Source organism: Arthrobacter sp. Leaf69 (genome assembly GCF_001422645.1).
Classification (GTDB): Bacteria; Actinomycetota; Actinomycetes; order Actinomycetales; family Micrococcaceae; genus Arthrobacter.
Map to the genome: position 1 here is coordinate 798271 of NZ_LMLR01000010.1, position 56295 is coordinate 854565.

General features: G+C 67.6%; 56 protein-coding genes and 1 pseudogene (2 of these 57 cut by a window edge). 44 read left to right on the forward strand and 13 right to left on the reverse strand.

Annotation, left to right across the window (positions count from 1 at the left end):
* The 7 genes in view from ASE96_RS08985 to ASE96_RS09015 are tightly spaced (at most 48 nt apart) and all read left to right on the forward strand, a layout consistent with a single transcriptional unit that may run on beyond the window.
* Positions 1 to 305 carry the 3' portion of a lyase family protein gene (locus tag ASE96_RS08985; RefSeq protein ID WP_235500191.1) on the forward strand. Its footprint begins 1174 nt before the window's first position, so 305 of the gene's 1479 nt are visible here — the last part of the coding sequence; its start codon lies beyond the left edge, outside the window; the stop codon is at positions 303 to 305.
* The gene (locus tag ASE96_RS08990; protein ID WP_056428935.1) at positions 298 to 1116 is read left to right on the forward strand and encodes an alpha/beta fold hydrolase; all 819 of its coding nucleotides are present in this window, start codon (positions 298 to 300) and stop codon (positions 1114 to 1116) included. Before ASE96_RS08985 ends, ASE96_RS08990 begins: the two co-directional genes overlap by 8 nt.
* A complete protein-coding gene (pcaC, locus tag ASE96_RS08995) occupies positions 1113 to 1625 on the forward strand; it encodes a 4-carboxymuconolactone decarboxylase (RefSeq protein WP_056428938.1) in 513 nt (170 codons plus the stop codon). The genes ASE96_RS08990 and pcaC overlap by 4 nt, the downstream gene beginning before the upstream one ends.
* Positions 1622 to 2833, forward strand: a complete 1212-nt coding sequence (locus ASE96_RS09000; protein ID WP_056428941.1) for a thiolase family protein — start codon at positions 1622 to 1624, stop codon at positions 2831 to 2833. Before pcaC ends, ASE96_RS09000 begins: the two co-directional genes overlap by 4 nt.
* 3 nt (positions 2834 to 2836) lie before the next feature.
* Positions 2837 to 3496, forward strand: coding sequence for a 3-oxoacid CoA-transferase subunit A (locus ASE96_RS09005; protein ID WP_056428946.1), 660 nt, complete (start codon positions 2837 to 2839; stop codon positions 3494 to 3496).
* A 1-nt stretch (position 3497) separates the two neighbouring features.
* On the forward strand, positions 3498 to 4202 hold the full coding sequence (locus ASE96_RS09010; protein ID WP_056428947.1) for a 3-oxoacid CoA-transferase subunit B: 705 nt from the start codon (positions 3498 to 3500) through the stop codon (positions 4200 to 4202).
* A gap of 48 nt (positions 4203 to 4250) precedes the next feature.
* Positions 4251 to 5066 (forward strand): IclR family transcriptional regulator domain-containing protein, encoded by an 816-nt coding sequence (locus ASE96_RS09015; protein ID WP_056428948.1) that lies wholly within the window; start codon positions 4251 to 4253, stop codon positions 5064 to 5066.
* A 5-nt stretch (positions 5067 to 5071) separates the two neighbouring features.
* Here the strand turns inward: ASE96_RS09015 and ASE96_RS09020 are convergent, their stop codons facing one another.
* Positions 5072 to 5314 carry a hypothetical protein gene (locus ASE96_RS09020; protein WP_056428952.1) on the reverse strand — a complete coding sequence of 81 codons (243 nt, stop codon included), beginning with the start codon at positions 5312 to 5314 and terminating at the stop codon, positions 5072 to 5074.
* A gap of 285 nt (positions 5315 to 5599) precedes the next feature.
* On the opposite strand from ASE96_RS09020, the gene ASE96_RS09025 reads away from it, so the two are divergent.
* The 13 genes and pseudogenes from ASE96_RS09025 to ASE96_RS18810 all read left to right on the forward strand — a co-directional run bounded on the left by ASE96_RS09025 (position 5600) and on the right by ASE96_RS18810 (position 21362).
* The gene (locus ASE96_RS09025) at positions 5600 to 6526 is read left to right on the forward strand and encodes a diacylglycerol/lipid kinase family protein (RefSeq protein ID WP_442853889.1); all 927 of its coding nucleotides are present in this window, start codon (positions 5600 to 5602) and stop codon (positions 6524 to 6526) included.
* 323 nt (positions 6527 to 6849) lie between these two features.
* A complete protein-coding gene (locus ASE96_RS09030; protein WP_082492647.1) occupies positions 6850 to 8520 on the forward strand; it encodes a sugar transferase in 1671 nt (556 codons plus the stop codon).
* Between the two features lie 19 nt (positions 8521 to 8539).
* The gene (locus tag ASE96_RS09035; protein ID WP_056428958.1) at positions 8540 to 9649 is read left to right on the forward strand and encodes a Gfo/Idh/MocA family protein; all 1110 of its coding nucleotides are present in this window, start codon (positions 8540 to 8542) and stop codon (positions 9647 to 9649) included.
* Positions 9646 to 10641, forward strand: a complete 996-nt coding sequence (locus ASE96_RS09040; protein ID WP_056428961.1) for an NAD-dependent epimerase/dehydratase family protein — start codon at positions 9646 to 9648, stop codon at positions 10639 to 10641. Before ASE96_RS09035 ends, ASE96_RS09040 begins: the two co-directional genes overlap by 4 nt.
* 38 nt (positions 10642 to 10679) lie before the next feature.
* Positions 10680 to 11810, forward strand: coding sequence for a DegT/DnrJ/EryC1/StrS aminotransferase family protein (locus tag ASE96_RS09045; protein ID WP_200913031.1), 1131 nt, complete (start codon positions 10680 to 10682; stop codon positions 11808 to 11810).
* On the forward strand, positions 11803 to 12462 hold the full coding sequence (locus ASE96_RS09050) for an acetyltransferase (RefSeq protein WP_056428969.1): 660 nt from the start codon (positions 11803 to 11805) through the stop codon (positions 12460 to 12462). Before ASE96_RS09045 ends, ASE96_RS09050 begins: the two co-directional genes overlap by 8 nt.
* Positions 12459 to 13601 carry a DegT/DnrJ/EryC1/StrS family aminotransferase gene (locus ASE96_RS09055; protein WP_200913013.1) on the forward strand — a complete coding sequence of 381 codons (1143 nt, stop codon included), beginning with the start codon at positions 12459 to 12461 and terminating at the stop codon, positions 13599 to 13601. Before ASE96_RS09050 ends, ASE96_RS09055 begins: the two co-directional genes overlap by 4 nt.
* Before the next feature lie 116 nt (positions 13602 to 13717).
* Positions 13718 to 15190, forward strand: coding sequence for an oligosaccharide flippase family protein (locus tag ASE96_RS09060; protein WP_162238816.1), 1473 nt, complete (start codon positions 13718 to 13720; stop codon positions 15188 to 15190).
* Positions 15191 to 15193: 3 nt separating this feature from the next.
* Complete coding sequence (locus tag ASE96_RS09065; protein ID WP_056428974.1) at positions 15194 to 16444, forward strand: glycosyltransferase; 1251 nt, start codon at positions 15194 to 15196, stop codon at positions 16442 to 16444.
* Positions 16441 to 17607, forward strand: coding sequence for a glycosyltransferase family 4 protein (locus ASE96_RS09070; RefSeq protein ID WP_056428977.1), 1167 nt, complete (start codon positions 16441 to 16443; stop codon positions 17605 to 17607). Before ASE96_RS09065 ends, ASE96_RS09070 begins: the two co-directional genes overlap by 4 nt.
* Before the next feature lie 26 nt (positions 17608 to 17633).
* Positions 17634 to 18050: pseudogene (locus tag ASE96_RS19545) on the forward strand (VanZ family protein); the annotation flags it as partial.
* Positions 18051 to 18113: 63 nt separating this feature from the next.
* Positions 18114 to 18722, forward strand: coding sequence for an acyltransferase (locus ASE96_RS19550; protein WP_056429312.1), 609 nt, complete (start codon positions 18114 to 18116; stop codon positions 18720 to 18722).
* A 9-nt stretch (positions 18723 to 18731) separates the two neighbouring features.
* Positions 18732 to 21362 (forward strand): WecB/TagA/CpsF family glycosyltransferase, encoded by a 2631-nt coding sequence (locus tag ASE96_RS18810; protein WP_082492649.1) that lies wholly within the window; start codon positions 18732 to 18734, stop codon positions 21360 to 21362.
* 63 nt (positions 21363 to 21425) lie between these two features.
* Here ASE96_RS18810 and ASE96_RS09085 read toward each other — a convergent pair whose 3' ends face one another.
* Together ASE96_RS09085 and mscL are read right to left on the reverse strand one after the other, a co-directional pair.
* Positions 21426 to 22328: an amino acid-binding protein gene (locus tag ASE96_RS09085; RefSeq protein ID WP_056428980.1), complete on the reverse strand. Its 903-nt coding sequence runs from the start codon at positions 22326 to 22328 to the stop codon at positions 21426 to 21428.
* A gap of 63 nt (positions 22329 to 22391) precedes the next feature.
* Positions 22392 to 22880, reverse strand: coding sequence for a large conductance mechanosensitive channel protein MscL (gene mscL, locus ASE96_RS09090; RefSeq protein WP_056428982.1), 489 nt, complete (start codon positions 22878 to 22880; stop codon positions 22392 to 22394).
* 255 nt (positions 22881 to 23135) lie between these two features.
* Between mscL and ASE96_RS09095 the strand changes: the two genes are divergently transcribed.
* From ASE96_RS09095 to ASE96_RS09110, 4 genes are all read left to right on the forward strand, one after another.
* Positions 23136 to 24191, forward strand: coding sequence for an FUSC family protein (locus tag ASE96_RS09095; RefSeq protein ID WP_056428983.1), 1056 nt, complete (start codon positions 23136 to 23138; stop codon positions 24189 to 24191).
* A gap of 117 nt (positions 24192 to 24308) precedes the next feature.
* On the forward strand, positions 24309 to 25268 hold the full coding sequence (locus ASE96_RS09100) for an ABC transporter ATP-binding protein (RefSeq protein WP_056428986.1): 960 nt from the start codon (positions 24309 to 24311) through the stop codon (positions 25266 to 25268).
* Between the two features lie 19 nt (positions 25269 to 25287).
* Positions 25288 to 26442: an ABC transporter permease gene (locus ASE96_RS09105; RefSeq protein WP_056429315.1), complete on the forward strand. Its 1155-nt coding sequence runs from the start codon at positions 25288 to 25290 to the stop codon at positions 26440 to 26442.
* Entirely contained in the window at positions 26439 to 27602 is a 1164-nt protein-coding gene (locus ASE96_RS09110) for an ABC transporter permease (RefSeq protein ID WP_056428987.1), read from the forward strand. The genes ASE96_RS09105 and ASE96_RS09110 overlap by 4 nt, the downstream gene beginning before the upstream one ends.
* A 26-nt stretch (positions 27603 to 27628) precedes the next feature.
* Here ASE96_RS09110 and ASE96_RS09115 read toward each other — a convergent pair whose 3' ends face one another.
* A complete protein-coding gene (locus ASE96_RS09115) occupies positions 27629 to 28873 on the reverse strand; it encodes an MFS transporter (protein WP_156367530.1) in 1245 nt (414 codons plus the stop codon).
* 191 nt (positions 28874 to 29064) lie between these two features.
* Between ASE96_RS09115 and ASE96_RS09120 the strand changes: the two genes are divergently transcribed.
* The 3 genes from ASE96_RS09120 to ASE96_RS09130 all read left to right on the forward strand — a co-directional run bounded on the left by ASE96_RS09120 (position 29065) and on the right by ASE96_RS09130 (position 31635).
* On the forward strand, positions 29065 to 29844 hold the full coding sequence (locus ASE96_RS09120) for an IclR family transcriptional regulator (protein WP_056428991.1): 780 nt from the start codon (positions 29065 to 29067) through the stop codon (positions 29842 to 29844).
* Between the two features lie 91 nt (positions 29845 to 29935).
* Positions 29936 to 31126, forward strand: a complete 1191-nt coding sequence (locus ASE96_RS09125; protein ID WP_056428994.1) for a 4-hydroxybenzoate 3-monooxygenase — start codon at positions 29936 to 29938, stop codon at positions 31124 to 31126.
* A gap of 116 nt (positions 31127 to 31242) precedes the next feature.
* Entirely contained in the window at positions 31243 to 31635 is a 393-nt protein-coding gene (locus ASE96_RS09130) for a nuclear transport factor 2 family protein (protein WP_056428997.1), read from the forward strand.
* 16 nt (positions 31636 to 31651) lie between these two features.
* Here ASE96_RS09130 and ASE96_RS09135 read toward each other — a convergent pair whose 3' ends face one another.
* Entirely contained in the window at positions 31652 to 32086 is a 435-nt protein-coding gene (locus tag ASE96_RS09135; protein ID WP_082492650.1) for an acyl-CoA thioesterase, read from the reverse strand.
* 83 nt (positions 32087 to 32169) lie between these two features.
* Here ASE96_RS09135 and ASE96_RS09140 point away from each other — a divergent pair, with 83 nt between their 5' ends.
* Entirely contained in the window at positions 32170 to 33216 is a 1047-nt protein-coding gene (locus ASE96_RS09140; protein ID WP_200913014.1) for an FAD-dependent monooxygenase, read from the forward strand.
* Between the two features lie 32 nt (positions 33217 to 33248).
* On the opposite strand, the gene ASE96_RS09145 is transcribed toward ASE96_RS09140, so the two are convergent.
* From ASE96_RS09145 to purB, 3 genes are all read right to left on the reverse strand, one after another.
* Positions 33249 to 33752 carry a GNAT family N-acetyltransferase gene (locus tag ASE96_RS09145; RefSeq protein ID WP_056429003.1) on the reverse strand — a complete coding sequence of 168 codons (504 nt, stop codon included), beginning with the start codon at positions 33750 to 33752 and terminating at the stop codon, positions 33249 to 33251.
* Positions 33753 to 33846: 94 nt separating this feature from the next.
* Positions 33847 to 34530, reverse strand: coding sequence for a histidine phosphatase family protein (locus tag ASE96_RS09150; protein ID WP_056429006.1), 684 nt, complete (start codon positions 34528 to 34530; stop codon positions 33847 to 33849).
* On the reverse strand, positions 34527 to 35969 hold the full coding sequence (purB, locus tag ASE96_RS09155) for an adenylosuccinate lyase (RefSeq protein WP_056429008.1): 1443 nt from the start codon (positions 35967 to 35969) through the stop codon (positions 34527 to 34529). Before purB ends, ASE96_RS09150 begins: the two co-directional genes overlap by 4 nt.
* A gap of 292 nt (positions 35970 to 36261) precedes the next feature.
* On the opposite strand from purB, the gene ASE96_RS09160 reads away from it, so the two are divergent.
* Both ASE96_RS09160 and ASE96_RS09165 read left to right on the forward strand, forming a co-directional pair.
* Complete coding sequence (locus ASE96_RS09160; protein WP_235500179.1) at positions 36262 to 36498, forward strand: hypothetical protein; 237 nt, start codon at positions 36262 to 36264, stop codon at positions 36496 to 36498.
* A 38-nt stretch (positions 36499 to 36536) separates the two neighbouring features.
* Entirely contained in the window at positions 36537 to 37946 is a 1410-nt protein-coding gene (locus tag ASE96_RS09165; protein WP_235500180.1) for a PE-PPE domain-containing protein, read from the forward strand.
* A gap of 51 nt (positions 37947 to 37997) precedes the next feature.
* On the opposite strand, the gene ASE96_RS09170 is transcribed toward ASE96_RS09165, so the two are convergent.
* Positions 37998 to 38384 carry a phage holin family protein gene (locus ASE96_RS09170; protein WP_056429016.1) on the reverse strand — a complete coding sequence of 129 codons (387 nt, stop codon included), beginning with the start codon at positions 38382 to 38384 and terminating at the stop codon, positions 37998 to 38000.
* 106 nt (positions 38385 to 38490) lie between these two features.
* On the opposite strand from ASE96_RS09170, the gene ASE96_RS09175 reads away from it, so the two are divergent.
* From ASE96_RS09175 to ASE96_RS09225, 11 genes are all read left to right on the forward strand, one after another.
* Positions 38491 to 39609 (forward strand): histidinol-phosphate transaminase, encoded by a 1119-nt coding sequence (locus ASE96_RS09175; protein ID WP_200913015.1) that lies wholly within the window; start codon positions 38491 to 38493, stop codon positions 39607 to 39609.
* Between the two features lie 147 nt (positions 39610 to 39756).
* Positions 39757 to 41004, forward strand: coding sequence for a pyruvate dehydrogenase (acetyl-transferring) E1 component subunit alpha (pdhA, locus tag ASE96_RS09180; RefSeq protein WP_056429019.1), 1248 nt, complete (start codon positions 39757 to 39759; stop codon positions 41002 to 41004).
* Complete coding sequence (locus ASE96_RS09185) at positions 41004 to 41984, forward strand: alpha-ketoacid dehydrogenase subunit beta (RefSeq protein ID WP_056429021.1); 981 nt, start codon at positions 41004 to 41006, stop codon at positions 41982 to 41984. Before pdhA ends, ASE96_RS09185 begins: the two co-directional genes overlap by 1 nt.
* Before the next feature lie 77 nt (positions 41985 to 42061).
* Entirely contained in the window at positions 42062 to 43579 is a 1518-nt protein-coding gene (locus ASE96_RS09190; protein ID WP_056429024.1) for a dihydrolipoamide acetyltransferase family protein, read from the forward strand.
* 151 nt (positions 43580 to 43730) lie between these two features.
* Positions 43731 to 44636 carry a LysR substrate-binding domain-containing protein gene (locus tag ASE96_RS09195; protein ID WP_056429029.1) on the forward strand — a complete coding sequence of 302 codons (906 nt, stop codon included), beginning with the start codon at positions 43731 to 43733 and terminating at the stop codon, positions 44634 to 44636.
* Entirely contained in the window at positions 44626 to 45726 is a 1101-nt protein-coding gene (locus ASE96_RS09200) for a mandelate racemase/muconate lactonizing enzyme family protein (RefSeq protein WP_056429030.1), read from the forward strand. Before ASE96_RS09195 ends, ASE96_RS09200 begins: the two co-directional genes overlap by 11 nt.
* 56 nt (positions 45727 to 45782) lie before the next feature.
* Positions 45783 to 46061 carry a muconolactone Delta-isomerase gene (catC, locus tag ASE96_RS09205; RefSeq protein ID WP_056429033.1) on the forward strand — a complete coding sequence of 93 codons (279 nt, stop codon included), beginning with the start codon at positions 45783 to 45785 and terminating at the stop codon, positions 46059 to 46061.
* 196 nt (positions 46062 to 46257) lie between these two features.
* Entirely contained in the window at positions 46258 to 47106 is an 849-nt protein-coding gene (gene catA, locus ASE96_RS09210; RefSeq protein WP_056429035.1) for a catechol 1,2-dioxygenase, read from the forward strand.
* A gap of 210 nt (positions 47107 to 47316) precedes the next feature.
* A complete protein-coding gene (locus ASE96_RS09215; protein ID WP_056429322.1) occupies positions 47317 to 48636 on the forward strand; it encodes an MFS transporter in 1320 nt (439 codons plus the stop codon).
* 145 nt (positions 48637 to 48781) lie between these two features.
* Complete coding sequence (locus tag ASE96_RS09220; RefSeq protein WP_056429038.1) at positions 48782 to 49555, forward strand: 1,6-dihydroxycyclohexa-2,4-diene-1-carboxylate dehydrogenase; 774 nt, start codon at positions 48782 to 48784, stop codon at positions 49553 to 49555.
* A gap of 61 nt (positions 49556 to 49616) precedes the next feature.
* On the forward strand, positions 49617 to 50177 hold the full coding sequence (locus ASE96_RS09225) for a flavin reductase family protein (RefSeq protein WP_235500181.1): 561 nt from the start codon (positions 49617 to 49619) through the stop codon (positions 50175 to 50177).
* A gap of 24 nt (positions 50178 to 50201) precedes the next feature.
* On the opposite strand, the gene ASE96_RS09230 is transcribed toward ASE96_RS09225, so the two are convergent.
* The gene (locus ASE96_RS09230) at positions 50202 to 50540 is read right to left on the reverse strand and encodes a hypothetical protein (protein WP_056429323.1); all 339 of its coding nucleotides are present in this window, start codon (positions 50538 to 50540) and stop codon (positions 50202 to 50204) included.
* Between the two features lie 219 nt (positions 50541 to 50759).
* Between ASE96_RS09230 and ASE96_RS09235 the strand changes: the two genes are divergently transcribed.
* A complete protein-coding gene (locus ASE96_RS09235) occupies positions 50760 to 52358 on the forward strand; it encodes an AMP-binding protein (protein WP_056429045.1) in 1599 nt (532 codons plus the stop codon).
* Positions 52359 to 52399: 41 nt separating this feature from the next.
* On the opposite strand, the gene ASE96_RS09240 is transcribed toward ASE96_RS09235, so the two are convergent.
* From ASE96_RS09240 to ASE96_RS09250, 3 genes are all read right to left on the reverse strand, one after another.
* The gene (locus ASE96_RS09240; RefSeq protein WP_056429048.1) at positions 52400 to 52831 is read right to left on the reverse strand and encodes a universal stress protein; all 432 of its coding nucleotides are present in this window, start codon (positions 52829 to 52831) and stop codon (positions 52400 to 52402) included.
* Positions 52832 to 52880: 49 nt separating this feature from the next.
* Positions 52881 to 54173: an aminotransferase-like domain-containing protein gene (locus ASE96_RS09245; protein ID WP_056429050.1), complete on the reverse strand. Its 1293-nt coding sequence runs from the start codon at positions 54171 to 54173 to the stop codon at positions 52881 to 52883.
* 135 nt (positions 54174 to 54308) lie between these two features.
* Positions 54309 to 54872: an NAD(P)H-dependent oxidoreductase gene (locus ASE96_RS09250; protein ID WP_056429053.1), complete on the reverse strand. Its 564-nt coding sequence runs from the start codon at positions 54870 to 54872 to the stop codon at positions 54309 to 54311.
* 124 nt (positions 54873 to 54996) lie between these two features.
* Between ASE96_RS09250 and ASE96_RS09255 the strand changes: the two genes are divergently transcribed.
* Together ASE96_RS09255 and ASE96_RS09260 are read left to right on the forward strand one after the other, a co-directional pair.
* Positions 54997 to 55593 carry a TetR/AcrR family transcriptional regulator gene (locus ASE96_RS09255; RefSeq protein WP_200913016.1) on the forward strand — a complete coding sequence of 199 codons (597 nt, stop codon included), beginning with the start codon at positions 54997 to 54999 and terminating at the stop codon, positions 55591 to 55593.
* A 354-nt stretch (positions 55594 to 55947) separates the two neighbouring features.
* Positions 55948 to 56295 carry the start of an ABC transporter permease gene (locus tag ASE96_RS09260; protein WP_056429059.1) on the forward strand. The gene runs 639 nt beyond the window's last position, so only the first 348 of its 987 coding nucleotides appear in the window; the start codon lies at positions 55948 to 55950; the stop codon falls past the right edge of the window.

The following is a 56295-nucleotide window of genomic DNA, read 5'->3' on the forward strand; positions in this document are numbered from 1 at the left end:
CCGTCGTGGACCAGACGCTCCAGGTCCCGGCCGCCGAACAGGCCGCCACCTACCGGCGGCTGCTCCGCGACGCCGTCCCGCCTGCGCTGCTCTCCGACGCCCGGCTCGAGGAACTGCTCGATCCGGCCAACTACCTCGGCCAGGCAGCCGACATCTCCCGCCGCATCCTCGCGGCCTACCCGGACTACAGCGCCAGCGTCGCCGGCGCCGCCACCGGCACAGTCAGCGGCACCGGCGCCGACACCGCCGCCGGAGTCCCCAAGTCATTACCGATCCCCGACCTGAACGGAGCCTCCCGTGGCTAGACCCAACGTCAAGGCAGTACTGCTCTCGCCCCAGCGCCCGCTGGGGGACAAACCACTCCTCGTGGCTGGCCCGTCCCTGGGCACCTCCACGCTGCTGTGGACCCAGGCCGGCGCCCTGCTCGGCGGCGACGTCGACGTCGTCGCCTGGGACCTGCCGGGGCACGGCATCTCACCGGCCGCGACGGAGCCGTTCACGGTGGCCGAGTTGGCCGACGCCGTCGTCGAACTGGTCGATTCGATCGCTCCCGGCGCCCGGTTCCACTACGCCGGCGTCTCGCTGGGCGGCGCCACCGGGCTGCAGTTGGGCATCAAGCACGGCGACCGCCTCAAGAGCTTGTCCGTGCAGTGCACCGGGGCCAAACTGGGCACGCCGGAGGGCTGGCTGGAGCGCGCGGAGACCGTCCGCACGCAGGGGACCCCGGTGATGATCCAGGGATCGGCGCAGCGCTGGTTCGCACCAGGTTTTATGGAGCACCAGCCGGAACTCAGCGGCCGCCTGCTGCACAGCCTGCGCGACGCCGACCGCTTCAGCTACGCCTTCTGCTGCGAAGCCCTCGCCGGCTTCGACGTCAGGGACCAGTTGGGCAGCATCAGCGTCCCCACCCAGGCCATCGCCGGGGCCCTGGACAGTGTCGCTCCTCCCTCGATGGCCACGGAGATCGTCGAAGGAATCACCTCCGGCGGCGGCACAGCGAACGCCGCGACCCTCGAGGGCGTGGCCCACCTGGCCCCCTTCGAGGCCCCGGGCCACGTGGCCGAACTGCTGCGCAGCCTGATCACCTGGACCGAGTCCACCGGAGCAGGAAAATGACGGGCCGCCAGCTCAACGGCGCAGAACCCGGCGGACCCGAGCGGACCGGGCTGGAACGGCATGGAGCGGTCCAGCCGGACGCCACCAGCCAGGAGGTCTATGACGGCGGAATGGTGGTCCGCCGCGAGGTGCTCGGCGCCGAACACGTGGACCGCGCCAACGCCGCCAAGGACTCCTTCACCGAGGACTTCCAGGACATGATCACCCGGATCGCCTGGGGCGGCATCTGGACCAGGCCGGGCCTGAGCCGCCAGATGCGCTCGGCGGTCACCCTCACCGCCATGGTGGCCCACGGGCACTGGGAAGAACTGGCCATGCATATCCGCGCCGCCATCAACAACGGCCTGAGCCGGGATGAGATCAAGGAAATCCTGCTCCAGACCGCGATCTACTGCGGGGTCCCCTCCGCCAATACCGCCTTCAAGACCGCCCAGCAAGTGTTCCAGTCCATGGACACCCCCGCCAGGGACAATACAGAAGTCAACACAGGATCGGACAAGACGCCGTGAATCAGGCCTACATCTACGACGCCGTCAGGACCCCCTTCGGCAAGTTCGGCGGCGGACTCGCCGGCGTCCGGCCGGACGACCTCGCCGCCCACGTGATCCGCGAAGCCGTGAAGCGCGCCCGGAACCTCGACGTCGAACGCATCGATGAGGTGGTCTTCGGCAACGCCAACGGCGCCGGCGAGGAGAACCGCAACATCGCCCGGATGGGCACCCTCCTGGCCGGGCTTCCCGTCTCGGTTCCCGGCACCACCGTCAACCGGCTCTGCGGCTCCTCCCTGGACGCCGCGATCATCGCCTCCCGCCAGATCAACACCGGCGACGCGGAGCTGATGCTGGTCGGCGGCGCCGAATCGATGTCCCGCGCCCCCTGGGTGCTGCCCAAGACGGAGAAGCCCTACCCGGCCGGCGACATGACGCTGGTCTCCACCACGCTGGGCTGGCGGCTGGTCAACAAGGCCATGCGGCCGGACTGGACCGTGTCCCTGGGCGAGGCCACCGAGCGGCTCCGGGAGAAATACGGTGTCACCCGCGAGGCGCAGGACGAATTCTCGGCCAACTCGCACAACCTCGCCGCCGCTGCCTGGGATGAGGGGTTCTACGACAGGCTCGTCACCCCGGTCCCGGGCACGGACCTGGTCCGCGACGAGGGCATCCGTGCCGGATCCACGGCGGAGAAGCTCGCCGGCCTGAAGACCGTGTTCCGGGCCGAGGACGGCACCGTCACCGCCGGGAACGCGTCCCCGCTGTCCGACGGCGCCTCCGCGGCGTGGCTCGGCTCGGAAAACGCCGCGGGGATCCTGGGCCTGGAACCGCTGGCCCGCATCGCCGGCCGCGGCGCGCACGCTAACGATCCGCAGTTCTTCGGCTACGCCCCCGTGGAAGCCGCGAACAAGGCCCTCGCCAAAGCCGGCATCGGCTGGGACCAAGTGGGCGCCGTCGAACTCAACGAGGCCTTCGCCGCGCAGTCCCTGGCCTGCATCAACGCCTGGGGCATCGACCCGTCCATCGTGAACCGGCACGGCGGAGCCATCGCCATGGGCCACCCGCTGGGCGCCTCCGGCGGGCGGATCCTCGGCACCCTCGCCCGCAGCCTGCAGGCTTCCGGGCAGCGCTGGGGCGTCGCCGCGATCTGCATCGGCGTCGGCCAGGGCCTCGCCGTCGTGCTCGAAAACGTCACCGCAACCGCCACCAGCACAGTAAAGGGCTAAGACATGCTGAACTTTCCCGACACCGTCAACGAGGCCGTCGCCGGCATCCGGGACGGATCCACCGTGATGATCGGAGGTTTCGGCAACGCCGGTCAGCCGTTCGAACTCATCGACGCCTTGATGGACTGCGGCGCCAGGGACCTCACCGTGGTCAATAACAACGCCGGCCAGGGCGACCAGGGCCTCGCGCTGCTGATCAAGGAAGGCCGGGTGAAGAAAATGATCTGCTCGTTTCCGCGGCAGTCCGACTCCTGGCACTTCGACGCGAAGTTCCGCGCCGGCGAGATCGAACTCGAACTCGTCCCGCAGGGCAACCTCGCCGAACGGATCCGCGCCGCGGGCGCCGGGATCGGCGGCTTCTTCACCCCCACCGGATACGGCACCATGCTGGCCGAAGGAAAGGAAACCCGCATCCTGGACGGCCGCGGCCAGGTCTTCGAGACCCCCATCCACGCCGACGTCGCCCTCATCAAAGCGCTCACGGCCGACGGCAAGGGCAACCTGGTCTACCGGAAGACGGCCCGCAACTTCGGCCCGATCATGGCCGCCGCGGCCCAACACACCATCGTCCAGGTGTCCCGGATCGTCCCCACCGGAGACCTCGACCCGGAGACCATCGTGACCCCCGGCATCTACGTCAACAGCATTGTGAAGGTGGCCTGACATGAGCGTCCAATCCAATGACCGGGCGGGAATCCACGCCGGTATCCAGACCGCCGACAAGCCGCTGGGCCGCGATGACCTGGCCCGCCTGGTGGCCCGGGACATCACACCCGGGTCCTTCGTGAACCTCGGCATCGGCCAGCCCACCCTGGTCTCCAACTACCTCGAGCCGGAGCAGAACATCACCCTCCACACCGAGAACGGCATGCTCGGCATGGGCCCGGAGGCCACCGGCGACCAGATCGACGGCGACCTCATCAACGCCGGCAAGATCCCCGTGACCGAACTCCCCGGGGCGTCCTACTTCCACCACGCCGACTCCTTCGCGATCATGCGCGGTGGGCACCTGGACATCTGCGTGCTGGGCGCCTTCCAGGTCTCCGCCACCGGCGACCTGGCCAACTGGCACACCGGCGCCCCGGACGCGATCCCGGCCGTTGGCGGGGCCATGGACCTCGCCACCGGCGCCAAGGATGTCTTCGTCATGATGACACTCCTGACCCGCGAGGGCGTCTCCAAGCTGGTGGAGAGCTGCAGCTACCCGCTCACCGGCATCGGCTGTGTGACCCGGATCTACACGGACAAGGCGGTCTTCCTGACCGGCCCCGACGGCGTGCAGGTCCGGGAAACGTTCGGCTGCACGCTCGACGAGCTGCAGGCCATGGTTCCGGTGCCGCTCAAGGCCGCGTCCGCCGCCGGAAGCTGAGCATCCGCCCGCACGGATAAAGTGGGGCGGGACCGAGAGGCAAAGGAAATGATTGACGCAGCAAAGGGCGCCCGGGCCGGTGACCCGCCGGCCGCCAGTGACCAGTACGTGCAGTCGCTGGCGCGCGGGCTGGCGGTGATCCGCGCCTTCGATACCGACCATCCGAAGATGACGCTGACCGAGGTGGCGGCGCGGACGGACCTCACCCGGGCCACCGCACGGCGGTTCCTGCACACGCTCGTGGAGCTGGGCTACGTCCGCACCGACGGCAAGATCTTCGCCCTGACCGCCAAGGTGCTACAGCTCGGCTACGCCTACCTGTCCGGGCTGTCGCTGCCGCAGCTCGCCCAGCCCCACCTCGAGGAGCTGTCGCTCCAGCTGGGGGAGTCGACGTCGGCCGCGGTGCTGGAAGACACGGACATCGCCTACATCGCCCGGGTGGCCACGCGCCGGATCATGACCGTGGGGATCACGGTCGGCACCCGCTTCCCGGCCTACGCCACGTCGATGGGCAGGGTGCTGCTGGCGGCCCTGCCGCCGGCCGCGCTGGAGGCGTACCTCGCCCACGCCGACATCAGGCCCCTGACCCCGCACGCCATCGGAACCCGGCAGGGACTGCTCGCGGAGCTGGCCACCGTCAGGGCCCAGGGCTGGTGCCTGCTGAACCAGGAGCTCGAACCCGGGCTGATGTCCGTCGCCGCGCCGGTCCATGACGGGCCCAAGGTGGTCGCCGCCATCAACGTGTCACTGCAGGCGCAGTCGGTTGCGGCCCGGCCGGACCCGGAAGCCTACCTGGACTCCGTGCGGGCGGCAACAGTGGCCGCCGCCGGGCTCATTTCGGCCGACCTGTCCTCCGGACGCTGACGCGCTTAGCTGGAACGCCCCGAAACCGGTGCGGTGGAAACGGTGATGGTGACCCCTGCGGCGTCGTCGTCACGGATCTTGAGGTGCAGGTCCCTGCCCACCAGCGAGGCATGGATATCCTCGCTGTCCGCTGGGGCGAGCTGCTCGGCCAGCCGCGTGACCGCCAGTGCCATGGCCCGGCCCCAGTCGTGGGGATCCGTGCTGGACGCCACGGCCTCGGCCGAGTAGTTCTCCTGTGGTTCGGACATGTGCTCCCGCTTTCCGCCCCTGGAGCATGGCCTGTCGGGCTGATCCCGACAGGCGGCCGGGCCGGCAAATGGCAAAGCCCGGCTGGCTCCAGTACTTGAGCATGGCCAGTCTAGTGACCCCGGAGCGCGAACGTCCACGGTTCGCGCCCCTGGCTGCGGAGGTTACGCACGGAACCCCGCTAGGATTTCAAACCGGGACACCCCACGCCCCCACTTCCCTCGAAGGACGCCATGCCAGAGAAAATACCCGCGGTCGATAGCAATCCCGTGGTCGCTAGCGAATCTGTGCGCGACAGCACAACCCCGGCCCGGCGCGCCGCCGTCGTGGTCAACCCCGCCAAAACAGGCGGCCAGGAACTCAAGGGCGCAATCTTCCGGCTGTGCGAAACGCAAGGCTGGGCCGAGCCGCTCTGGCTCGAAACCACAGTCGAGGACCCGGGCGCCGGCCAGGCCCGCGAGGCGTTGGAAGCGGGCGTCGACGTCGTGATTGCCGCCGGCGGCGACGGCACCGTGCGCTGCGTGGCCGAGGTGCTCGCCGGTACCGGAACGCCCATGGGACTGGTGCCGCTGGGAACCGGAAACCTGCTGGCCCGCAACCTGGGCGTGGACATCACCGACCCTGTGTCCGCCTGCTACGACGTGCTCAACGGCAGCGAAAAGTCCATCGATGTCGTCAAGACGCGGCTGGACCGCTCCGACGACGAACAGGTGTTCCTGGTGATGGCCGGACTCGGCTACGACGCCGCCATCATGGCGGACACCGTCGATGTGCTGAAGGACCGCATGGGGTGGCTGGCGTACGTTGAGGCCGGCATCCGCAAACTCCCCGGCAAACCCGTAAAGGCATCGATCTGCGTCGACGGCGGCGATCCCGTCCGCCGCAGGATCCGCAGCGTGATGATCGGCAACTGCGGCCGGATCATGGGCGGCGTCGAGATCTTCCCGGACGCCAAGATCGACGACGCCGTGCTGGATCTGTTGATCCTGGCCCCGCGCGGCCGGCTTGGTTGGCTGGGCGTTGTTGCCGGCATCTTCGGCCGAAACAAGCGCGAGACCGAATCCGTGGAGTACTTCCAGGGCAAATCGGCCGAGATCACCCTGGAGCGTGAACAGGAATTCCAGCTCGACGGCGACCACCTCGGGACCGGGACGCACCTTGTCGTGACCGTCGAGCCCGAGGCCCTGAAGATCCGGATGACCGCCGCAGAATAGCTTTCCTCCGGTCGCTGGCAGTACTTGCCGGCCGGTATCCGGTGACAGCGCGGGGGCGGCGGTCCGGGTGGTGAGTACTACCCGGACGCCGCCGCCGGAATGTTGTTCGCAAAGGCAAGTATCAACTCGGGTATCAACCACTCGTGTCCAAAGCGTTACCACCAACTTGGATTGGCTCAGGCATCAATCGATGCAGCCAATTGCCTTTTGGAGGGAGTCGCAATGGCACGCATGCCCCTTGTCGCCCCGGATGGTCGGACCAATGACCGACCTGCATTTTTTTGTGCGGATGAATCGTCCACCCTTCACCCCTGCGGGCGCCCGTGACGCCGCAGGCAGAGGGCACGCCGCTTCGGCTGACCCTCTCTGGCGCCGGGCACACCGCCGGCCGCCCCGGCGGCACCCTGGCCGACCTCGCTTACGCGTCACACACACTCCACGTGCCCCGCGCAGCCCACAATGCCTCCGCAACGCTCCCGCCGCAGCCCAGAACCGCCGTCCCACGGGCGACCGGTGCCGAGGGGAAGGCCGCCGAGCCGTCCACTGGACCGTCCACTGAGGCGCGGCTCTCCGGCCGCGAATGGGCGCGGTTCCTGCGCCGTGTCTTACGTGCCACAGATTGCCTGCTGGTCACCATCTGCGTCCTGGCTGGTTTCCTGGTCCACTACGAGGGCGACCAGCCGTTCGCGGCAACGTTTGCCGACGTCAACGGAGGTTTGATCGGAGCCCTCCTGGTCGTGATGTGGGTGGCAGCCCTGGGCCTCTACCGCACTCGGGACCCGAAGATCCTGGGCGCCGGGAGCAGCGAATACAAGCGGGTGGCCGCCGCCAGCGGGGCGGTCTTCGGGCTGCTCGCCGTCTTGCTGGTGGCGTTCCGCATCCAGCCGGCGTCGGCGTTCTACCTGGTGTCCCTCCCGCTGGGCCTCATTCTCCTGCCCGGCAGCCGTCTGATTGCCCGCCGCTGGTACAACGCACGGCAGGCCCAGGGGCAGTTCCTCGTCAAGGCGATTGTGATCGGCCAAGCCGAGGATGTGCGGTACGTGCTCAAGCGCATCGCCCGGAAGTCAGGCGCCGTCTACGAAATACTCGGCGTGTCACTGCCCGGAGGGCGGCGCGGGGCCCGGTTCGACGCCGACGGGCGCCAGGTGCCAGTGCTGTCCTCCACCGATGACGTCGTCCGGACGGTGGGCCGCTGCGGCGCGGAGGCGGTCATCGTGGCCGGTCCGGTGCCTGGCGGAAACCAGTACATCCGCGAACTGGGATGGGGGCTGGAAGAGCACCAGGCGGAACTCGTGCTGGCCTCGTCCCTCACCAACGTCGCCGGCCCCCGGATCCACTGGCGTCCGGTGGAAGGGCTGCCGTTGATGCACGTCGACGTACCCCGCTACAGCGGCGGCAAGCATGCCTGCAAACGGCTGCTGGACATCACGGTGGCCGCCACGGCGCTGGTCCTGCTCTCGCCGGTGCTCCTGGTCCTGGCAGTCATCGTCAAGCACGGCAGCCCGGGGCCCGTCCTGTTCCGGCAGGAGCGCGTGGGTAAGGCCGGGAAACCATTCCGGATGCTCAAGTTCCGGTCCATGGTGGTCAACGCAGAGGCCGCGCTGGCCGGGCTCGGGGCGCAAAACGAGGGCGCCGGTGTCCTGTTCAAGATGCACAACGATCCCCGGGTCACCCGATGCGGACGCTGGATGCGGCGGTACTCGCTGGACGAACTCCCGCAGTTCTGGAATGTCCTGACCGGCGAGATGAGCCTGGTCGGGCCCCGGCCGCCGCTGCAGCGCGAGGTGGGCCGCTATGAGCGCCACACGCGCCGCCGGCTGTTGATCAAACCCGGGATCACCGGGCTGTGGCAGGTCAACGGCCGCTCGGACCTGCCGTGGGACGAGGCCGTACGCCTCGATCTTTATTACGTCGAAAACTGGTCGATCATGGGCGACGTCATCATCATGTGGCGCACCTTCCGAGCTATGTGCGCGCCCGCCGGCGCGTACTGACTGAGTGAGGATACACAAAATGGATGAATCACGTTCGGGGTACTTCCGCGGCCTGGACCTGGAGGCAGCAGCCGCGCCGCTGAGGGTCGCGGTCATCGGCGCCGGCTACTGGGGACCCAACCTGGCACGGAATTTCACGGCAAGCCCTGACTGGGAACTCGCCGGCATTGTGGACCTGGACCAGGGCAAAGCCGCCAGACTCGCGGCCGCGCAGGGCGGCGTCCCGGTCTTCGCCTCCGTTGACGAACTGCTGGACTTGGAAGAGGTTGACGCCGTGGCGATTGCGACGCCGGCCCACACGCACCACGGCATCGCCCTGACGGCCCTGCAAGCTGGGAAACATGTGCTGGTCGAGAAGCCGCTCGCGGACAGCCGGACCAAGGGGCTCGAGATGGTCGAGGAAGCGGAGGGCCGCGGCCTGGTCCTGATGGCGGACCACACGTACTGCTACACCCCGGCCGTGCTGAAGATCCGCGAGCTGATCGCGGACGGGTCGCTGGGCGAGATTCTGTTCATCGATTCGGTCCGGATCAACCTGGGACTCGTGCAGCCGGACGTGGACGTCTTTTGGGACCTTGCCCCGCATGACCTGGCCATTCTCGACTTCATCCTCCCCGACGGGCTGCGGCCGATGGAAGTCTCAGCGCACGGAGCGGACCCCCTTGGCACGGGCCGGGCCTGCGTAGGGCATTTGACGTTCGCGCTGGCCAACGACGCCATGGCCCACGTCCACGTCAACTGGCTGAGCCCGACCAAGATCCGCCAGCTCGTGGTGGGAGGCTCCCGGCGCACCCTGGTCTGGGACGACCTGAATCCCCAGCAGCGGATCAGCGTCTACGACCGAGGGATCAGCCTCGACCGGCAGTCGTCCGCCGCGGACCGGAAAGCCTCCGCCATCTCCTACCGGCTGGGCGACACGTGGTCGCCGGCGCTGCCCGAACACGAGGCCCTCGGCCAGATGGTGGCCGAGTTCGCCGGCAGCATCCGGCAGCAGCGCCCCGCCCGGACCAGCGGCGTCGCCGGGCTCCGTGTGCTGTCCGTCCTCGAGGCCGTCAGTGACAGCCTCAGCGCGGACGGGAAACCCAGCATCGTCGTCGGTAACGAACCGCAATTGGAGGCAAGCAGATGAGCATCCTGCAAGGGGCACAGATCCTGGTCACGGGCGGCGCCGGGACGATCGGTTCCACCATCGTGGACCACCTGCTCGACGCCGGCGCCGGCAGGGTGGACGTGCTGGACAACCTCGTCAGGGGCCGGCGGGCCAACCTCGATCCGGCGCTGGCGGGCGGGCGGGTCGAACTCATCGAAGGAGACCTCCTGGACCGGGACCTGGTTCACGACCTGAGCCGGGGCAAGGACATCGTCTTCCACCAGGCGGCGATCCGGATCACGCAATGCGCCGAAGAACCCCGGCTGGCCCTCGAAGTGCTGGTGGACGGGACCTTCAACGTGCTCGAAGCGGCGACGGCGCAGCGGGTCGGCAAGCTCGTCGCAGCCTCGAGCGCCTCGGTCTATGGCATGGCGGAGACGTTTCCGACGCCCGAACGCCATCACCATTACAACAACGACACGTTCTACGGCGCGGCCAAGTCCTTCAACGAGGCCATGGCCCGCAGCTTCCGCGCCATGTCCGGACTGGACTACGTCCTGCTGCGCTATTTCAACGTGTACGGCCCGCGGATGGACGTCCACGGCCTGTACACCGAGGTGCTGGTGCGCTGGATGGAGCGCATAGAGGACGGGCTGCCGCCGCTGATCTTCGGCGACGGCCGGCAGACCATGGACTTCGTGCACACGAGGGACGTGGCCCGCGCCAATATCCTGGCCGCGGGCAGCGGAGTGGTCGAGGGGGTGTACAACATCGCCAGCGGCGCGGAGACCAGCCTGCTGGAACTGGCCGAGGCGCTGCTGCGGGCCATGGATTCGGAGCTGCACGTGGAGCACGGACCTGAGCGGGCCGTCAACGGCGTCGTCAAACGCCAGGCGGATACGGCCGCGGCACGCCGGGACCTGGGGTTCACGGCGGAAACCGGCTTGGAGGAGGGGCTGCGGGAACTGGTTGAGTGGTGGCGGCCCCTGCGCGCAGAAATTGCGGACGCCAGGGTGGGTGGTGCACGGTGATCGTGAACCAGGACCGGTCCCTGGCCCGGATCAATGTCATGAAGCCGTGGCTCGGACCGGAGGAGGCCGCGGCGGTGGCCGAAGTCATCGCCTCGGGCTGGGTGGCGCAAGGCCCCCGCGTGGCGCGCTTCGAGGCAGCCTTCGCCGCCGCGCAACAGGCCCGCCACGCCGTCGCGGTCTCCAACTGCACCACTGCCTTGCACCTGGCGCTGAAAGTGGCAGGCATCGGAGCCCGCGACGACGTCGTGGTGCCCTCCCTTTCCTTCATCGCTACCGCCAATGCGGTCACCTACGTCGGTGCCCGGCCGGTCTTCGCCGACGTCGAGGCGGACACCGGAAACGTGTCCGTGCGCACCCTCGCCGCCGCCCTGACTCCGGCCACCCGCGCCGTGATTGTGGTGGACCAGGGCGGCATGCCGGTGGACCTCGATCCGATCCGCGCCCTCTGCGACGGGTTGGGCATCACCGTGATTGAGGACGCGGCCTGCGCGGCGGGCAGCACGTACCGGGGACGGCCAGCGGGTGCAGGTGCCGAGATCGCGGCCTGGTCCTTCCACCCGCGCAAGATCCTTACCACCGGCGAGGGCGGGATGCTGACCACACGCAACGCCGCCTGGGCTGACCGTGCCCGGAAGCTGCGCGAACATGCCATGAGCGTCTCGGCGAACGACCGGCATGCCTCGGTCCTGGCGCCGGCGGAGGAGTACGGGGAGATCGGGTTCAACTACCGGATGACCGATATCCAGGCCGCCGTCGGCCTCGTGCAACTGGACCGGCTGGGCGAGGCAGTGTCCCGGCGCCGCGCCATCGCTGCGGCCTACCGGAAGGCGCTTGCCGACGTCGAGGGCCTGCGCTTCAGCGAGGACCCGCAATACGGCACCAGCAACTTCCAGTCGTTCTGGTTTGAGGTCCTGCCGGAGTTCACCCTCGGGCGGGAGGAACTGCTGGAGTGGCTGGCGCGGGACGGAATTTCCGCCCGGCGCGGCATCATGGCCGCGCACCGGCAACCCGCCTACGCCGGGCTGGACACCGGCAGGGCGGACCTGTCCGTGACGGAGCGGCTCACGGACCACACCGTGATCCTGCCGGTCTACCACCAACTGACCCTGGACGAGCAGTCCCGGGTCATCCGTTCGATCCTGAGGGCTGCGGGGAAATCTGATGACTGAGCTGTTGTTGATTGGCGCCGGCGGCCTGGCCAGGGAGGTGCTGGCGTGCGTGCGCGATAACGGCCAGTTCGACGTCGTCGGAGTGCTCGACGACGACGAATCCAGGGCGGGGTCAAACCTGGACGGCGCCCCGATCCTGGGGCCCGCCAGCCTCGCCCTCCGGTATCCGGAAGCGCGGGCGGTTGTCTGCATCGGCGCCGGCACGGGGCGTGAACGGGTCGTCGCCAGGCTGGCGGGGCTGGGATTCCGGAGCCACCGCTTCGCGACAGTGCTGGACCCGTCGGTCCGGATCCCGTCCTGCTGCGATATCGGCCCGGGGAGCATCCTGCTGGGACATGTCACGCTCACTGCCGGAATCACTGTCGGAAGCCACGTTGTGATGATGCCCGGGGTGACGCTGACCCATGACGACGTTGTGGAGGACTTCGCCACCCTCGCCGCCGGCGTCTCGCTTGGCGGCGGGGTCAGGATCGGGCGTGCCGCCTACCTGGGCATGAACTCCTCGGTGCGGGAACGCGCGCGGGTGGGGGCCGGAACCAGGATCGGGATGGGCGCCGCGGTCCTGGCGGACGTGCCCGACGGCGAGACCTGGGCCGGAGTCCCGGCGCGGGTGCTCGAGCCGTCACCGGCCGCAGCAGGTGGCGGACGATGACCCGGCCCGGGGGCGCCGGCGACTTCATCCCCATGGTGGACCTGGCCGCCCAGCAGGATGAGATCGCCGACGAAGTCGACGCGGGGCTGAAGGAGGTCTTCACCCAGGCTTCGTATATCGGCGGCCCCGCCGTGGCGGAGTTCGAGCAGGCCTACGCCCGGTTCCTCGGCGCCGCGAACTGCGTCGGGGTGGCCAACGGCACGGACGCCGTAGAACTGGCACTGCGTGCTTCCGGGGTTACGGCGGGTGGAGAGGTCATCCTGCCCGCCAACACGTTCATCGCGACTGCCGAGGCGGTGAGCCGGATAGGCGCCGTGCCGGTCCTTGTCGACGTTGACCCGGTGCACCTGTTGATCGATCCCGACCGGGTGGCAGCAGCGGTGACACCCCGGACCCAAGCGATCATTCCTGTCCATTTGTTCGGCCAAACAGCGTTCGTTGAGCGGCTGGTACCGGTTGCGGCCGCCTGCGGCGCCGTCATAGTCGAAGATGCCGCCCAATCCCAGGGGGCATCCCGGCATGGACGCTTCGCCGGCACGCTGGGACACGCGGCCGGCACGAGCTTCTATCCGGGCAAGAACCTTGGCGCCGCCGGGGATGCCGGCGCGGTGGTGACCGATGACGAAGACATCGCGGCCCGGGTGCGGATGCTGGGCGCCCATGGCAGCGACCACAAGTACCAGCACGATGCGATCGGGATGAACTCACGCCTCGACACCGTCCAGGCCGTGGTGCTCAACGCCAAGCTGCGCAGGCTGGCCGGGTGGAACGAACGACGGCGGAGGGCAGCGGACCGCTACCGGAACCTGCTGGCGGACCTGCCGGGCGTTGAGCTGCCCCGGACCGCAGAAGGAAATGTCGATGTCTGGCATTTGTATGTCATCCGTGTCGCCGAACGGGACCGGGTGCTTGCGGCCTTAAACGACGCGGGCATCGGCGCCGGAATCCACTACCCGGTCCCGGTGCACCTCAGCCGGGCCTACCGGGAACTGGGTGCCGGCTCCGGTTCCTTCCCGGTCGCGGAGCAGGCCGCCGGCCGGATCCTGTCGCTGCCGATCTTCCCGCACATCAGCGAAGCGCAGCAGCAGTATGTGGCGGACGCCCTCATGGAATCTGTACGAAACCTGGGTGCGCGATGACGTCGGTGTCCCGGAACGGGCTGCCTCAGCTGCGCACTTCCTCCGCGCCCGCTCAGGGCCCTGCCGCGGAGTCCACGGCTGAGGACCAACAGAGACTTCAGGACCTGGTAGCGGATGTGAAGAAGGGTTCTGTGTGGGCCGGGGCCAGCACCCTGCTTTTGCGCCTCAGCAACATCGTCCTGATGGCGGTGGTGGCGCGGATCGTCGCGCCGGATGAACTCGGAGTCTTCGCCCTGGCGGTCACGGCACATGCCATTCTCATCAGCATCGCAGAACTCGGCGTCGCATCGGCGATTGCGCGAACGGATCTGGACATCGACGAAATAGCTCCCACCGTGGCCAGCATTTCCGTCATAACGAGTCTTTTTCTTGCCGGGCTGATGGCGCTGTTCGCCGGGGCCATCGCGGACTTTCTTGGATCCCCCGCAGCCCAGCGGCCGATCCTGATCCTGGCCCTCAGTGTGGCCCTGATCGGGCCCTTCGCTGTTCCCGGTGCGCAGCTTCAGAGCACATTCCGACAGGACCTGGTCTTCCGGGCAAACATGATCTCGTTTATTCCAGGCAGTGCGGTGCTGATTCTCGTTGCCCTCGGCGGCGACGGCGCGGCCGCCTTTGCCTGGTCGCGGGTTGTCGGCCAACTCGTGGCAGGTACGCTCATGTTTTTGAGCGTAAAAAAGAAATACCCGTTGGGTTTCAACACGGCGTATGTCAGGCCTCTGCTGACCTTTGGGGCACCGCTCGCCCTGGCCAACGTGCTGAGCCAGGTGCTGCTGAATGTTGACTACGTCTTCGTCGGCAGGCTGATGTCCACAGCGGACGTCGGCCTGTACATGCTTGCCTTCAACGTCTGCATGTGGTCGACCGCCATTATCGGCAGCGTCCTCAACGGAATCATCCTGCCCGCCTTTTCAAGCGTCAAACGCGACGGCGGCGACGTCCCGCGGGCCCTGGACCATGCCACCCGCACGGTCGCCCTCATCGCCTGTCCCATCGCGGCTTTCACCTGCACCTTCGCGACTCCGCTTGTTGCAGTGATATACGGGGACCAGTGGGTGGAGGCGGGGCCGGTGTTGCGGGTGCTTTCATTCTATGGAGTGGTATTCGTCCTTGGGTTGCTTTTCGCGAACGTCGTGATTTCCACAGGTCGCACTTGGGTCCTTTTTGCGGTGCAGGCTGTGGCCCTGATCAGCTTGATTCCGGCACTCACGGCAGGCATCCATTTCGCCGGCCTGGTCGGAATCGGCATTGCCCACATCGTGGTCATCAGTACCGTGACCCTGCCCGCCTACTTGTGGGCAGTGCGCAGAGCTACCGGCGCCCGCACCGGTATGGTCCTGCGATCAATAAGCAGGCCAGCGTTGGCATCCATGGCCGCAGGTATTGTGGCAGGTCTTGTGACCTGGCCCGTGGCACCGGATCTGGCCAAGCTCGCCATCGGGGGTGCCTTCGGCGCTGTCGTGTACGGGTTCCTGACGTGGGGGCTGCTGTACCCCATGCTCCCCGGGACTTGGCTCCGGCTGTCCGGGGGAAGGGGCCGGCACGTGCCGGGCTCCCCAGAACCTCGGGGCCACGCCGGGAGGAGGGTTTAGGCCATGCCCAGGGTACTTGTTCAGCTCAACAGCCTCGCCCTGGGCGGCACCCAAATCAACGCTGTGGACTTCGCTGCCGCAGTAGCCGCACACGGGTACGAATCCGTGTTGGTCGGTCCTGCGGACACATTGCCGCGAGGGCCATCGTTGTTTGACATCGCGAAAGAACGAGCCGTGAAGCTGGAGACCCTGGACCGTCCGCGAAGTACCGTCGCCGGCGCCATCGCGATGGCACGACTGGCCAAGGAGCGCCACGCTGACCTGGTCCACGTCTATGGTTCCTGGACATCACGCCCGGCCTGGTGGGGACCATGCCTGTTCGGGCGCCGGCCCCTCGTGTTGACCGTCTACGAAATGGCCGTTGACCCGATGACTCCCCGGCACACGGAGCTCATCGTCGGAACCAAGTACTTGGAGGAAGAATTTGCCTGGCGCGCAGGGACAACACTGATCAGCCCGCCGGTCGATACCTCCCGGGATGACCCCCGTGCGGTGTCCGGGGACTCCTTCATCAACCGACTGGGGCTGAATCCCGGAAACCTACGGGTGGTTATGGTTACGCGCCTTGACGAGGACATGAAGGCCGCAGCTGTCCAGGCCGCAATCCAAGCAGTGGGCGCCAACGCGAACCCGGGCGTGGACCTGGTCATCGTCGGCACCGGTGACGCCGAGAGCCGGCTTCGGGCGCTCGCCGGGAAAGTAAATGCGGACCAGCGCCGACGCGCGGTGGTGCTGACTGGTCCACTGGCCGATCCCCGTTGCGCGTACGCAGCGGCGGACGTGCTCGTCGGGATGGGCGGTTCTGCGGCGCGAAGCCTGGCCTTCGGAAAGCCCCTCATAGTTGCCGGTGAAGCGGGCTGGTTCCGGATGTTCACGCCGGACAACTCGGCAGAACACTTCCGCAACAGCTTCTGGAGCCCGGAGTCCATGCCGGATGCGGTCGGAGAGCTGAGGAAAATACTGCACCTTCTATTAACTGACGCTCGGCTGCGGGAGGTGCTGGGGCGTTACGGCCGGGACTTCGCGGTGGGGAACTTCGGGCTCCCGGCAATGGCCCTGCACCTCGTCGACACATACGACCGGGCACTCAGGAGCACCGGCGTCCAGAGCTGGGCCCGGGATCTTCCGCTGGAAATCGAACACCTACGCCGGCGGCTCCGGCGGAACCCGGGGTCCGCGACGCACAGGGGGGCGGTCCAGGTCAGCTTGCCGGCGGCTGGGGCGGCCAATCTAGAGACGGAGAAAACATCATGAGAATCGGTCTGCTGTATCCGGTCCGGAATCCATTGGATCCCCGGAACTGGTCCGGCACCCCTTATGGGCTTTCCCGCGGGCTGGCCAGCCAGGGCATCACGGTCGTTCCGTTGGCGGCGGACGTCCCGCACGGACTCCACGAAATGGTGGCAGTCCTGTCCCGAGTAACCGGGCGCCGCGGCGCAGTGATGGACAGGATGCCGGTGCGGAACCTTGCGCGCACCCTGATCCTGGCCAGGCGTCTAAGCCAGGCAGCTCCGCTGGACGCCGTCGTGGCGATGGGCACAGAAATGTATGATCTGGCAACCGTTATTCCCACCGGCGTGCCGTGCGCGACTTACGACGACGGGACGCTGAAGCAAATGTGGGACCATCCAGGTTCCGACATCAGAAGCGGCGACTTCCCGCCCCATCACGTCCGCAGGTGGATCCGGAGGCAGTCAGATTCCAGCAGGGCCGCCAGTGTGTGCTGCGTCAGTACCCAGTGGGCCGCCCGTTCGTTCGCTGACGATTATGCGATTCCGCGGGACCGTATTGCCGTCGTCGGCATGGGGCACCGGCCACGCTCGGCCGCAGCCGGTGACAAGGACTGGTCGAAACCGACCTTTCTCTTCGTCGGCGTCGACTGGCAGCGCAAGAACGGAGCTCGAGTGCTGGAAGCATTCTCCCGGGTGCGGGAGCGCGTCCCGGCGGCGACGATGCACGTCGTCGGAGAGCATCCGCTCATTGATGCTCCCGGCGTCGTCGACCACGGCTTCCTTCCAAAGGACAATGCCGCCAGCCAAGAGGTCCTCGACCGGCTGTACGCGGTGGCGACGTGCTTTGTCCTACCCAGCAAGTTCGACCCGTCGCCGATCTCCTACCTGGAGGCAGCATCTGCCGGCATACCGGTCATCGCAACCCCTTTCGGGGGCGCCGGGGAGCTACTCGGGCGGGGCGCCTGGACCGTGGATCCTTCCGACTCCGGCAGCATCGCCGAGGCGATGGTCCGCCTGTCAGCACCGCAACAGGCCAGGGCCATGGGAGAAGCCGCCGCGCAAGTGGCGGCAACCGCCTCGTGGACCAACGTCGCCGGCAGGATTCTTGACGCCCTGTCGGCAACCGCCTCAACAACCGGCGCCGGATCCGTTTCCGGCGGATCCCGGGCGGGCACGACGTCGTGAAACACTACGAGAAACATCCAAAGAACATGGCGTTAGGGAGCCGGGAATCGCACCACGGCGGCGACGATGCACGTCGCAGCGTCCTTGCCCTGCTAATCCTTTACTTGGCTGGGCTCGCGTTGATCGGGTTCTGGCCCAGTCCGGTGGACCGGCCATGGGAAGGGGCATTGACCGACCTCCTGGCTGTGCTCCAGGGCTATCAAATAACTGCAGGCGTCGATTACAGCGACCTCGAAACAGCGGCCAACATCGTCCTTTTTGTTCCCATGGGACTGCTGGTCGCTCTCCTAGTGCCGGAACGCCGGTGGTGGCTGGCCGTGCTCTCGGGCCTGTTCACCTCGGTTGCGATCGAAGGGATACAGCTCCTCGTGATTAACGAGCGTCATGGCAGCCTGCGGGATATAGCCGCCAACAGCCTCGGCGCTTTGCTCGGTGCGGTAGCGGTGCAACTTGTGCGCAGCGGGCGCCGGAGGCCCGAAGCCAGTCAAGGTCCGACCGCACCACACATTGACGGAAAGAAGGGCACCGTCGCCGAATCAGCAGACCTGGCGGAGACGGCAGTCATCGGCGAGGGAACGACGATCTGGCACCTAGCGCAGATCCGCGGGGACGCCAGGGTGGGCAGCAACTGCACCATCGGCCGCGGCGCCTACGTGGGCCCGGGTGTCGTCATCGGTGCGAACTGCAAGCTGCAGAACTACGCCCTGGTCTACGAACCGGCCCGCCTCGCGGACGGCGTCTTTGTGGGACCCGCGGCCGTGCTCACGAATGACCTGCACCCCCGGGCGGTCACTCCCGACGGAACGCTGAAGGGCTCCGGGGACTGGGACGCCGTTGGCGTGACCGTCGGCGAGGGCGCCTCCATTGGCGCCCGGGCCGTCTGCGTTGCCCCCGTAGCCATCGGCCGGTGGGCCACCGTGGCCGCCGGGGCGGTTGTTACCAGGGACGTGCCGGACTATGCGGTGGTGGTCGGTGTGCCCGCACGCAATGCGGGGTGGGTGGGCGAGGCCGGGCACCCGCTGAAGCAGGACGACGTCGGGCGTTGGCTTTGTCCTGTCACGGGCCGCCGGTACGTCGAGAGCAACGGTCAACTGGCGCCCGTCGAGGCATACTGAGGGGGAATCATGGAGAAACCGGCCAGCAGCAAGGTGGTCCTGGGTGGAACGCCCGTGGACCTGATGGAATCCGGGCCTGCCCTGGACCTGATTCTGCGGCGAGCCGCCCAGCAAGGACCCCGGCCGCTTGCCGTGGCCTCGGTCAATCTTGACCATCTCAACCATTTCGGTGCGGGAGGCCGCTGGGCAGGAACCCTGCATGCCGATCCGGGCAGCGTCGTGGACTGGGTCCACCTGGTCGACGGCGCCCCGTTGGTCTCCCAGTCGCAGCGCCTGACCGGACGCCGCTGGCCCCGGCTGGCCGGCAGCGACCTGGCGTCCCCGCTGTTGAACCGGGCCGAAGAACTCGGCCTGACGGTCGGCTTCCTGGGCGGCTCGGAGGAAAACCAGCGGCTGCTGGCAGAGAAAATCGCCGCCGAACGCCCGAGGCTCCTGGTGGCGGGGATGTGGTCCCCGGCCCGAAGCGAACTGGCCTCGGCCGCCGACTCTGAACGACTTGCCGGCGAGATTGCAGGCTCCGGCGCCCAGATCCTCTTTGTCGGCCTGGGAAAACCGCGCCAAGAGCTGTGGATCGACCGTTATGCCGCTCAAACAGGAGCCGGCGTCCTGTTGGCATTCGGCGCCGCAGTGGACTTCCTGGCCGGGCGGGTGCAGCGCGCTCCCGAGTGGGTCAGCCGGCGCGGCCTGGAATGGGGTTATCGGCTGGCGCTGGAGCCGAAGCGGCTGGCCGGCCGGTACCTGCTGGACGGGCCGTCCGCGTATCTGAAGCTCAGGACCGGATCGTACACCGTGCCGCCGGACCTGTCGGAGGAACCGGCCCGGCTCGCCCCCGTGCCCTGCACCCCCGGGCGGTTCACCGGACCGGACGGTACGGCGGAGGCCGCCGTCGTGGTCGTCACGTATAACAATGCCGCCGACATTGACGCCCTATTGGAGGGTCTGCGGGCGGAGACGGCCGACCTGGCGGTGCGTGTGCTGCTGGCCGACAACTCATCCCGGGACGGCACCCTCGAACGGGTCCGCGACCGTCACCCGGATGTGATCGCCTTCGCAAGCGGCGGCAACGTGGGGTACGCCGCCGGGATCAACGCCGCCCTGCGGAGAGCCGGCGACGCCGAAACCATCGTGATCCTCAACCCGGACCTCACGGTGGGGCGAGGCTGCCTGAAGGCCATGCTGCACCGCCTGCGCACCTCGAACGCGGGCGCTGTGGTGCCCCGGATCCTGGACGCGCAGGGCACCACCAGCCCCACCCTCCACCGGGAACCGGGCGTCAGCCGCGCCCTTGGCGACGCCTTCCTTGGGCGGAGGTTGCCGGGCCGCCCCGGATGGCTCGCATCGACGGATTTCCACCCGGAAAGCTACGCCCACGCGCACACCGTCGACTGGGCCAGCGGCGCGGCGCTGATGGTCACCCGCCCGCTGGCCGATTCCGTGGCCTGGGACGAATCCTTTTTCCTCTACTCGGAAGAGACAGACTTCTTCCGCCGGCTGCGGATGAGCGGCGGGACAGTCTGGTACGAACCCGCCGCCGTCGTAACCCACGAGGGCGGCGGCTCCGGCGCGTCCGCCCGGCTGAATGCCCTGATGGCGGTGAACCGTATCCGCTACATCCGCAAATACCATTCCCCGGCGTATGCCCGGGCCTTCCACGGGGCCGCCGCGCTCTCTGAACTGCTGCGCTGCTGGAAACCGGAGCGCAGGGGCGTGCTGCGCACCGTGCTCGAGGAGGGAAGCTGGGGTGCACTGCCCGGCCCAAGCAAGGACGCGGCAGCGTCCGACAGCTTCCCGCCGGGCGCGGTAATCATTCCGGCGCACAACGAGGCCGCCGTGATCGCGCGGACGCTCGCCCCGCTGGCCCCGCTGGCCGCAGCACGGCAACTGGAGATCATCGTGGCCTGCAACGGCTGCACCGATGAGACCGCCCGGATCGCCCGCGGCTTCGACGGCGTCACCGTGCTGGAGCTGGAACAGCCATCCAAGGCCGCCGCCCTCAACGCGGGTGACGCCGCCGCCTCACACTGGCCGCGGCTCTACGTCGACGCGGATGTGCAGATCAGTCCGGACGCGGTGCGTGCCGTTCTGGAGGCCCTCATCTCGGGCCAGGTGCTGGCCGCGCGCCCGGCGGCCCGTTTCGAGCTGCAGGACACACACCCGCTGGTCCGCTCGTACTACCTGACCAGGCTCCGCCTTCCGTCGGCCCGCAACGGACTGTGGGGAGGCGGGGTGTATGGACTCTCCCGGGAGGGGCGGCAGCGATTCGGGGAGTTCCCCGACCTGACCTCCGATGACCTGTTCGTGGACCGGCTCTTCGATCCAGGGGAAAAAGCCGTCCTCGACGTGGAGCCCGTTCTCGTGCGCCCGCCCCGGACGCCGAAGGACCAGATCGCGGTGCTGCACCGCGTTTACCGCGGCAACGCCCAGCAAAACGGTCGGCCCGGCTCCCCTCACCGGCGGCACGGAACGGCCGGCCGGACGCTGTCCGAGGTGGCCCGCTCCATTCGGGGGCCGATCTCCGCCGCCCATGCCCTGGTGTACGTGGCGTTTGCCCTGGCGGGCCGCCGGGGGAGCGGGAGTCACGAGGGATGGGAACGCGACAGCAGCACCCGGCAGTCGTCGGCGGCCCGCACCCCGCGCTGACCAAGGCCGGCCCCTCCGGCCGGGCTCTCCGGCGGGCTGCTGGAGCCGGACCGGTCACGCCCGTCAGCGAGCGGAGGCGGCGGGACGGTGTGCGAGGATCTCGGCCAGCTCCGCCAGCCGGTGTGCGCGGGCGGATTCCGCCGGGGTGAACGGCTCCCCGGCACGGCTGAAGGTGATCGGACCGTGCCAGGCGGTCGGGATCCGCAGCACGCTCCCGTCCGCCGGCACCGGCCCTGTGCTGCTTGCTGCGGGCTGACGGCGCGCCGTCGCTGCGTGAGCCACGCTGTCCGAGTCGGGCACGGGTTCGATCCGTGCGCGCAGCAGTTCCGCCACCGCCAGCGGCAGCTCCTCGGGGTTGGCGGCGATCCTGGCCGCGAGGCTCAGCGCCCCGGTCTGCCCGTCGGCCATTGCCAGCGCCGTGGTGGGCCAGACATGCGGGTCGGCTCCGCCGCCGTCGCGCAGGGCTTTGAGCAGTTCCGCTTCGCGCAGTTCGCCGGGAGCAGACAGCACAAACTCGTCCAGCACGCCGCCGTGGACCGGGTGGACATGGATACTGAGGATGTTGGTTTCCAGCCGTGCCAGCGACTGCGTGAGTTTCTGCAGCGAACCGGGCCGGTCCTTCAGCACAGTGCGGGCCCGCCACAGGGCCGGTGCGGCACCGAGCCGGCTGCGGTGCCGCAACGCGGGGGCATGCAGCCAGGTCCGGAGCATCCGCGTCGCGGAGGGTTCCGCCACCCAGATAACCAGAATGGTGGCGGTCAGCGTGAGGACGAGGACCTTGGCTGCATAGGGCAGGTGCGTTCCCACCACGGCCGCATGGACCAGCAGCTCGATGGGCAGCATCACGGCGATATTGGCCAAGGTCAGCCTGGTTTTGGTGGGTTCGGGCATCTGGCCGCAGACTTCGCAGCTCAGCTCGGAGGCCGGTGTTCTGCTGTGATTTGTGCTGCGGGCTGGGGGCTTCATGGGTCCCATGATGTCCGCCCGCTGTTACGGGGCTATTGCCGGCCGGTGACGATTCTGTTCTGCCTAGCGGCTGCGTTCGCCGACGGCCTCGACGGCGCGTTCCCCGGCCCGTTCCTCTGCGGCGTGATCGGCCGTCCGTTCGTGCTCCGCGCCGGCGATCCGGGCCAGCAGGTCACGAATTTCGGCCAGCAGGGCCGTGTCCGCCGGGACCGGTTCCTCCTCCGGCTCCGCAGTGGCGAGGCGCTTCTTGACCATATGGTTGATTCGGTTCATTGGCGCCACGAAGATGAAATAAACGACGGCGGCCGTGATCATGAACGTGACGAACGCCGTGATGACAGCGCCGAAGTCGAGGAAGGTCTTATCGTTCCCCGGCAGGATTGGAAAGCCCAGCCCGCGGGTGTTGACCCCGCCGGCCACCGCAATGATGGGGTTTACGATGTTCGCCGTAAACGCGCTGACCAGGGCTGTGAATGCGGTGCCGACCACCACGGCGATGGACAGTTCGATCACGTTGCCGCGCAGGATGAAGTCCTTGAATCCTTTGAGCATGGGTCCTCCGTGTGCCTTGATGTAACTCGGTGTGCCGTGACCCCGGCGCGGGGGATCAACCGCTAGACGCTATCACTTCCGCGGCCCCGTCCGCCGAGGTGTCTCCTGTCTTGTCCGCCGACTTGTCTCTCAATGTGTGCCGGCTCCACTGAATGGATGGGAATGCCGGGTCCGCGGCCGTCCGGGCGTAAAATCGGGCGAGGATGCCAGCGCCGCCGTCGTAATAATCCGACCGTGAGAAAGGCGCCGCCACCCGTGAAGATGCTTGCGGAGATGTTCACCATGGCTCCCGGCAACAAGGACCACCAAGTGGCCCTTCGTTGCGCCATCGGAGTCTTTATCCCGCTGATCACCCTGGTGTTGCTGGACCGCCTGGACCTGGCGATTTTCGCCTCCTTCGGAGCCTTCGCCGGAATCTACGGCCGCAACGAGCCGCACGCCAGGCGCTCCCGCCTTCAGTTCCGTGCCGGGGCGCTGATGCTGGTGGTAATGCTGCTCGCCGCCTTGACCGCCCGCGCGGCGGTGGCCCTTGGGCTCACAGCGGCGGAGACCATTTGGCTCCAGGTCGTTGCGACCACACTGGTGGCCGGAAGCTGCTCGCTGATCGTCGCCTCGTGGCGGCTCCGCCCTGCCGGCTCGTTGTTCCACATCTTTGCCTTCGCCGCGATCGCGTCCATCCCCAACCAGCCGCCGCTCTGGCAAGGCATGCTCGTGGGCGCGTTGACCGTTGCCTTCGCCCTGCTGCTCGGGATCTCCTCCCGTGTGGTCCCGAGCCGCCGGACGCCGTGGGTGCCGGCCGCCGCGGCAGCCCTGACACCGGCAGAAAAGCGGACGGCCCTGCTCGAAAGCATCGGCTACCTCGTGGCGGCGGGCCTGGCCGGCACCCTGGCAACGCTGCTGGGGGAACGGCTGGGCTTCGGCCACAACTACTGGGCGATGGTGGCCGCCGTAGTGCCGCTGGTGGGCCACACCACCCGTCACCGCGTCAGCCGCGGTCTGCAGAGAATCGTGGGCACCGCTCTCGGGCTGGTGCTGCTCGCGGCGATCCTGCTCCTCCAGCCCGTCCCTTGGCAGACAGTCCTGGTGATCGCCGCCTGCCAGTTCGGCGCGGAGATGTTCATCGCCCGCCAGTATGTCCTGGCGCAGATCTTCGTGACGCCGTTGGCCCTGATCTCGACGCTGCTCGTCGCGCCCGTGCCGCCGGGCATCCTGCTGCGGGACCGGATCTTCGACACTGTCATCGGCGCCGCCGTCGGCATCGCCGTGGTGCTGGCCCCAACGGTGTGGCGGCGACTCCGCACACCCTACTGACGGGCGACACGGGGTCCAAGTGCCCTGTCCCGGCGGTACCCCGCACGGAAGGCTAGTCTGGACACGACTGCGCCGGGCGACTGCGCAGGGCGACTGTGCAAGCCGACTGGGGGTGCTGTGGACGTTGCTGAGGTAACAGCCAAGGACGTGCTGGACGTCCGGGGGCTCGTCAGGCGCTACGGGGACCTGACCGCCGTCGACGGTGTTTCCTTCCACATCCGTGCCGGGGAAACCTATGGGCTGCTGGGGCCCAACGGCGCGGGAAAGACCACCATCATCTCCATGGTCGCCGGCCTGATCCCGGCCAACGAGGGCTCTGTCCGGGTGGCGGGCCGTGACATGACGCCGTCCGAGACGGAGGCCAAGCGGGTCATCGGCCTGGTCCCGCAGGAGCTGGCCATCTACCCGGACCTGACAGCCCGGGAGAACCTGAAGTTCTTCGGCCGGCTGCAGGGACTCACGGGCAAGGACCTCACGCGGCGCACCAACGAGGTGCTGGAACTGATCGGGCTGAGCGACCGTGCGGGCGACCTGACCAAAAAGTACTCCGGGGGCATGAAGCGCCGGCTGAACATTGGCATCGGGCTGCTCCACCGGCCCGCGCTGCTGATCCTGGACGAACCCACCGTCGGAGTGGATCCGCAGTCCCGCAACTCCATCCTCGAGTCCGTGGAACGGCTTTCCGTCGAAGGCATGGCAGTCCTCTACACCACCCACTACATGGAGGAAGCCGAGCGGCTCTGCGACCGGATTGCGATCATCGACGAGGGCCGCTTCCAGGCCGAGGGCACCCGGGACCAGCTAATCACCCTGACCGGCGGGGTGGACCGGATCAACCTCCGCGGCGGCGGCAGCACGGCCCTGGCCGCGGAGGCCCTGCGTGCGCTGCCGGCCGTGCAGCACGTTGACAGCGACGGGTCCGGACTCATGCTCACGGTCAGCGACGGACCCACGGCACTCGCGGGGATCGTGACCGGCGCCGGCGACGCCGGGATGTCCGTCACGTCCGTGGAGATCGTCCGGCCCGACCTTGAGTCCGTCTTCCTGCACCTCACCGGCAAAGCGCTGAGGGACTGAGATGCGTGGGCTGTGGACCATGGTCGCGAATGACCTGCGGCAGCGCATCCGCGACAAGTCCGTCTTTATTTTCTCCCTCATTGTCCCGCTCGCACTCATGGGAGTGCTGAGCCTCGTGTTCGGCGGCCTCGGCGACGACACCGTTGACTTGCAGCCGGTCACCGTCGTCGCCAGCGCGGACGACGCCGACCAGCTGGGTGCCGCACTGCTGGGCGCCGTCGAATCCCTCGAAATCATGGACGTGACCATCAAGCGGGTCCCGGCCCCGGATGTCCGCGGCGAGATGCAGGCCAGCGGCGCCGAGCTCGGCATCATTGTTCCCGAAGGGTTTAGCGACGCCGCGCTGTCCGGGCAGGCCGCGTCGGTGCAACTGCTCGAGGGCAGCGACGCCACGCTCGAATCCGGAGTGCTGATCTCCGTGGTCCAAGGGGTCGTGGACCAGATATCCGCCGGAACGGTGACCGCCGCAGCCGGCGGCATTGCCGGGCTGCCGCACCAGGATCTCGCGGCGCTGGCCGAGCAGGCCGCGGCCGGGCCGGCCCTGCTGACCCTGACCGAAGGACAGGCAGCCGCCGAACAACTCTCCCTCCGCGGCACGCTTGTCGCGGGCCAGGCCGGGCTGTTCCTGATGTTCACCGTCGGATTCGGCGTGTTGGGCCTGCTCGCCGAGCGGGAACAGGGCACGCTGGCCCGGTTGCGGTCGATGCCGGTCACCGCCGTCACGGTGATTACGGCCAAGGCCTGCACCGGCTTTATTTTGGGTGTTGTTGCCACCACCGTCCTGCTGACGGCCGGCTCCCGGCTGTTCGACGTTTCCTTCGGATCTCCGCTGGTGGTGGCAGCCCTGATCCTCTGCGTCGCGACCGCCGCGACGAGCCTCACGTTCGTGGTCGCCCGGCTGGTCCGGACGGCTGAGCAAGCGAACGTGGCACAGGCCATCCTGGCGATGGTGCTGGGGATCGCCGGCGGCGCTTTCTTCCCGGTCGAGGGCACCGGCTTCGCCGCTACGCTGCTGGACCTCAATCCGATCGGCGCGTTTATCCGGGGTTTGGGGATCTCAGCCGGTGGGGGGACTCTCCGCGACGTGACGGGGCCGGTCGCGGTGATGCTGGCTTTCGCCGCGGCCGGGCTCGTCCTTTCGCGCTTCCTGCCGGACCGGGGGGCGCAGGCATGAAGACCATGGCCGCGATCGCTGCGGTGGAACTGCGGCGCTTCCTGCGGGACAAGTCGAACATCTTCTTCGTCTTTGTTTTCCCCCTCATGCTGATCCTGCTGCTCGGTTCGCAGTTCGGTGCCGGCAGCGGCCAGGCCAGGGTGGCCATCTCCGGACCCGGCTCGGCACTGTCCCAGGCCCTGACCGCGGAGCTTGAGGCGTCCGGAGCCGACGTCACGGCGACCGGCGCGGACGCGGCGAGGACGGACCTCAGCCGCGGACGCGCCGACGTCGGGCTGTTCCTCGACGACGCCGATGCGGAGGCTTTCGACGCCGGGCGGCCGGCGGAGCTCGACGTCGTGGTGGCGCCTGAATCCGCGGCGCAGGCCGTGCTGCAGCAGGTCCGCAGCGCCGTGCAGGCGGTGGGCCTGGAGCGGGGCCAGCTCGCCGCCCTGAGCGGCGCCGGCGTTCCCCAAGAGCACGCCGGCACGGCCCTGGACCAGGCCGCCGAGCAGGTGGCGGTGCCGACCGTGGAGATCGTGGACGCGAACGATGTGGAGCAGGAATTCCGGGGGCTGGGCCGGTTCGACCTCGGTGCCTCGCAGCAACTGCTGCTCTTTGTGTTCCTCAGCTCGCTCACCGGCGCGGCGACGCTGATCCAGGCCCGGCGCTATGGTGTGGTGGGCCGGGTCATGTCGGCCCCGGTCTCCAGCGGCCAGGTCGTCGCCGGGCAGGCGATGGGACGGTTCGCCATTGCCTTCGTCCAGGGCGGCTTCATCATGGTGGGCACCGCGCTGCTGTTCGGCGTGGACTGGGGCAATCTGTGGCTGTCCGGCCTGGTCCTGGTGCTCTTCTGCGCGGTCTCGGCAGCCGCCGCGATGATGATCGGATCGGTGATGGACAACGACACCGCCGCAGCGGGGGTTGGCGTGGGCGCCGGACTCGTGCTGGCCGGCCTGGGCGGCTGCATGGTGCCGCCTGAGTTCTTCCCGGAAACCCTCGCCGCGATCTCCCTCGCCACTCCGCACCGCTGGGCTTACGATGCGCTTGCCGACATCCAGCGGCACGAGGTCACCCTTGCGGATATCCTGCCCCAGTTAGGAGTCCTGGCGGGCATGGCTGCGGCGCTTCTCGTGCTGGGCGCCTGGCTCCTGCGGCGAAGCCTCAACCGGGCCCTCTGACCGCCGGAGCGCCGCAGCCTGACGGGCTAGATTTCCGCGGGCGCCGACTCCCCCGCGACCTCAGCAGCTGCAGGCTCGCTGTGCGGGACCCGCTGCGGCACGATGGCCAGTGCGGCCACGGCAATCAGGGCCGCTGCGGCGAAGACGTAGAAACCCCAAGGGTAGGCGATGCCGGCGGCCACCAGGGTGCCGGTGACGGCTGGGCCCAGGATGGCGCCCAGGCGGCCGACGCCCGCGGAGTAGCCCAGGGCGGTGGCCCGCAGCCGGCTGGGGAAGAGCTGGCTCACCCAGGCGTAGACCAGGACCTGTGAGCTGAAGACGAAGACGCCGGTGACGAACACAGCCGCGTTGAGGAGCAGTTCATTCTGCAGCTTGATACTCAGCACGGCAAGGAGAACGGCCGACAGGCCGAACCACAGCAGGACCACCTTTTTGGCACCGTGCCTGTCCGCGAGGACACCGGCGACGAAGAGCCCGACGACAGCGCCCACGTTGAGGACAAGCAGCTGCCCGATGCCGGCAGCGATGGAGTAGCCGGCGGAGGCCATCAGCTGCGGAAGCCACGTGTTCAGGCCGTAGACGAGCAGCAGCCCCATGAAGGACGCGATCCCGATTCCGACTGCGACCACAGGGTAGGGCTTCTTGGCGAGGTCGCGGAAGCTGGCCGCCTGCGCCGGTTCAGCGGCCTGGCGGACCGGCGGCAGGGACTCGGGCAGCTTGAACCACAGGAACGGCAGCAAGGCCAGCCCGGCAGCGCCACCGATGATGAACATCATCCGCCAGTTCGGGATCAGCGCGAGGGCCAGGAGGGCCGTGAGGACAGCGCCGACGTGGTAACCGGTCATGGTCCTGGTGGTGGACCGGCCGGCCGACCCCTCCTTGGTGGCGTAGTCGTTCATGTAGGCCAGCGCCGCGGGCAGGCAAGCGCCGAGGCCCACGCCGGCCAGGAGCCGGAAGATGCTGAACACCAGGACGTTGGGGGCGATCACGATGGCGAGCGTGAAGAGGGAGAACCAGGCAACGCAGGCGATCAGCAGCCGGCGGCGGCCGAACCGGTCCGAGAGTGGGGCGATGAAGAGCGCGCCCAGGCCCACGCCCACCAGGGAAATCGTGGCGGCCAACGTGGCTCCGACGGCGTCGAACCCGAGTTCCTGGGTTTTGATCAGTGTCGGAATGACTGTGCCCAGCACCACCAGGTCGAAACCGTCCAGCACCATGGCCAGCCAGCAGAGCCAGACAGGCCAGCGGGAAGTGCGGTCAGCGGACGTCATTGGCATGGCAACCTCGAAGATAGGGCTCGGCGTCGAGCGGGCACGAAGGCGAAGGATTGAGCGGGCTTCCGGTGCGCGGCAACGGGCATTCGGGCAGCATCCGACCTGAGAGTTGTATCACCGGCGGGTGTAACGTGGGACACCTAAAACCATTCAATGGAATGATGGGCTCCGCCCGGTAAGGAGGACGCATGGCCAACTCGGGCTCTGGAGATTCCGTGGTGGACCGCGTGGTGCGGGTCATTGCAGCTTTTCCGGAAGGCTCCAATGTCCTGCAGCTGACGGAGCTGGCCACCCGGGCCGGGCTGCCCCTGACCACGGCGCACCGGTTGGTCCGGCAGCTTGCCGGGCATGGTCTGCTGGAGCTGGGAGCCGGCGGTTCCGTGCGGCTGGGGCTGCGCCTGTGGGAGCTTGTGAACCGGAATTCACCCACCTTGGAACTCCGGCAGGCGGCCCTGCCGTTTATGGAGGATATCCAGCAGGTGCTCAACCAGAATGTGAACCTGGCCGTGCTGGACGGCAGCGAGGTGCTCTTTGTGGAGCGGCTGTCCCGGCGGGGTTCGGTGGCCAACCGGGCGCAGGTGGCCGGACGCATGCCGGTGCACGTGTCCTCCGCCGGGCTGGTGCTGATGGCCAACCAGCCCAGGCACGTGCAAGCCGAGTATGTCGGAGGCTTCGCGGATCCCACCGGAAGGCTGGCGGTGGACGAGCTGCGCCGCCTGCTGAGCGAAGCGGCCCAACAGGGCTATGCCCAGCTGGCCGGCGTGGTGGACCCGGACACCCGGGGCGTCGCCGTTCCGGTGCGGGACCGGAAGAAGCGCACGGTGGCCGCTATCGGCGTCGTGGTCCCCCTGCATGAGACGCGCCTGCAGGCGCTGGTGCCCGCCCTGCAGACCGCTGCCCGGGGCATCGGACGCCGGCTGGGTGAATCCCAAAGCGTCACCGAATTCCGTTCAACGGAAGTGCCGTAACGCGAGTCCTCGCCCCGGCCCCACACTGTTAGCGAGAAGATCCATCCGGCCCGGACACTGATTCGCGGCCCCGCAACGGAGCGAGGACACCATGGCGAACCGCAACGTCATCACCACCCAGGTCGCGATCATGGGGGCCGGCCCGGCAGGGCTCATGCTGTCCCACCTGCTGGCCAAGGCGGGGATCGAATCCACGGTGATCGAGCTCCGCAGCCGTCAGGAAATCTCGGAAACCGTCCGTGCCGGCATCCTGGAACACGGCTCGGTGAACCTGCTGGTGGACAGCGGAGTCTCGGACCGGGTGCTGCGTGACGGCGACCGGCACGACGGGATCGAACTGCGCTTTGACGGTGAAAGCCACCGAATCGACTTCAAGGAGCTCGTGGGGGAGTCGGTCTGGCTGTACCCGCAGACCGACGTCTTCATTGATCTCGCCGCACGACGCGAGGCCGACGGCGGCGACGTCCGGTACGGCGTCACGGACACCTCCCTCCATGACCTCGAGGGCACGCCGAAGGTCTGGTTCACCGACGCGGAAGGCGTGGAGTACGAACTCCAGGCGGACTTCGTCGCCGGAGCCGACGGTTCCCGCAGCCAGGCCCGTTCCGCGATCCCCGAAAACCGGCGTCACAGGTTTGTCCACGAGTACCCGTTCGCCTGGTTCGGCATCCTCGCCGAGGCGCCGCGCAGCTCCGATGAACTGATCTACGCCAATTCCGCGAACGGCTTCGCCCTGATCAGCCAGCGGACCGAGACCGTCCAGCGGATGTACTTCCAGTGCGACCCGAACGAGGACGTCAACAACTGGAGCGATGACCGGATCTGGGAAACGTTCCGCGGCCGCGTCAACGGCAACGGCTTCGAACTCAAGGAAGGGCCCGTCATCGACAAGACGGTCCTGAAGTTCCGCAGTTCGGTCCTCGCCCCGATGCGGCACGGCAAGCTCTTCCTCGCCGGCGACGCAGCGCACACCGTCCCGCCGACGGGGGCCAAGGGCCTGAACCTTGCGCTGAACGACGTCAAGGTCCTTTTTGAAGGCCTCGACAGTTTTTACCAAACGGGACACACCGGGCTGCTGGATGGATACAGCGACCGTGCCCTGGACAGGGTCTGGAAGACGCAACAGTTCTCGTACTGGATGACGTCCATGCTGCACACCCCGGCCGGCGCGGACGACTTCGCCCGCGCCCGCCAGCTCGGCGAGCTCAACTCGGTGGTGTCATCCCGCCACGGCCGGGCCTACCTCGCCGAGGCGTACACGGGCTGGCCGGGCTCGCGTTAGGACGTCTGCCGAAACTCCTGAAGGAGTTCATATTTCCATCGACACGCTCCGTGGCCAGGACTAGCCTTGAACCGTCCCAGCACAACCCGACAAGGACGACGGAGAGGTGTCCAATCATGGGAACCGCAGAGAATGTTGAACTGGTTCGGCGGGGGTACGAAGCCTTCAACGCCGGGGATATGGCGACCCTCAGCGAGGTGTTCGCGGAGGACGCAGTCTGGCACGCAGCCGGAGGCGGCGTGCTGTCGGGAACTAAACAGGGCCGAGACGCTGTCCTGGCGTATTTCGGCGAATTGGGAGCGCGCAGCCAGGGTTCCTTCCAAGCCGACGTCCAGGACATTGTCGGCGGGGACAAACACACGGTCGCGATCCAGCAGACCCACAGCGAGAGCAACGGCAAGACACTCGACACGGGCACCGTCATTGCGTTTGTGGTCCGCGACGGAAAGATTGCCGAGGGCCGCGAGTACTCCGAAGACACCGCCAAGTGGGACGACTTCTGGGCGTAACGGCCCCGACGGCCGCCTAGTCCTCTTCGAGTGTCTCGGTCAGGTGATGGGTCGGGATCCGGTCCCGGTCATAGGTGATCTCGGTGTACCCGTGGGGGGCGGGCTTGCCGTGCGGATCGAGGTTCACAAAAACAATCTCTTCGATGGTGAGGATGCTTTGCCGGGTGATCATGTTCCGGACCTCGGCGCGCATGGTCAGTGACGTCCGGCCGAAGCGGGTGGCCGTCAGCCCCATCTCGATCAGGTCGCCCTGGACGGCCGAGCTGACGAAGTTGATCTCGGAAATGTACTTGGTGACGGCCCGGCCATTGCCGAGTTGCAGGATCGCGTAGATCGCCGCTTCCTCGTCGATCCACTTCAGCAGGCTTCCGCCGAACAGTGTGCCGTTCGCGTTGAGGTCTTCTGGCCGCACCCACTTGCGGGTGCGGAAGGTGATGTCGGCCGGTTCCATAGTGCGAGATTAGCCGACACGTGCGCGCCGGGTGCTGTGTGACGGGATCCCCCGGGCACCGGGGCCGGCCGTAGACTCTGGGCATGGACGCTCTTTCGGTGGTGGGCGGCGGCATCGCGGGGCTGGCGCTGGCCGCACACCTGGACCCCCGCCGCTTTCAGGTGACGGTCCACGAGCGGCGGGAGGAGCCGCCGTCGGTGGAGACGTCCCTGGCCATGTGGCCGGAAGCCCAGGGTGCACTGCAGAAGGTGGGTGTTCTCCCGGCGATCCGTGCGGCCGCCTCGGATTTTGGCGGCATGGCTCTCCGGGACGGTTCCGGGAACGTCCTGCTCCGGGCCGGTGCGCCGGACGTTATCGGGGTGTCGCGGGCGGACCTGCTCCGGCTGCTGGATGCTGCGGTGCCCGCCTCGGTGCTCAGGGCCTACGGGCCGGTGACGTCACTGCCGGGTCCGGGCCCCGTCGTCGGCGCCGACGGCGTGCACAGCATCGTCCGCCGGAGTGTCTGGGGTGAACGGGCCAAGGCCAGGCTCAGCCCCTATTTGGCGCTGCGCGGCATCATCGATGGGCCGGTTCCGCCGGGCGGCGGCGGTGAGTACTGGGGCCGCGGGCAGTTGTTTGGCGTCACACCCGCATCCCGCGGCCGGACCTACTGGTACGCCTCATACCGCTCGGGGCTGGGCCCCGGAGGGATCGACGTCGGCGAGGCTCTGGCCCTGACCCGAGCGCGCTTCGCCGGCCGCGCTGACGGCATAGACCGGGTCCTGGCGGCTGCGACGCCGGGGGAGACGCTGGCGCAACGGGTCTGGACGGTGCCCTATCCGGGCAGCTACCGGCGGGGAAACGCGGTGCTGGTGGGGGACGCGGCACACGGCATGATGCCGAACCTGGGGCGCGGCGCCTGCGAGGCGCTGATCGATGCTGTCACCCTCGCGGAGCTGCTCAACACCCGCCCGCTCCCGGAGGCCCTGCAGGCGTACAACCGGCGGAGACTGCTGCGCAGCCAGGCATTGCGCGTGGCGTCGACCGCCATGGCCCGGCTGGCACTCGCCGAAAGTGCCCAGCCCCTGCGCGACGGGATGCTGCGGCTCGCCGGCAGGAGGCGGGGCGGCGCTGCCGCCGTCGGGCGCTGACGCTGACCAGTGACGCTGAACCGTGTTGCCGCTCAGGCCATGGCGGTGTGCGCTGCGCTGTGCGAGTCGATGGCCTTCGCGTAGCAATAGGAATGTTCCACCCCGATGTACGGCCCGAAATTCGGCACCGGGGTGAAGCCGGAGTTCTGGTAAAACTGCCGGCCGTCGGCCTGCACCGAGCCCGCCTCCGCCCTGATGGAGGTGATGCCCAGGGAGTGGGCATGCGCCTCCAGGGCCGCGAGGATGGAGCTGGCCACCCCCGAGCCGCGGGTGTACGGCAGTACATAGAGTCTCTTGATCTCGGCCGTGTGCTGGTCCAGGATACGCAGGCCGCCGCAGCCCACGGGCTGCCCGGATGCCTTGTCGTGGGCGACGAGGAACACTGCCGTGTCAGCCTCCGACGGCGGCGGGCCGGGTTCGTGGTCGCTGGTGCCGAAGCGGGCATCGAGTTCGGCCTGCTGGGCCGCCCGGAGGTCCGCCCCCACCGGGTTGGCCCAGGTGACCTGCCGGATGTTGAGCCGCGGGTTGGTCTGCATGGCTGCCTCGCTTCGCCTAAGGGTTATGCAGACTAAGGCTAGGAAGCGCCGGTTACGGCCGTGTTTCCTGTGCGTAAGGTTCCGGAGAATTCGGCTACAGCGTGCGGCCGGTGGGGTCCTCCGCCGTCGGATCCACCAGCGCCAGGCCGCCCACGGGACTGTCGTCCCAGTGGATGAGCCGCCAGCCGGCGTCGGGATCCCCTTCCAGCGCCACGATGCCGGTGTTGGCGAGGACGTGGCGGGCCGCGAAGCCCGCCTCCATGTTGCGGGCCCGCAGGCCCGCCCAGACGCGGATCGCGGCGCCGTGGCTGACCACGGCCACGGTCCCGGCGCCGCCGGATGCCGCGGTGCCGGACGCTGCTGCGGTGGCGATCCGTGCGATCGAGGCGTCGTAGCGTTCGAAGAAATCGTGCCCGCTGGGACCGCCGGGCATCCTGCGGTGCAGTTCCCCGTCCGCCCAGCCAAACACCGTGCCGAGGTAGCGCAGGTGCGACTCCTTGTCGGTGAGCTTCTCCAGGGACCCTGCTTCGATTTCGTGCAGGCCCTCGAGCACCTCGATCTCCAGGCCGCGGACGCTCGAGAGCGGCGCGGCCGTGATCTGGGTACGGATCAGCGTGGAGGCGTAGAGACGGTCGATCTGCTCATTCACCAGCGACCGCGCCAGCGCGGCGGCCTGCCGTTCGCCGAGCTCGGTCAGCCCGGGGCCCGGGTGGGCGGTGTCCAGCTGGCCCAGGACGTTCCCGGGCGTCTGGCCGTGGCGGATGAGCAGGAGCCTCATGCGAGGTGGTCCACCAGCTTGTCCGCGATGCCGGTGTACTTGCCGGGGGTGAGCGCCAGCAGCCGGGCCTCGGCGTCCGCGGACAGGCCCAGGCTCTGGACAAACTCCTGCATCCTGGCGGCATCGACGCGCTGCCCGCGGGTCAGGTCCTTGAGCCGCTCGTACGGGTTTTCCATGCCTTCGACGCCGGCGATGGCTTCGGCGCGCATGACCATCTGGATGGCCTCGCCCAGGACTTCCCAGTTGGTGTCGAGGTCCGCGGCCAGGACGTCCTCCGCGACTTTCAGGCGGTCCAGGCCCTTGGCCACGTTGGAGATGGCGAGCAGCGAGTGGCCGAAGGCCACCCCGATGTTGCGCTGCGAGGAGGAGTCGGTGAGGTCGCGCTGCCACCGGGAGGTGACCAGGGTGGAGCCCAGGACATCCAGGAGCCCGGAGGAGATCTCCAGGTTGGCCTCGGCATTTTCGAAGCGGATCGGGTTGACCTTGTGCGGCATGGTGGAGGAACCGGTGGCACCCGCGACCGGGATCTGCACGAAGTAGCCGATCGAGATGTAGCTCCAGATGTCCGTGCAGACGTTGTGGAGGATCCGGTTGAACCGCGCGACGTCGGCGTACAGCTCCGCCTGCCAGTCGTGGCTTTCGATCTGGGTGGTCAGCGGGTTCCAGCTCAGTCCCAGGCCTTCCACGAAGCTCTGGGCGACGTGCTGCCAGTCGGCGCCGGGAACCGAGGCCACGTGGGCGGCATAGGTGCCGGTGGCGCCGTTGATCTTGCCGAGGTATTCGGTCCGGGCGATGCGGTCCAGCTGGCGGTTCAGGCGGTGCGCGATGACGGCCAGTTCCTTGCCCAGGGTGGTGGGGGTGGCCGGCTGGCCGTGCGTGCGGGAGAGCATCGGCACGGCCCGGTTGGCTTCGGCCATCGCGCTGATCTGCGCGACGAGCTTCCGCGCGGCGGGCAGCCAGACATCCTCCACGGCGCCCTTGATGCCCAAGGCGTAGGAGAGGTTGTTGATGTCCTCGGAGGTGCAGCCGAAGTGGACCAGGGCGGTCAGGTGTTCGATGCCGATGGCGGGCAGCCGGCGGCCGATGTAGTACTCGACGGCCTTGACGTCGTGCACTGTGACGGCTTCGATGTCAGCCAGTTCGGCGACCGATCCGGCGTCGAATTCGGTGACGATCGCGCGCAGTTTCTCCTGCTGCTCCGCGGTCAGGGGCCCGGCGCCGGGCAGCACGCTGTTGCCGGTCAGGTGGATGAGCCATTCAACCTCGACGGCGACCCGGTCACGGTTGAGGGCGGCCTCCGAGAGGTAGTCGACCAACGGCGCGACGGCGGACTGGTACCGGCCGTCCAGCGGACCGAGCGCGATCTGTTGTGAGGACGCGGCGAGGGCCAGGCGTCCGGACGGCGTGCGGGTATCAGCTGTGGCGGCAGTTTCAGGCATGTTCCGATTCTTTCACGAAGTCCCGCCGGGCCTTAAGCGCACCGGTCCATATGACTTCCTGGCCGGGTTTGCCGCATTCGCCACGTGGCTCCCTGCGCCAAGTTGTCCACATGGGTGGGACGGGAACTTCAGCCGGCCCGGCGGGTTGCCTAGCGTCGATGGTATGTCCACGAGCGCCGGCAGAACCGGCAGAACCGGAAGCACAGGAAGCACAGGAAGCACCGGCAGCGCCGCATCAGCGGGGGCCTTATTGGCCTCTGACGCCGCGGCTTGCGCATCGCGCGGCCATGAGGTGCAGCAGCTTGCAGCCCGCACGGCCGCATGCGTGGACCACGTGGACGCAGTGCTGGCCCGGCTCGTCAGCGTGGAACTGCAGAGCTGGCAGTCCCCGGCAGGCCGGGCCTACCGGACGTCGCTGTCCCTGCAGGCCGCGTCCCTGCGCCGCAGCCGGACGGCCCTGCAGGAGGCCGTCGCCGCCGTCCTGCGGCATGCCCGGAACGTGATGTTGCCCCCGGGGCGTCCGGGCTGATGGCCGAGTCCTCGCCGGCGGGCTCCGGGCGAGCACCCGTGCCGGTTGCGCCGGAGGACGGGGCGCTCCGGATCCGTGGCGGAGTGGGCGGACTCAGTTTCCAGTTCGAGGAGCTGCTGTCCGGCGCCGCGGCCCTGGACGGGATCGTCCGGGAGCTGGCGGCCGTGGAAGCGGAGGCCGACGGGGTGCGTCGTGCTCTGTTCCCTTACCAGTCTGATGCGTATTCCAGCGGCAGCCATGCGATTGTCGCCGTCGGGGAAGGAGCCAGGGCCCTCCGACGCGTCCGGACAGAGCTGGAAGGTCTCGCCAGCGAAGTCCGCGCCAGCCATCGGGAGTACGAGTTCACGGAGGCCCGGAATGCCCTGCTTCTGCGGATTGGCCGGACCGGCCCGGCGTACGGGCCCTTGTGGGGACTGTTCGGCCTGCCTCCGGTCACGGTGCGCGACACGGTGGAGGACGCAGTCGCGCTGGCGCCCGCGAGGCTGGCGCTGTTGCTTGGCCTGCCTGCCGGTTTGGCCGTGTTGGCGGGACCGGAGGGCGGAGTGCGGGCCGCGATCCGTGGATTGTCGGACGCGCCGGGACTGGATTTTCTCCGTCCCCGGCCGGTCCGGATCGCCGGCAGGGAAACCCGGACGGAGGAGGTCGACGTCTCACCCTCCGGGTTGCTGCTACGGGCGGAGGCCGTCGGCCGGAACAGCGGGGAGATCGAGGTCCTACGGCTGGGGGAGCCCGGCAGCCGAGCGTGGGCGGTCATCATTCCCGGCACGCAGCTGGACGGACTGCCGCAGGGCACCAACCCTTTCGACGCCGGCGGCATCACCGAAGGGCTCGGCTACGACTCGGCGGAGACCGCCGCTGCCATCCGCCGGGCCCTGACGGACGCCGGCGCCGAGGCGGGCGACCAGGTGGCCGCCGTCGGCTACAGCCAGGGCGGCATCCATGCCATGAACCTCGGCCGGGACAAAGCGTTCCTGTCCGATTACGAGCTGAAGTTCGTGCTCACGGCGGGTTCCCCGGTGGGCGGGATCGAGCCTGCGGGCGGCATCAGCAGCCTGCACCTGGAGCATGAAGCGGACTGGGTGCCCGGAGCGGACGGGCTGCCCAACCCGGACACCAAGGACCGCGTGACCGTGACTTTGACCGGTCCCATCCCAGGCCCTGAATGGCTGGAGCCGGGGTTGGGACCGGGCCATGCCATGGAACGCTACGCCGCCGGGGCCCGTGACATTGCCGCCAGCCAGGATCCATCACTGCAGGCTTCCACCGCGACGCTTGCGGCCGTGGTCGGTGCGGGCGGCACTGCCACAGTGACGCGCTTCTCGCTCCGCCGCGAAGCGATGCCGGCACACCGTGGGGCTCCCGTGGCTCCGGGTGCTCCCGTGGCTCCGGGGCCGCGGCGGAGTCCGGGAGAAAAGCCCGCAGACCGCCCGCAGCAGCCGGCGGCCTAGCCGGATTGAACGCAGCCAGGGGGGAATGTGGCCTGGTTCCTTCCAGTGCGCCTACCGGTCGAGTGCGGGCAGAAAACTGGCTACGAGGGAAATGGCGCTAATGATGAGGGCAGCGAACACCGCGGTCCAGAAAAAGGTGTCAATGGTGAAATGCACGGTGGTGTAGCTGCTGATCCAGGAGGTCAGGTAGAGCATTCCCGCGTTGATGACAACCGTGAAGAGGCCCAGGGTAAGGATGGTGATCGGCAGCGACAACAGGCTGACGATGGGCTTGACGAAGGCATTGACGAGGCCGAAGATCAGGCCGATAAACAAGTAGCCCAGAACAATCGCGACAATACCGTTGCCCTGGGTGGTGATATCGAGGCCGGTGAGAATCCAGCAGGCGATTGCCAGGGCCAGCCCGTTGATGATGACCCGCACGATGAATGAGCTCATGGGGCCATGCTGTCATATCCCCGCCGGCGGCGGCAGGGACCATATCCCCCTCTTTCCACTGTTGAGGCAGACGATTGCGGCGGGGACCCGAAGTAGGCTGGTTGGCATGACTTCATCAGAGAACACGGCCGGGGGCATCCGGCCCCGCCCGGTGGTAGACCTTCTTCCCCGCTACGCGGCAGGCAAACCGCCGGTCCCCGTCGAGGGCCTGGTCAGCTACAAGCTTTCCTCCAACGAAAACCCGCTCCCCCCGATCCCTGCAGTGCAGCAGGCCATCGCGGCGCAGACCGACTTCAACCGCTATCCGGATCCGCTGAGCAGCAAGCTGCGCGGATCATTGGCCCGGTTCCTGGACGTTCCGGCCGAGGACATCGTCACCGGCGCCGGGAGCCTGGGTGCACTCAACCAGCTGCTGGCCACCTTCGCGGGGCAGAACGACGACGGCAAGCCCGACGAAGTGATCTACGCCTGGCGCTCTTTCGAGGCCTACCCGATCTGCGTCGGGCTGGCCGGCGCCGAGAGCGTCCGGGTCCCGCTGACCGGCGACGGCCGCCACGACCTCGACGCCATGGCCGAAGCGGTGACCGCACGCACCCGCATGATCCTGCTCTGCACCCCCAACAACCCCACCGGCCCGATCCTCACCACCGAGGAGACCGAGCGCTTCATCAAGCGGGTTCCCGCCGACGTCGTGGTTGTCATCGACGAGGCCTACCAGGAGTTCGTCCGCGACGAGCACGCCGTCGACGGCATCGAAATGTACCGGAAATACCCCAATGTCGTCGTCCTGCGGACCTTCTCGAAGGCCCACGGCCTTGCCGGGCTGCGGGTCGGCTACAGCGTCTCCCAGCCCGATCTCACCCAGCACTTGCGCGTCGCCGCCACGCCGTTCGCGGTGTCCCAGATCGCCGAATCCGCGGCCGTGACGTCCCTGGAGCATTTCGATGAGGTTGTAGAAAGGGTACAAAGCCTGGTGGACGAACGGGACCGCGTCACCGCCGGACTGCGAGACCTGGGCTGGTTCGTGCCCGAGGCCCAGGGCAACTTCGTGTGGCTCAATCTGGGTGCCGACAGTGTGGAGTTCGCCGCTCTGGCGGGAGAGCGGGCACTCTCCGTGCGCGCCTTCGCCAACGAGGGTGTCCGGGTCAGCATCGGCGAGACCGAGGCCAACACCCGTTTCCTGGAACTCTGTGCGATCTATACAAAACCGCCGCGGCGTTCCTAGCGCTTAACATGACGGCCGCAGCCGGTCGGCTGCGGCTAAAGTAGGGACGAGTAAGCCAAAATATATGCCGGATCGGGAATGTATAACCGGTCCGGCATATATCCCAGCGATTGTGGCGCATTTGGATGCGGCAAGCAAGGAGACGGTATGGGCGCCACACATCTGCCCTCTACCGAGTTCGACGGAACCGATATTGAGGACCGGCTCGAGGCGGAGGCCGAAGCCCGCCTGGGCGATCCTGCCGAGCCGATGGTGCAGCTTCTCGCTCCCGACGGCACCCTGGGCTCCGATCCCGTCTTCTCGGAATACGCCGAACGGCTCAACCCCGAGGACCTGCGCGGATTCTATGCCGACATGGCGAAAATCCGCCGCTTCGACGTGGAGGCCACCGCCCTGCAGCGGCAGGGCCAGCTGGCCTTGTGGGTTCCGCTCACCGGGCAGGAAGCCGCCCAGATCGGCTCCGGCCGGGCCAGCCAGCCGCAGGACTACATCTTTCCCACCTACCGCGAGCACGGCGTCGCCCTGACCCGCAACGTGGACCTCGCCGAGTTGCTGCGCCAGTTCCGCGGGGTCTCCAATGGCGGCTGGAACCCCAAGGACACCAACTTCCACCTCTACACCCTGGTCCTCGCGGCCCAGACACCGCACGCCGTGGGCTACGCGATGGGCATCCAGCGCGACCAGAAGTTCGCGGCGTCCGCCGCACTCGCGGACGGAACTCCCGGCCAGGCGGCCGAGCCCAAGGCCGCCGTTATGGTCTACTTCGGCGACGGAGCCAGTTCCGAAGGCGACGTCCATGAGTCCATGGTGTTCGCCTCCTCCTACAAGGCCCCCGTGGTGTTCTTCTGCCAGAACAACCACTGGGCGATCTCCGTCCCCAGCTCCGTGCAGACCCGGGTCCCGCTGGCCAACCGGGCCAAGGGCTACGGCTTCCCGGGCATCAGGGTGGACGGAAACGATGTCATCGCTGTCCATGCCGTCACGGAGTGGGCCCTGGAGCGTGCCCGCCAGGGCGAGGGCCCCGTACTGATCGAGGCCTTCACCTACCGCGTCGGCGCGCACACCACTGCCGATGACCCCACCAAATACCGGGAATCCGCCGAGGAAGGCCGGTGGCGGGCCAAGGATCCGCTGGAGCGCCTGGAGAAGTACCTCCGCGCCCAGGGTCTGGCCGACGACGACTTCTTCGAGCAGGTCAGGGCAGACGGGGACGAACTCGCCGCCTACGTGCGCAAGACCACCCACGATCTCGAAACTCCGGACATCCGGACCGCCTTCGCCAACACCTATGTGGAAGCCCACCCGCTGGTGGCCGAAGAGCTGGCGTGGTTCGAGGAGTACAGCGCAGGATTTGTGGACGAGGCGGAACCTGCAGACACGGAGGCGGCCAACTGATGACCACCATGACCATTGCCAAGGCCATCAACGAAGGCCTCCGCGCCACGCTCACCAACAACCCCCGCGCCCTCCTGATGGGCGAGGACATCGGCCCCCTGGGCGGTGTCTACCGCGTCACCGACGGCCTCATCGCGGAATTCGGCGCCGACCGCGTCGTGGATACCCCGCTGGCGGAGTCCGGCATCATCGGCACCGCCATCGGGCTGTCCCTGCGGGGCTACCTGCCCGTCTGTGAAATCCAGTTCGACGGCTTTGTGTTCCCGGGCTTCAACCAGATCACCACCCAGCTGGCCAAGATGCACTCCCGCAGCAACGGCAACCTCACTGTGCCGGTGGTCATCCGGATCCCGTACGGCGGCGGCATCGGCTCGATCGAGCACCACTCGGAGTCCCCGGAAGCACTGTTCGCCCACACAGCCGGACTGCGCATCATCACCCCGTCCAACCCGCACGATGCCTACTGGATGATCCAGCAGGCCGTCGACTGCCAGGACCCCGTGATCGTCTTCGAACCGAAGCGCCGGTACTGGCTCAAGGGCGACGTTGACACCGAAACCCCCGGAACCTCCGCAGACCCGTTCAAGGCCCACGTGCTCCGCGAGGGCACTGACGCCACCGTGGTGGTCTACGGCCCGCTGGTGCCGGTGGCCCTGGCCGCGGCCAACGCCGCGGCCGAGGACGGCCACAGCGTCGAGGTGATCGACCTGCGTTCCATCTCGCCCATCGACTTCGACACCGTCACGAAATCCGTCAAGAAGACGGGTCGGCTGATCGTGGCCCACGAGGCCCCGACCTTCGGCGGGATCGGCGGCGAAATCGCGGCCCGGATCAGCGAGCGTGCCTTCCACTCACTGGAGGCCCCCGTCATCCGCGTGGGCGGTTTCCACATGCCCTACCCGGTGGCGAAGGTGGAGGAAGACTACCTGCCGGACATCGACCGCATTCTTGAGGCACTCGACCGTGCGTTGTCATATTGATTACGCCTATTCCTACTGACTGCGCCCTTTCCTACTGACCGCTTCCCGCTGAGGCGCCTTTCCCCAACAAGGACAACATGACTCTCCACAAGTTCAACCTCCCCGACGTGGGCGAAGGGCTGACCGAGGCCGAGATCGTCGCCTGGAAGGTCAAACCCGGCGACACCGTGGCCATCAACGATGTCCTGTGCGAAATCGAGACCGCGAAGTCCCTCGTGGAACTGCCGTCACCGTTCGCCGGCACAGTCACCGAGCTGCTTGTGCCCGAGGGCCTGACGGTCGACGTCGGGACCGCGATTATCAGCGTCAGCGACGCCGCCCCCGCCGCGGACGCCGCCGTGGAGCCTGCCCCCGCCGCGCCGGCTCCTGATGTTCCGCTGTACGGGAAGCTGGAGCCGGACACGTCCGACGCCGGTGCCTCGGCCGGGCGACCGGCCGGCGGCCCCTTGGTGGGCTCCGGTCCGAAAGCCGACGCCGTCAAGCGCCGCCGCCGGGTCGCCGGTCCGGCTGCGAGCCCTGCTGTGTCGGCCGCCACCGCGGAGGCGGCCCCGCTCGCGGAGCAGGTGGGGGTCGAGGCGCACGACATCTGGATCAGCCCGGAGGCGGTCGCACATACGGAGCGCCCGGCCGCCACCGGTCCCGCCGAAGCCATTGACCAGCGTCCCACGCTCGGCGGCGCCATCAGCGGACTCGTCAACAGGGTCCTGGCCAAGCCTCCCGTGCGTAAGATCGCCCGCGACCTCGGCATCGACCTCTCCGACGTCATCCCCACCGGCGCCCGCGGGGAGGTGACGCGCGAGGACCTGGTCAGCTACCAGGCCCAGCGCGACGCGGAAGTGGACAAGGCCGACACCTTCTGGGGCAAGACCGGCCGCCCGCAGGAACAGCGCATAGAGCGGATCCCGGTCAAGGGTGTCCGCAAGGCCACCGCGCGGGCCATGGTCGAGTCGGCCTTCGCCGCCCCGCACGTGAGCATCTTCGTCGACGTCGATGCCAGCCGGACTATGGAGTTCGTCAAGCGGCTCAAGGCCTCCCGCGATTTCGAAGGCATCAAAGTTTCCCCGCTGCTGATCCTGGCCAAGGCCGTCATCTGGGCCGCAGCCCGCAACCCCAGCGTCAACGCGACCTGGGTGGACAACCCGGACGGCAGCGACTCCGCCGAGATCCACGTCAAGCACTTCATGAACCTCGGGATCGCCGCCGCAACGCCCCGCGGGCTGATGGTCCCGAACATCAAGAACGCCCAGGATCTCTCGCTCAAGGAGCTGGCCCTGGCATTGAACGACCTCGCGACGACCGCCCGCGCGGGCAAAACCCAGCCGGCCCAGATGCAGGGCGGCACCCTGACCGTCACCAACATCGGCGCCCTCGGGATCGACACCGGCACGCCGATCATCAACCCCGGCGAGGTCGCCATCGTGGCCTTCGGCACCATCAAGCAGAAACCCTGGGTCCTTGATGGAGAGGTGATTCCGCGCTGGATCACCACTCTCGGCGGCTCCTTCGACCACCGGGTGGTGGACGGCGACCTCTCCGCACGGTTCATGGCCGACGTCGCCGCGATCCTGGAAGAGCCCGCGCTGCTGCTCGACTGAGCGGGCGGCCGCGGGACCCCCGCCCAGCCCGGGCCATTGATATGCAATACGTCCCAATAGCTTCAAAATAGGTATTTCACCTTACTAATAGGTCCTCCTAAGCTGGTCAGAGCACGGCATATGGCCGTGTCCGAGCTGCCTGGGAGTTTCAATGGAGACGCGTCACCTCAAGTACTTCATTGCCGTTGCCGAGGAGCGCCATTTCGGCCGCGCGGCCCAGCGCCTGCACATGGCCCAGCCGCCCCTGTCCCAGCAGATCCGACAGCTGGAAGAACAGCTCGGCACACCCCTGCTGCTTCGCACCACTCGGAAGGTGGAGATCACCCCGGCCGGGCAGCTCCTGCTGGATCGAGGACGGCTGCTGCTTCAGGAACTCGAAGCGCTCGAGGAAGACGTACAGCAGGTCGGGGCCGGTGCCACCGGTGTCATTCGTGTCGGCTTCACGGGAACCGCCACGTACCGGCTGATGCCCACCATTGTCCAGACCGCCCGCCGCACGCTTCCCGGACTCCGCATCACCGTACAGGGCGAGATGCTGACGCCCCAGATGGAGTCCGCGCTCGAGGACGGCCGGCTCGACGTCGCCGTCCTCCGCCCACCGGTCCGCTCCGGAACGATAGCGCTAAAACTGCTCGAACAAGATCAGTTGGTCGCCGCGCTCCCCGCGGATTCACCGCTGGCGGACAAGGGCACCCTGGACCTGGCCGAGCTCGCAGGCCAGGACTTCATCGGCTATCCCAGCTATTCCGCCGTCAGCAGCATCTTGGTGGACGCCTGCCGCAGGGCCGGGTTCCAGCCGCGGCTCGTCCAGGAAGCGAGAGAAACCTCCACCCTGCTCTCGCTCGTCGCAGCCGGGATGGGGATCGCGCTGGTGCCCATGACCTCTCGGATGTTCTCGTTCCAAGGTGTGGTGTTCCGCCCGCTGCGCGACTCGCCGCCGGTTGACCTCGCCGTCGCCTGGATCCGCGATGCCGAGACGCCACTGCTGCGCAGCTTCCTGCAGCTCTTCGACTCCCAGCCCACAGCCGCCACAAAGGAATCCCGCCGTGAAAATTGAACGCATCGAGGCCATCCCCTATTCAATCCCCTACGCGCGCCCGCTGAAATTCGCCAGCGGCGAGGTGACCTCCGCGGAACACGTGCTGGTCCGGATCTACACGGACACCGGCGTCTGCGGTGTTGCCGACACCCCGCCGCGTCCCTACACCTACGGCGAAACCCAGGATTCGATCGTCTCGGTGGTGACCAAGGTCTTTGCCCCGCAGCTCATCGGGCTGGACCCGCTGGACCGTTCAAAGGTCCAGCAGCTGCTCCGGCGCACGGTCAACAACCCCACGGCCAAGGGGGCCCTGGACATCGCGCTCTGGGATGTCATCGGGATTTCCCTGGGCACCCCGGTGCACAAACTGCTGGGCGGCTTTACGGACAGCATGCGGGTCTCTCACATGCTTGGCTTCAAGCCCGCCGCGGAGCTCCTCGAGGAAGCGCTCCGGTTCCGCGAAACGTACGGCATCAACACCTTTAAGCTGAAGACCGGACGGCGGCCGCTCTCCCTCGATGTCGAGGCCTGCCATGTCCTGCGTGAGGGGCTCGGCGCGGAAACGGAGATTTACCTCGATGCCAACCGCGGCTGGACGGCGAATGAGGCCATGGAGGTCCTCCGCCGGACCGAGGGCCTGGGCCTGTCCATGCTGGAGGAACCATGCGACGCCGGAGAAGCCCTCGGCCGCCGTCGGCTGGTGCAGAGCTCCAGCATTCCGATCGTGGGCGACGAAAGCGTGCCCACCCTCGGTGACGTCTCCCGGGAACTGCTCTCCGGCGGCAGCAACGCGATCTGCATCAAGACCGCCCGGAGCGGGTTCACCGAAGCCCAACAGATCCTCGGCCTCTGCGAAGGCCTCGGCGTGGATGTCACGATGGGCAACCAGATCGACACCCAGGTCGGCAGCCTCGCCACGGTTACCTTTGGCGCTGCTTTCGAGGCCAGTTCCCGTCGGGCTGGGGAGCTCTCCAACTATCTGGACATGACAGACGACCTCCTGGCCGAGCCGCTCAAAATCAGCGACGGCGCCATCCGGGTCCGTGAGGTCCCCGGCGTCGGCGCGGCCATCGACGCGGACAAACTGCAAAAGTACCGGCAGGACTAGGCCTGACCCGGCCGCATTCTGCCGTCAGAAAGACCGCACACCACAAGGAGAACCACATGCTGTACCTGGTCCGCATGGACGTCAACATTCCGCTGGACATGCCCAAGGAGCGCGCCGACGCCATCAAGGCGGAGGAGCGGGAGTATTCCCAGCAGCTCCAGCGCGACGGACGCTGGGCGCATCTGTGGCGGGTTGTCGGCGAGTACTCCAACTACTCGGTGTTCGACGTCGCGGACAACGACGAGTTGCACACCTTGCTCTCCGGACTGCCGCTCTTCCCGTTCATGGACATCAAGGTGACGCCGCTCGCCAAGCACCCGTCCGCCGTCGAATAGTCCGCGTACCCCCTCCGCCCTTTCATATCCCAAAGCTCTCAATGGGCTGGAAATAGGTATTTCCCCTCGATCAATTCCAGGCCTACCGTTGAAGCAACGCCGGATGTGATGCGGGGCACGAGGCGCAGCGCAGTCTGCCAGTCCGGAACCCACCGACAGCCGTTTCTACCATCGTTCTTTTGACACAGGAGTCACCATGACAACGGAAACTGAAGCCACAGCAGCCTCCTCGGGTGCGGGGGCAACCGCCCGCTTCCGGGAGAACAAGCACATCGCCGCCAGCACAAGCCAGGAGCGGGTCAGCCTGCTTGCGGGCCGTGTCATCAAGGCGATCAACGACACCGTCCTGGACGAGAAGGTCACCTACGACGAATACAACGCCTTCAAGGCCTGGCTCATCCAGGTCGGCGAGGACGGCGAATGGCCGCTGTTCCTGGACGTCTGGGTGGAGCACTCCGTCGAGGAGGTCGCCAACTCCAGCCGCCACGGCTCCAAGGGCAGCATCGAGGGGCCCTACTACATCCCAGACGCCCCCACCCTCAACACCCCGGCCACCCTGCCGATGCGCGAGGACGAACCCGGCACTCCGCTGCTGTTCCAGGGCCAGGTCACAAACGTCGCCGGAGAGCCGCTCGCCGGGGCCCTGATCGAACTGTGGCACGCCGACGACCTCGGCTTCTACTCCCAGTTCGCCCCCGGACTGCCTGAATGGAACCTCCGCGGCTCCATCATCGCCGACGCCCAGGGCAACTTCCAGATCAACACCATGCAGCCCGCGCCTTACCAGATCCCCACAGACGGCGCCTGCGGTGCCCTCATTGCTGCGGCCGGCTGGCACGCCTGGCGGCCCGCCCACCTGCACCTGAAGGTGTCGGCCCCGGAGCACCAGCTCATCACCACCCAGTTGTATTTCCAGGGTGACGAGCACGTCGCCGACGACATCGCCTCAGCCGTGAAACCGGAACTCATTCTCGCGCCCACGGAGCGCACTGACGGCAAGGGACGCGAAGTCACCTACGACTTCGTTCTCGACCCCCAGGACTAAGCCCCTTTCTCGATCCCGGGGCCGGAACCATCCGGCCCTGGGGTCGACCCACAATTCATCCCCAACATCCGCCGTAATGCCGCCTGCCCAAAATGAAGTTGCCGCAGCCGCACGGACCCCGGATCAGTCGGGTCAGAACATTCACACGAAAGTGAGTTAACGGTGACTAAAACCGCCTATAACGTCCAGGACGTTATCGACAACACGCCCATGAGATTCAAACGATGGTCCATCGTCGTCCTCTGTTTCGTGATCGCATTGCTGGACGGATTCGACACGCAGTCCATTGCATTCATCGGACCCGCGATCGCCGAAGACTTCGGCCTGCAGGCCACAGACATGACCTGGGTGATCACCGCCAGCACCGTTGGCATGTGCGTGGGCGCGATGTCCCTTGGCACCTTCGGGGACCGGATCGGCCGGAAGAAGACCATCCTGCTCGCCCTGGCCCTTTTTGGTGTGTTCTCCCTTGCCGGAGCGTTCGCTCAATCCCTGGAACAGATTGTCATTCTGCGCTTCCTCATTGGCCTCGGCATGGGCGGGGCCACCCCGGCACTGCTGGCGTTGACGGCTGAGTACAGCCCCAAATCCCGCCGTGGCACGTTCATGACATTGGTGTTGCTCGGTCTGCCTGGCGGCGCGCTTCTCGGCGGGCTTGTGGCGGCGGCATGGCTGCCGGTGATGGGCTGGCGCGGCATCTTCCTGGTCGGCGGCGTGCTGCCACTTGCCATGGTGTTGGTCTGCAGCAGGATGCTCTCGGAATCGCCGGTCTTCCTGGCGGCCAAGGGCACCCCCGCGGCAGACGCACGGGCACGTCAGATCATGGCCTCCATTTCCGGCAGCCCCGTCAGCCCGGATGCCGTGCTCGCGACAAACGACAAAATGGAGGAGCGCAGCTCTGTCGCTGCACTTTTCTCAGCCAGGTACCGGATGGTCACGATCGCAGTCTTCGCCACCTACCTGCTCAATTGGATCGCTTGGTTCCTTCTGCTGCTCTGGATGCCAACCGCGCTCAAAATGTTGGGGCTGGCCGGCTCGCAGGCCGCGATGGGAACCGTTACCGTCAACGGTGCGTTCATCCTCTTCGCCATCCCTCTGTCCATCATCCTGCCCAAGGTAAACCCCAGAAAACTGCTGCTGGTCATGTTTGCCGCGGGGATCCTCATCGCGCTGGGTCTGGGGCTGGCCGGCTCCAACTTCGCGCTGGTGTTCGTGCTGATCGGGCTGGCCGGCTTCGGCATTGGCGGCCAGCAGTTGGCCCTGAATTATCTGATCGCCAACGCCTACCCCACTCAACTTCGTGCCACTGCTACCGGCTGGGGCATCGGAATTGGCCGCCTTGGTGCCATCGTTGGCTCTGCCCTGGGCGGGATCATTCTCACGGGGCTGGGCGTCTCCGGTTACTTCATGGCGCTCGCCGTACCGCTGGTTCTGGCCGGCCTGGCCACCCTAATGGTGCGGAACTCGGCAAGCCAAGCCGGGGCTGTCCCGACGACTTCGGCGCCATTGGAACGCGAAGCCGTCAGCTAACGACGCAAGAGACGACTGGCAGGGCCCGCGGCAGCGGCGCGGACGGGCAAACCCGGGACCCGCACCGGTGCTGCGGGCACCTGCGAGTTTACGAAAATTGGCCGTAACCGGCCGAAAGATCCCAGGAAGAAGGGGACGCACAGCAATGCGTTTTACTGACAAGGTTGTAGTGGTAACCGGCGCCGCCCAGGGGATTGGCGCCGTCGTCGCCCATAAGATTGCCGCCGAGGGCGGCAGCGTCGTCTTGGCGGACCGGTCCGAGCTGGTCATTGAGGTGTGTGCTGAGCTGACGGCCGGTGGTGCTCCTGCCCGGTATTTTGTCTGCGATCTGGAAACCTATGCAGGCGCCGCGGACCTGATGGCCTACGCCGTGGCGGAGTTCGGCCGGATCGATATCCTGATCAACAACGTCGGCGGCACGATCTGGGCCAAGCCCTATGAGCACTACCAGGAGGAGGAGATCGAGGCCGAGGTACGGCGCTCGCTCTTCCCCACCCTGTGGTGCTGCCGCGCCGTCATGCCGCACATGATCGAGCGGACCGCTGGGGTCATCGTAAATGTCTCCTCGATAGCCACGCGCAGCATCAACCGTGTGCCGTACGCGGCGTCCAAGGGCGGGATCAACGCCTTGACCGCGTCGCTGGCCTTCGAGGCAGCATCAAAGGGTATACGCGTCGTGGCCACTGCACCCGGCGGCACGCAAGCCCCGCCGAGGAAGGTTCCACGCAACCCCAACGCGCAGTCCGCCCAAGAAGAGGTCTGGTACCAGCAGATCATAGACCAGACCACCGAAAGCACCCTGTTCAAGCGCTACGGCACTTTGGAAGAGCAGGCCGCTCCGATCTTGTTCATGGCCTCTGACGACGCCAGCTACATCACCGGTGTGGTGCTGCCGGTGGGCGGCGGGGACCTCGGATAACCCAGGCGGTTCGAACAACAGCAGGAAGGGGAAGTCGATGACGCAGGACGTCATGGGAGGCATGGAAAAGCGAGAATTGCGCCAGGTATTCGGCACGTTCGCCACCGGTGTCACGGTGGTCACCACCCGGACGGACGACGGGGTTGCGCATGGCACCACGGTCAACGCGTTCGCCGCGGTATCCGTCGACCCGCCGCTGGTCCAGATCACGCTGACCCGGGCCTCGCGCGCCGCTGGGTACCTTGAAGGTGCCCCGTTCGCCATCAACATCCTGTCCCTCGAACAAGTCGATGCGGCCCGGCACTTTTCCGGCGAAGTCGTCGACACGGAACCGGAATGGACTCTGAACGGCAACGTCCCGGTGCTGACCGGGAACGCCGCCACGCTTAAGTGCCGGCCGTGGAACATCTACGACGGCGGTGACCACATCATCGTTGTCGGCGAGGTCATGGCCATGGACATCACACAGCGTGAACCGCTCGTGTTCTTCGGCGGTGAGTTCCGCACAATGGGGCGCCGCGTCGAGGCAATTCGGTCGGATCACTCCGGCGCTGACTCCGAATCGGGCTGGTTCGCGGGGTCCAACTACTTCAGGCCGCTTCATGCCCCAAAGTCCCGCTAGCCTGCCCGGGGCCCCGGCGCGGGGCTAGGTCCCCGAGTAAGCCGTCAGCAGCTCGGCCATGCCCGGGTCGCCGCTCATGCCGGCGAGGGCGACGGCGGCGGCGGTCATCGCGCCGGCGAAGCCCGTGGTGCACGCGGTCATCACGGCAAAGAACTTCCAGTCATCGCGGAGGACGCTCCGCATCGTGTCCGGCATTCGCAGCCCGGGAGAGATCATGTTGGGGGCGCTGTCCGTGGATCCGTCGTCCAGATAGGCGACGACGCGGCCGGACTGGCGGTCGACGCGCATGGCGCTGATGTGGTTGCCGTGCCGGGCGAGGAGAATGTCGTGGCCAACCAGCTGGCGGCGCTGAAGAGTGAGCATGTTCATCCCTTGGAACTCAAGAATATTGGACGTCCACGCCGGTGGGGGCACCTTCAATTTTACCGCCGGCACAGTGCCGCGACGGGGCGGAATCCCCGTGAGCCTGCCCACGGGGCGTGGTGACGCGCGTCAAGGCGGACCTGTCCCGGACGGTCCGCCGGCACTAGAGTGGCACCAGCCGCCGCCACTCTGGCGGACGCGGATCAAAGGAGATGTTGCGTGTTTTCGAGCCCGTTCCCCGATGTGGAAATTCCCAATGTCAGCCTCTACGACTACCTCTTTGGCGGCCTGGTGGAGGCGGACCTGGACCGGATCGCCGTCGTCGACGGCACGAGCGGCGCGGAGACCAGTTACCGGACCCTGGTGGGGCAGATCGACGCCGTTGCCGGAGCCGTGGCGGCGCGGGGCCTGGGCGTCCACGGCGTGGCGGCGATCCTGTGCCCCAACGTCCCGGCTTTCGCCGTGGTTTTCCACGGACTCCTGCGGGCCGGCGCCACGGTCACCACCGTCAACTCCCTGTACACGGCGGACGAGATCGCCCTCCAGCTTGACGACGCCGGAGCCGAATGGATGTTTACGGTCTCGGCCCTGCTCCCCGCAGCCCGGGAAGCCGCCACGCGTGCCGGGATCCCGGCGGACAGGCTCGTCGTGCTCGACGGCGCCGCCGGCCACCCCTCGCTGCGGGACCTGCTGACCGCCGGCGCCCCGGCGCCGGACGTCACGTTCGATCCCGCTACCCACGTGGCCGTCCTGCCGTACTCTTCCGGGACCACCGGCCGGCCCAAGGGAGTGATGCTCAGCCACCGGAACCTTGTGGCGAACGCCGAGCAGTCCCGCGGGCTGCTCAAGGTCACCGCTGAGGACCGGCTGCTGGCGCTACTGCCGTTTTTCCACATCTACGGACTGACCGTGCTGCTGAACCTCGCCCTGCGCCAGCGCGCCTGCCTCGTGACGATGCCGAAGTTTGACCTGGCCGAGTTCCTGCGGATCATCCAGGACCACCGGTGCAGCTACCTTTTTATTGCCCCGCCGGTGGCCGTGGCCCTGACAAAGCACCCGATGGTGGCCGACTACGATCTCAGCTCGGTGCACACCGCACTGTCCGGAGCGGCGCCCCTCGACGGGGAACTGGGCGGCAGGCTGGCCGAACGCCTTGGCTGCCGGGTCCTGCAGGGCTACGGCATGACCGAGATGAGCCCGGTGTCCCACCTGATCCCCGCTGACGCCGCCGAGCTGCCCGTCAGCTCGGTGGGATACACGGTCCCCAATATGGACTGCCGGCTGCTGGATCCCGCCACCGGGGACGACATCGACGTTCCGGCCGAGGGCACCAGCGCGCCCGGGCACCTTCTCTGCCGGGGACCGAACGTGATGCTCGGCTACCTCAACCACGCCGAGGAAACGGCGGACACCCTCGATGCCGACGGTTTCCTGCGCACTGGGGACATTGCCACCGTGGACGCCCACGGCGTCGTCACCATCGTCGACCGGCTCAAGGAACTGATCAAGTACAAGGGCTACCAGATCGCTCCGGCGGAGCTTGAGGCGCTGCTCCTCACGCATCCCGGCATCGCCGACGCCGCGGTGATCGGCACGTCCGACGCCGACGGCCAGGAAGTGCCGATGGCGTTTGTGGTGCGCCAGCCCGGAGACAACGGCGAGCGGCTCGACGAGGCCGCGGTGATGGACTTCGTGGCGGCCAAGGTGGCGCCCTTCAAGAAGATCCGGCGGGTGGAGTTCATCGACGCCGTGCCCAAGTCCTCCTCCGGCAAAATCCTGCGCCGGAAGCTCAAGACGGCTGAGGCTGCAGCCGGATAAGACTGCCGCTGCCCGACTGGCGGTCCAGCCACGCTGGAGCGCTAGTCGGGGACGTCCGTCTTGGCGATGTAAACGTCGCAGGGGGCGTTGTGCGCCACGGAGTTGGCAACGCTCCCGAGCACACGCCCCAGCCCCCTCATCCGGCGGTTGCCGACCACGATCAGCTGCGCGCCGGATCGTGCCGCTTCGTCGATGAGAGCCTCGGCCGGCTTGCCGCGGGCGGCCGCGTACGTGACGTGGAGTGCAGGAGTGCGCAGGCTGTCTGCGACGCTCCGCGCGACTTTCTCCGCGTCGCCGGCGTCGGAGACAATCCACTTGTCGCCGCCGCTGCTGTAGACCTCTGTCCTGTCGCTGTCGAACGCGCTGACCACATGAAGGGTGGCCCCGAGCGAAGTGGCCAGGTCGCGTGCGGTTTGCGCGGCCCGCAGGGCAGTCTCGCTGCCATCGACGCCGACAACAATAATTCCGGTCATGAAGTGCTCCTTGAGATCAACGAACGGCTGGCCATAACAATGATTCAGGCTACAGCGCGGCGATGGCTTCCCGCAGGACCGGTGCCAGCCGGCGGACCCCTTCGCGGATGGTCTCCGGCGGTACGGCGCTGAAAGCCAGCCGGATCTTGTTGGAGGGATCGTCGGAATGGGTGAAGGCCGCACCCGGAATGAAGACCACCCCGGCGTCGATGGCCTTCTTCAGCAGGGGGTAGGTGTCCACGCCGTCGGGCAGGGTGACCCAGACGAAGAATCCGCCTTCCGGCCGGGTCCAGCTCAGGCCCGGCGGCATAAACTCGCCGAGGGCGGCCAGCATGGCATCGCACCGTTCCTTGTACAGTCCCCGGTACGTCTCGATCTGGCCGCGCCAGTCGTAGTCGCGGAGGTAGGCGGACACCAGCATCTGGTTGAGGGTCGGCGGGCACAGGGTGACCGCTTCCGAGGCGAGGTAGTAGCGGCGCTGGAGGTGCGCGGGGACGAGGGCCCAGCCGATCCGCAGACCGGGCGCGAAGATTTTCGAGAAGGACCCCATGTAGATCACGTCGTCCGGGTTGGCGGCCCGCAGCGGCGTGAGCGGCTTACCGTCGAACCGAAGCAGTCCGTAGGGATTGTCCTCCAGCACCAAAATATTCGCATTGCGGCATATGTCCACAACCTGCTGCCGCCGCTCCGCCGACAGGGTGACGCCGGAGGGGTTGTTGAAGCTGGGGATGGTGTACAGGAACTTGATGTTCTTGCCGGCCGTCTGCAGGGCGGCGATTTTTGCCTCGAGGAGGTCCGGGGCGATGCCGTCGCCGTCCATCGGCACGGTGGCGACCTGGACCTGGTAGGCCTCGAAGGTGTTGAGCGCGCCGACATAGGTGGGATCCTCCACCAGCACCACGTCCCCCGGGTTGCAGAAGACTTTGGTGGCGACATCCTGGGCCGACTGCGAACCCGCGGTGACCACCACGTTCTCCGGTTTGGCGTCCAGGATTCCCTCCGCGGCCATGACTTCGCAGATCTGGGTGCGGAGTTCCTCGGTGCCCTGGCCGCCGCCGTACTGCAGGGCGGTCATTCCCTGTTCGGCGATGATCTTCGCGGCGGTCTGGCCGAGCCGTTCCAGCGGCAGGGACTGGAGGTATGGGCTTCCGCCGGCCAGGGACACGAGGCCGGGGCGCAGCGAGATGTCGAAGACATCGCGGACTGCCGATTGCTTGATGTTTGCTGCGCGCTCCGAGAACAGGTCCTCGTGGCGGTGGGCGGACGTAGCCGCACGTTCGATTGCGTCAATTGCCTCGGCCGGAAGTACTACTGCGGCGGCATCAAGTGTTTCGTGGGTCACATCTCCCAGAATACAACCCTTGTTGCTACAGGGGAAACGTTTGTTTCCTTCCACCCGGATTCGCGTCGGAAACGGACAGCCGCCACGTGGATCCACGTGGCGGCTGTCTGAAATCGGCGCGAAATCGACGGGGAATTAGGCCGCGGTAGCCGTACGGGATTCTTCCAGCGCGTCGAAGACACCCTTGATCTGCTCCACGACCTCGGCGTCGTCCTTGGGGTGGACTTCGGCGAAGCGGACCATGGAACCCGGGACAGCCAGCTTGACGTCCTCGAGGACACGGGCGCCGGCGATGCCTACAGCCTTGCGGGCCTCGTCCTGGGCCCAGACTCCGCCGAACTGGCCGAAGGCGGTGCCGACGACGGCAGTCGGCTTGCCGTTCAGGGCGCCGGCGCCGAACGGGCGGGACAGCCAGTCGATGGCGTTCTTGAGCGAGGCGGGCACCGTGCCGTTGTGCTCCGGGGTGACCAGGAGCAGGGTGTCGGCGTCGTTCGCGGCGGCGCGCAGGGCGGCGGCGGCGGCCGGGACCTGACCCTCGACGTCGATGTCCTCGTTGTAGAACGGGATGTTGCCGAGGCTGTCATGGATGAGCACCTCAACCTGTTCCGGCGCGTTCAGCTGGATGGCTTCGGCCAGCTTCTGGTTGGTGGAATCCGCGCGGAGGCTGCCGACCAGGGTGAGTACGGTGTTCTTGGACATGTGAACTCCTAGGTTTCGCGCCACAGGTGATCCTGCGGCTGGATGATCATGGAGGCTTTGCCGGCCTTCACTGATCAAAACGGACTGCGGTCCGCTTCTATTCCCCGGGACTAGACTGTGCGGTGTGAGCTCAATCCCAATGCGCCCGGGCCTGGAGCCCGAGCGCCGCGACGCCGCCCGGAACCGCGAGCTGCTGCTCCGTGCTGCCCGCGAGCTTATTGAGGAGTGCGGGGCCGACGGCCTGACCATGGGAACGCTGGCGCAGCGGGCCGGCGTGGGCAAGGGGACGGTGTTCCGGCGGTTCGGCAGCCGGGCCGGACTCATGATGACCCTCCTGAGTGACGCGGAGGCCCACTTCCAGGGACGCTTTATGTTCGGTCCGCCCCCGCTCGGCCCCGGCGCACCGCCGCTGGAGCGGCTCATCGCCTTTGGCGAGGAGCGCATCGCCTGGGTGTTGGAATTCGGCGAGCTGGCCCGGGCCGCGGACGTGTCGGCCTACAACCGGTTCGACGTGCCGGCGGCCGTCCTCTGGCACCGGCACCTGGAGATGCTGCTGCGGGAAGCGGGGGTCACCACGGATCCCTGGCTGATGGCCACATCGCTGAGCGCTGTGCTGGAGCCTGAGCGGATCCTGCATGCCGTCCGCGTGCACCACATAGCCCCGGAGCGGCTCGCCGCGTCGTGGCGCGAGCTCGTCTCGCGCGTAGTCCGCGGAGCGTAGGCGGGCGCGGCTCTCCGGCTCACACGGATCAAATCAATTCCCCTGAATTATTCATAACGATCTGATACCTGACTGCCGGAACGCCGGGCAGGCGGCATCTGGCGGCAATATCGATGTGATAGTTTCCTCTGGAATGTGACCTGCAACATAGCCCACAAGGGCCTGCCGAAAGGCCTGCAGGCGGCCAGATACCCGCTGGCCCAGATCCCGGATCGGCAGCGGTAATCCCCTGCCGGATGGGGACTACGGAAGGATCAGGTAGTGAAACTTGTCAAATATCCTGCGCGCGGCGAGGCTGTTTCAGCCGGCCCGGCAGGCACCGCACAGGCACCGGCGATCCAGAACTAGCTACCCATGCTCCGATACCTCGCCAAGCGCGCCCTCACCTATGCCTTCATGATCTTCCTGACCACCACCGCCGGGTACTTCCTGGCCGTGAACACCCTGCAGCCGGCGCTGCTGGAGCAGGAGCGGATCCCGCGGCCCACCACCGAACAGGTGGCCAACTCCTTCCGGCTCAAGGGCCTCGATCCGGATCTCAGCCCGTGGGAACGCTACGTCGAGTGGCTCACGGCGATCGTCACCCGCTGGGACTGGGGGCGCAGCCCCAGCGGCGCGTTCATCAACGCCGAATTCGGCGACCGGGTCTGGATCTCCACCCGGCTGTTCCTGGCCTCCATCATCCTGACCCTCATCATCGGC

What these genes read in the sequence shown, in the direction of transcription:
- ASE96_RS09150 (WP_056429006.1), bottom strand. Translation starts at nt 34,530, where the DNA reads ATGAGGCTCCTGCTCATCCGCCACGGCCAGACGCCCGGGAACGTCCTG.
- ASE96_RS09105 (WP_056429315.1), top strand. Translation starts at nt 25,288, where the DNA reads ATGGTCGCGAATGACCTGCGGCAGCGCATCCGCGACAAGTCCGTCTTT.
- ASE96_RS09140 (WP_200913014.1), top strand. Translation starts at nt 32,170, where the DNA reads ATGGACGCTCTTTCGGTGGTGGGCGGCGGCATCGCGGGGCTGGCGCTG.
- pcaC (WP_056428938.1), top strand. Translation starts at nt 1,113, where the DNA reads ATGACGGGCCGCCAGCTCAACGGCGCAGAACCCGGCGGACCCGAGCGG.
- ASE96_RS09240 (WP_056429048.1), bottom strand. Translation starts at nt 52,831, where the DNA reads ATGACCGGAATTATTGTTGTCGGCGTCGATGGCAGCGAGACTGCCCTG.
- ASE96_RS09195 (WP_056429029.1), top strand. Translation starts at nt 43,731, where the DNA reads ATGGAGACGCGTCACCTCAAGTACTTCATTGCCGTTGCCGAGGAGCGC.
- ASE96_RS09185 (WP_056429021.1), top strand. Translation starts at nt 41,004, where the DNA reads ATGACCACCATGACCATTGCCAAGGCCATCAACGAAGGCCTCCGCGCC.
- ASE96_RS09225 (WP_235500181.1), top strand. Translation starts at nt 49,617, where the DNA reads ATGGAAAAGCGAGAATTGCGCCAGGTATTCGGCACGTTCGCCACCGGT.
- ASE96_RS09040 (WP_056428961.1), top strand. Translation starts at nt 9,646, where the DNA reads ATGAGCATCCTGCAAGGGGCACAGATCCTGGTCACGGGCGGCGCCGGG.
- catC (WP_056429033.1), top strand. Translation starts at nt 45,783, where the DNA reads ATGCTGTACCTGGTCCGCATGGACGTCAACATTCCGCTGGACATGCCC.
- ASE96_RS09145 (WP_056429003.1), bottom strand. Translation starts at nt 33,752, where the DNA reads ATGCAGACCAACCCGCGGCTCAACATCCGGCAGGTCACCTGGGCCAAC.
- ASE96_RS09070 (WP_056428977.1), top strand. Translation starts at nt 16,441, where the DNA reads ATGAGAATCGGTCTGCTGTATCCGGTCCGGAATCCATTGGATCCCCGG.
- ASE96_RS09045 (WP_200913031.1), top strand. Translation starts at nt 10,680, where the DNA reads ATGAAGCCGTGGCTCGGACCGGAGGAGGCCGCGGCGGTGGCCGAAGTC.
- ASE96_RS09110 (WP_056428987.1), top strand. Translation starts at nt 26,439, where the DNA reads ATGAAGACCATGGCCGCGATCGCTGCGGTGGAACTGCGGCGCTTCCTG.
- ASE96_RS09175 (WP_200913015.1), top strand. Translation starts at nt 38,491, where the DNA reads ATGACTTCATCAGAGAACACGGCCGGGGGCATCCGGCCCCGCCCGGTG.
- ASE96_RS09085 (WP_056428980.1), bottom strand. Translation starts at nt 22,328, where the DNA reads ATGAAGCCCCCAGCCCGCAGCACAAATCACAGCAGAACACCGGCCTCC.
- mscL (WP_056428982.1), bottom strand. Translation starts at nt 22,880, where the DNA reads ATGCTCAAAGGATTCAAGGACTTCATCCTGCGCGGCAACGTGATCGAA.
- ASE96_RS09170 (WP_056429016.1), bottom strand. Translation starts at nt 38,384, where the DNA reads ATGAGCTCATTCATCGTGCGGGTCATCATCAACGGGCTGGCCCTGGCA.
- ASE96_RS09135 (WP_082492650.1), bottom strand. Translation starts at nt 32,086, where the DNA reads ATGGAACCGGCCGACATCACCTTCCGCACCCGCAAGTGGGTGCGGCCA.
- ASE96_RS09015 (WP_056428948.1), top strand. Translation starts at nt 4,251, where the DNA reads ATGATTGACGCAGCAAAGGGCGCCCGGGCCGGTGACCCGCCGGCCGCC.
- ASE96_RS09055 (WP_200913013.1), top strand. Translation starts at nt 12,459, where the DNA reads ATGACCCGGCCCGGGGGCGCCGGCGACTTCATCCCCATGGTGGACCTG.
- ASE96_RS09220 (WP_056429038.1), top strand. Translation starts at nt 48,782, where the DNA reads ATGCGTTTTACTGACAAGGTTGTAGTGGTAACCGGCGCCGCCCAGGGG.
- ASE96_RS09035 (WP_056428958.1), top strand. Translation starts at nt 8,540, where the DNA reads ATGGATGAATCACGTTCGGGGTACTTCCGCGGCCTGGACCTGGAGGCA.
- catA (WP_056429035.1), top strand. Translation starts at nt 46,258, where the DNA reads ATGACAACGGAAACTGAAGCCACAGCAGCCTCCTCGGGTGCGGGGGCA.
- ASE96_RS09250 (WP_056429053.1), bottom strand. Translation starts at nt 54,872, where the DNA reads ATGTCCAAGAACACCGTACTCACCCTGGTCGGCAGCCTCCGCGCGGAT.
- ASE96_RS09010 (WP_056428947.1), top strand. Translation starts at nt 3,498, where the DNA reads ATGAGCGTCCAATCCAATGACCGGGCGGGAATCCACGCCGGTATCCAG.
- ASE96_RS09115 (WP_156367530.1), bottom strand. Translation starts at nt 28,873, where the DNA reads ATGACGTCCGCTGACCGCACTTCCCGCTGGCCTGTCTGGCTCTGCTGG.
- ASE96_RS09050 (WP_056428969.1), top strand. Translation starts at nt 11,803, where the DNA reads ATGACTGAGCTGTTGTTGATTGGCGCCGGCGGCCTGGCCAGGGAGGTG.
- ASE96_RS09005 (WP_056428946.1), top strand. Translation starts at nt 2,837, where the DNA reads ATGCTGAACTTTCCCGACACCGTCAACGAGGCCGTCGCCGGCATCCGG.
- ASE96_RS09125 (WP_056428994.1), top strand. Translation starts at nt 29,936, where the DNA reads ATGGCGAACCGCAACGTCATCACCACCCAGGTCGCGATCATGGGGGCC.
- ASE96_RS09120 (WP_056428991.1), top strand. Translation starts at nt 29,065, where the DNA reads ATGGCCAACTCGGGCTCTGGAGATTCCGTGGTGGACCGCGTGGTGCGG.
- ASE96_RS09215 (WP_056429322.1), top strand. Translation starts at nt 47,317, where the DNA reads ATGAGATTCAAACGATGGTCCATCGTCGTCCTCTGTTTCGTGATCGCA.
- ASE96_RS09065 (WP_056428974.1), top strand. Translation starts at nt 15,194, where the DNA reads ATGCCCAGGGTACTTGTTCAGCTCAACAGCCTCGCCCTGGGCGGCACC.
- ASE96_RS09130 (WP_056428997.1), top strand. Translation starts at nt 31,243, where the DNA reads ATGGGAACCGCAGAGAATGTTGAACTGGTTCGGCGGGGGTACGAAGCC.
- ASE96_RS18810 (WP_082492649.1), top strand. Translation starts at nt 18,732, where the DNA reads ATGGAGAAACCGGCCAGCAGCAAGGTGGTCCTGGGTGGAACGCCCGTG.
- ASE96_RS09020 (WP_056428952.1), bottom strand. Translation starts at nt 5,314, where the DNA reads ATGTCCGAACCACAGGAGAACTACTCGGCCGAGGCCGTGGCGTCCAGC.
- pdhA (WP_056429019.1), top strand. Translation starts at nt 39,757, where the DNA reads ATGGGCGCCACACATCTGCCCTCTACCGAGTTCGACGGAACCGATATT.
- ASE96_RS09190 (WP_056429024.1), top strand. Translation starts at nt 42,062, where the DNA reads ATGACTCTCCACAAGTTCAACCTCCCCGACGTGGGCGAAGGGCTGACC.
- ASE96_RS09230 (WP_056429323.1), bottom strand. Translation starts at nt 50,540, where the DNA reads ATGCTCACTCTTCAGCGCCGCCAGCTGGTTGGCCACGACATTCTCCTC.
- purB (WP_056429008.1), bottom strand. Translation starts at nt 35,969, where the DNA reads ATGCCTGAAACTGCCGCCACAGCTGATACCCGCACGCCGTCCGGACGC.